Raw genomic sequence first — 57,671 nt, forward strand, 5'->3', positions numbered from 1 at the left:
GCTATATTGAAACTGCTATTGAAAAAGGGGCATTTTTTATTAATCAACTCTCTAATGAAAAATCCACTTCAAACATTTAATCCCCCTCATTATATATGAGGGGGATTTTTACATAACTATATAATTATTTATTTTTTTCCATTACTGCAAAGTAATTCCCTTCACTATCAGCAAAGTTAAACACTTTACCGGAAGGCATAGTTACCATCTCACCAACTGTAACGTTTTTATTTTTTAATTCTGTATATAGTTGATCAAGATTTTCTGAGAAGAACATTAAAGATGGTGTACCAAGATTTAATTCTGGGCTCATTTTCGAAATAACTTCTTTATTATGTAGTATTATGCTCGTTTCTGCACCGTTAGTCGGAGCGATTTCAATCCATCTCATCCCTTGCTTGTTATCTTCTTCTGCTACTACATGAAACCCTACCTTTTCCGTCCAAAAATCCACTGCCTCATCTTGGTTATTTACATATAACATAATTTGTCCGACTTTATGAATCATTTGTTTTCCCCCTAATGGTTTTTATATTCTATGTAGTTTTCTACAGGTACTATTATTATTCCTTTTTCATTTATATGTACTTATTCACACAATTTATCAAATTACGCGTTCAATACTGTACCAACAAATAACAAAGACGTAACTACAAATAGTTACGTCTTTACAATTATTTATCTAGGCTTTTTCTTCCCAGTAAATGCTGGTTTCTTTTTCTTCGGTGCTTTCGGTTTCGTTTCTACAAATGATCCGTTGAACATTTCTTGCTTCGTAAACACGATACCTAGTTTTTTCGCAAATTGCAGTAATTTACGTTCTTCTTGTTCTGTTACAAGAGAAACTACTGTTCCTTCTTTCCCCATACGTCCAGTACGTCCTGAGCGGTGAATGTATTGGTCTACAGTATCTGGTAATTCTAAGTGAATTACATGTGTTAAATCATCGATATCTATTCCACGTGCTGCAATATCAGTAGCAAGTAGTATTTCTAATTTTCCGCCGCGGAATGCACGCATCGTTGCTTCACGCTCTTGCTTACTTGCCTCTGCATGAAGAGCTGCTGCTTTCATTTTACGGAATTTCAATTTCTGAGTAATTTCATCTAAACGGAATGGATCATTTAAGAAAGCAACTGCTTTTACATCGCCCATATGCATAATTCTTCTTACGTAATCATTTTTTTCGCGTCGCTCACAAATGATATACGTATGCTCAACTAAGCTTTTTGATTCCGCACGTGTTACACGTACTAATTGTGGTTCAACTGCTAAATCACGTGCAGCATCTTCTGCTGCTTTTGTCATTGTCGCCGAGAAGAATACTAATTGACGATCACGCATTGTTGATTTAATTACATCCTGTACAGCACCCATCATCTTTTGTTTCACAATTTGATCAAACTCATCAAATACAATTGTTTTCACTTCATGCATTTTTAGCTTTTTCATACGAATTAATTCTAAAATACGTCCTGGTGAACCGACAATTACTCTCGGGTGTTTCTTTAATTTTTCAACTTGGCGCTTAATATCTGCACCACCAATTAAAGATGCCCCTGAAATTTCAGTTCCTGCTGTAAACTTTTGAACCTCTTCATGAATTTGCATTACAAGTTCACGTGTTGGCGCTAAAATTACAACTTGTGGCTGTTTTACTTCAGGATTAATTTTATGTAAAAGGGGTAATAAGTACGCTAATGTTTTTCCTGTTCCAGTTGGAGATTCAGCTATAACGTCTTGTCCTTCTAAAATAGTTGGAATCGCTTGTTTTTGAATTTCAGTTAATTCTTTAAAACCAGCCTTCTCCCAAGCTTGTTGTAAAAATGGTTGCATATCTTTTATCATTTGTTTTTCTCCTTTATCTCTATTTTTGAAGAAAATGTTGTATTGTTCGCACCGTTTCTATCATGTGTGAAATAACAGCTATTAAATCATCAACATGGTCTTCTGTAATTGCTTTTTGAAATAGAACCTCTACCTTATTATGATATGAAATCGCTTGCTTATTATATTCGTATGAAATTTTCTGCGTAATCATTCGCTCTTTTCCCCATATAGAATGCAATAAAGTTTCAATTTCTTCGCATCCTATCTCTGGTTGTTCCATTTCGAACGAGAATTCCAGCTTCATTTCACACCCTGGTATAAACTGAGGTACTTCTAATATTTCACCTGATAAATTCTTTGCATCAACAGATAGTGAAAACGTCGCCTCTACCATCGTTTTAAATGTTTCTGTTAGTTGAAATGAAATACTATACATACGACTTAATGAAGCAAGGTCCATCACATCTTTTCGATCTGTTACGAGAATATCACCGTGTAAATCGAAATCATAGACAGCTCCTTCCACAATTACCTTTAAATTTTCAAAAGCAGTTGGATCAAACATAATTTCCTCCAAAAAACAGGCGCCTTTCGATGGAAAGGCGCCACTTGATGTATATATAGTTTACAGATAAACGTGATGAATTACAACCTTTTAGAATAAACCTACTGCTTTTCCATCTTCATTTACATCCATTTGCAGTGCTGCTGGTTGTTTCGGAAGACCTGGCATTGTTAACATTGTTCCTGTTAACGCAACGATAAACCCTGCACCGATAGATGGTTTTAATTCACGAATTGTAACGATAAAGTCAGATGGGCGACCTAATTTTGTTGCATCATCAGAAAGAGAGTATTGTGTTTTCGCCATACAAATTGGTAGGTTACTCCAACCTTCTCCTTCATATTGAGCTAATTGCTTACGTGCTTTCGGAGCAAATTCAATATCTTTTGCACCGTACACTTTTTGAGCAATTGTACGAATTTTTTCTTCTAATGGTAATTCTAATTCATAAAGTGGTGCGTAGTTGTTCTCACCTTTTTCGATTTCTTTTAATACTTTTTCAGCAAGGTCTACACCACCTTGGCCACCTTTCTCCCAAACTTCTGTTAAGGATACTGCATAGCCACGCTCATTGCACCATTCTTGTAAGTATGTAACTTCTGCATCTGTATCTGTAATAAATTTATTAATTGCAATTACGAAAGGAACACCGAAGCTTTGAATTGTTTCAACATGCTTCTGTAAGTTCTCCATACCTTTTGCTAATGCGTCTACATTTTCTTCTTTTAATTGATCTTTTGCTACGCCGCCATGCATTTTAAGCGCACGAATAGTCGCAACAATAACAACTGCTTCTGGCTTAATTCCAGCTGCACGAGCTTTAATATCTAAAAACTTCTCTGCACCTAAATCTGCGCCGAATCCAGCTTCTGTAATAACATAATCACCTAATTTTGCTGCCATTGTTGTAGCGATAACACTGTTACAACCGTGAGCGATGTTCGCAAATGGTCCGCCATGAATGATAGCTGGTGTATTTTCTAAAGTTTGTACTAAGTTCGGTTTTAATGCGTCTTTTAATAGTAATGTTAACGCACCTTCTACACCTAAATCTTTAACCGTTACAGGTTGATTTGCAAAGTTATAAGCAACTACAATGCGAGATAAACGTGCTTTTAAATCTTGAATATCTGTTGCAAGGCAGAATACGGCCATAATTTCAGATGCTACAGTAATATCAAAACCGTCTTCACGTGGTACACCTTGAACTGGTCCACCAAGACCAATTACTACGTTACGAAGGGCACGATCATTTAAGTCAACACAGCGTTTCCAAACGATTTTACGCGTATCAATTCCAAGTACGTTTCCTTGTTGGATATGATTATCAATAAACGCCGCTAATGCGTTGTTGGCAGTTGTAATCGCATGAATATCTCCAGTAAAGTGAAGGTTAATATCTTCCATTGGTACGACTTGTGAAAAACCGCCACCTGCTGCTCCGCCTTTTAGTCCCATCGTTGGTCCAAGAGATGGTTCGCGAAGTGCAATTACTGTTTTCTTACCAATTTTATTAAAAGCTTGACCTAAACCAACTGTTACTGTTGATTTACCTTCTCCAGCTGGAGTTGGGTTAATTGCTGTTACTAAAACAACTTTACCGTCTTTCTCATCTTGTAAACGCTTAAAAATATCAAGAGATAACTTACCTTTATAATGCCCGTATGGCTCTAATTCATCTTCTAAAATATTTAAATCAGCTGCAATTTCTTGAATCTTTTTCATACTTGCTTCTTGTGCGATTTCAATATCAGATTTAACTGTTGTAGTAGTTGTCATATACCCTAGTCCCCCTTTAATTGGTTCTGATGATATTGTATCAGTTTTTTGTATTTTCTGCACTTATTTACCTCCTAAAAATTCTTTCTTTTCTTTATACGTTTTTTAACATAAATACCCATAAGAATGTTAATGATTGTTGTAACTCTGTAGGTAGTTGACCTAACATCTTCTCATTTACTCCGCGCTTATACACACCGATGCCATCTACAACTTCAAAACCTTGTTCTTTCGCTAACTGTTCAAATTCCCAAGGCATCATCGTATTACAAACAACGTCTTTGCCGTATAAACGGGGATAACTGTTCTCACGAGGCTTTGCTGTCGGTCCTAAAATCGCAATACATGCATGACCATCTTTCTTTAAAACACGCTTTATTTCATTTAATGCTAATAATGGATTCTCGGTCCATTCTAATGAATTAATTGCCATAATCGCTTCAAATTGTTCATTTTCAAAAGGTAAGGAAGAAAGATCCCCCTTCACAAAAGATAAATTTGGCCCTTCTCCGCGTTCTTTACCTTTTTGAATCATAACTTCCGATAAATCTACTCCAACTGCTTTATAGTTCGCGCGACTTAATTTATATGTACCGTATCCATCACCACAACCAACATCGAGCACTTGAGCTTCTTGCTCCACGTACTGCTCAAAAAATGGAATAATTGTACTTCTGCTACCACTGTCCCACATCTCTTGACTATTTTGATTCCAAAATTCTGCACTACTATCCCATTTCTTCTCTGCTGATTCGTGCCAATTAAATTTCGTCATACATTCCCCTACCTTCACGTATTATCATTCATTTCATTCTACATCATTTTCCAAAATTCCTGTTTATCTTCATAAGGAGATGTACAAGCTAGCGATGGAATCTTTATTCTCCAATTTTTTCTTTACTTGGGTTTAACTCATACTCATGTTCTTTTCTTTATGAAAGATACTATAGGTACACCCAATTGAAAGAGAGGGATGTACATGCGAAGAAAGAGAAATCATCATTTTAAAAGTGGTGAAAAAAACGAAGAGTATGCAGCTGAAATATCACCAGCTGGCATTCCAATTAGACATAAGCGTAAAGAAATTGCAAATGAAATAGAAGGTACAAATACCGGTGCAATGGTTGGCTATGTCGCTTTATTTCTTTCGTTATTCTCCATCGCTTTTTATCCTGTTACACTCGGCTCACTTGCGATTTTAATTGGCTTATTAGCTGTCAATTTCGGAGCGAGAACACTCGGGTATACAGCAATTGGCTTTGGTAGTTTTTCTGTTTTATTTACTTTACTTTATCCGCTTGCTTTGTCAGCGTTTTAAAAAAAACACACCAAGTTATACTTGGTGTGTTCATTCATGATACAACATAATATGACCGCATCCACAACAATGCTTCGCTGTAATTTCTTGAAAGACTGGGTAATTTTCTTCATCCCGATGCTCAATAAACACTTTTTCAAATCGATACATGTTAGGTGCATATGCCCAATCTTGTTTCGTACGTGCATATAACGTTGAGGAGAAAAACTCTTCTCCACCACAAACAATACATTCTTTTTTCATCTATATCCCTCCTATGTTTGTCTTACTCCATCTATATGAACATAAGCATAAAAAAAAGACCTTCTATTACTAGAAAGTCTTCTCTGAAACAAAAAGAAATGTACCAAACATTCCTACTCCGCTATATTCTTTCGTAACACCAGCTTCTGTTTTAAATGTTTGCTTTACAGTCATAAAGAAAACACCATTTCGTGTATCAATACCTTCAAACTGTAATTTCTCTTTTTTTCCATCTACATTTTGTGTGCATTCAAAGCTACTCTCATCACATTTCAATGCATACTTATCTTCTAGATACAATTTAAAATCTGATTCTTTCGGACAAGTAATAAGTAATATTGCCACGAGAATAATACTTACAATACCCACAATTGTATAATATTTCTTCATTTGTTCTCCTTTCAAATGACAAGAAAACTTGACTTCATGCGCCAAGTTTTCTTAGTCCACAACCCATTGCCACTCTTGTTCTTTCTTGTCAAAAATGAGCCAACCTGTCTCTGTTGCTTCTTCTTTCAATTCATCAATATTATCTAGTACCTCATCCGTACTTTCATACGAACCAACCACATATACCGGAATTTCAAGACCTCTTCTTGACTCAATTTTCCCTGCTAGATCAATATAAAGACCATCTTCCATTAATGGAAGAAGCCCCATAATCACTTCTTTCGAAATTGCTGGGAAAATTTTCGATTTTTGGAAGAGAGCAAAACGTTTCTTACCGAAAGCACCGAGTTTATAAGGAATGACTTTACTTAACATTCCTACAAAGTCAGCAATTCTACGATAATACACTTTGTTGTACCACCCGTCATCATGTGAAAAATAAACAAATCTATTTTTCAATAGCGGAAAGAATGTTCTTGCAAGTGGTTCTTTTTTGTGAGCCAAATATAAAAGCTCTGCAATTTCTTTTGGCTCTAATTCATCTAAATCGCTTGCATCATCAAAATCTACCCAACAAAATTCATCAAATTCATCAATCTCTGCTTGAATTAACTTATGTATATTTTCTTCCTCAACATATTCAAATAAAGTATGATAATGAAAATCTGTCCATTCAAAGTTGTGCTTCAAAAGCAACACTTGATGAAGCGGTGAAGGGATGTTACTCGCAAACTCTTTAAACGTAATTCCTGATGTAATAAAACAATGACCCCGACGATTACCATTAATATATATCATATTCTTTACTTGGTCAGATCCTCCAGACAAAGCACCTAGCCACCTTCGTTTTGTATGTTTCAATTCTATAGCATATTTTAACATGAAAAATTTTAGAAACATAGAAAAAACTTCAAAAACTATTTACAATTTCATGTGTTTTATTACATACTGATTACAAGAAAAAACACCTGCTCATAAGCAGGTGTTTTTAAAGGATTTCATCTGGGTTTTGAGGGTGATGATTTCCCTCTTTCTTTTCATCTTTTTGGAACATCGATTGAATTTTATCAATTGTTTTTGGAGCTAATTCAATCATTTTTTCTGCTAAATGTGTCGCATTTTGTAAATGAAGAATATTTACTCCATCTTTATTCACCACAAGAAATGCTACTGGTGTAATAGAAACACCACCCGCGCTACCGCCACCAAATGCAGGGTTACCGTTCGCTCTTTGTCCATCATTCGTTTGGAAATCAGAACCTCCTGCTCCAAAACCGAACGCTACTTTAGAAACCGTTAACACCACACCACCGTCAGCCGTTTGAACAGGCTCTCCAACAATCGTATTTACATCAACCATTTCTTTTAAATTTTCCATTGCTGCTTTCATTAACCCTTGAATTGGATGATCCACCGTTCATAACCTCCTTTGTCATATCTTTCCTAGTTTTTCCGAAAGTTTGTGAACTAAACATAAAATTTTATATTGATTTCAAAAATATTTTTTATAATCTTCACAGAAACAAAAAACACCCTTTGAATTGTAAGGATGTCTCTAACAATTCAAAGGGCACTTCAAATTTGATATTTTTTATTTTTCCATGCATGATAATTGAGTAAATAAAAATTCATTACATAATTAGATTAGATCGGAAGTGTCTATTTGATAGTATATACTGTACAACCACTTCATATTTATAAAAAAATGCAAGAAGAAGGTTTTTATCAGGGAAATGAGAAATATGTTTGGCCTCATTTCAAATCTCCCTATGCATGGATGATGGAACAAATGAAAGAGAGGATTCCTAATTATGATGGCCAAACTTACCCTGTATGGGTTTGGAATAAAAGACCTGATCAAAACCGTCCAGCACTTTTATCTAAAGGTCAAAAAGGCGTTATTCTTACATTAGACATAGCAGATGAAGACATTCTTTGGTCTTGTTTTAATACTTGGCACTCTGTTTTAAATAATTGTCCCATAACTAAAACGGAGGAAGAATGGGATCAATTCGCAACAGAAGGCTTCCCAAAAGATAAAATGATTGCTACCTGGTCCAAAATTTTTGACTTTGATTGGTTACAAAGCCTAGATAAGGATTGGATAGAATTTGATCCAGATTGGGTACAAGGTGTAACACCTCGTATAGAAATGAAACATATAATTAAAGCTAAACGATTCATTGCTAAATAAAGTAGAGAGCTATGGCTTTATACTTTTAATATTTCATTTGTATCTTCTTGATTTGCCTTAATTATCAATTTTCACAACTCCCCGGCATTAATATCGCTTGTTCAAGTTCCCCCGACTCAATCACAATTGCCATCAATCCCTTTTCCGTACTCGTTTCATGAAATTCGCCCTTCTCCCAAAACACAGCTTGTCCTGCTTCTACCTTCACTTTTTCTTTATCTGCTCCGCATACATACCCTTCACCGTCCACAATAAGAAGCAGCTGTGATACAACTGCTTCATGATATCCAATTATTCCATTCTCTTGTAAATGCATAGCACCGATATGTACATTTCCTTGATGGTTTAGTATTTTCGACATGATGAAATTAGATTGAAATGCTGATATGTGCTTTCCTACTTTTTCACTAAAATCAAAAATCTTCACTTCTAGTCCTCCTTATATGTATAAAACCATCCTTATCGTCTGCATTAAATGTCCTTCGAAGTCTTCTTCAAATTGCTCTAATTCGGCAAAGCCTTTTGCTTCATAAAAGCGTTTTCCTTTTTCATTTGCTGCTTCTACATGTATGTACAGTTTCCGAATCCCTTTTAATGCCTTAATCCCTCTTTGTAATAAAGCACTTCCTATCCCTTTCCCTTGCTGATCTGGTAACAAATAAATCGCACCTAATTCCGCTTCGTTTTGCAGTCTAACAGGTGAGAAATTTGCAAAGCCAATCACTTCTCCCTCTTCTTCTGCAACGAATAAATGTGTATTTTCAAGACGATATTTCATTTTTTCATCAGAATAGGCCTCGTCTAAAAAACTATCCTGAATCTCTCTCGGAATAATGTTTTCGTATGTATCATGCCAAGCTATTTTCGCTACGGATTGTACGGCATGAATATCTTCTTGCTTCATTTCTCTAATTACATATGTCATCTCGATGTCTCCATTCTCTTTAAATTATATTCTACTAATATACTAGAAGAAATGGCAGAACCATTTTCATAATTTACCTTAATTAATTTTAACTTTTCAATAACAGCGTACACGCTTCCTCACCCCTTAGTTATACATATCGATTCCCATTCTTCACGAATCATTCCCATTCGAATAGAATCATAGTACGTTCCGTTGTAATATCGGCATTTTCGCATTCTACCTTCTAAGCTCATTCCTATTTTCTCCGCTACTTTCATCATTCTTTCATTGCCAGACCAAGTTGTGAGCCCTACTCTACCAATCTCCATATTTTCAAATAGCAAATCTCTATATAGTGTTAATGCTTCTGTACCATACCCACCATTCCAGTAAGTTGGATCATAAATAACAATTCCCATCTCTAACCAACGCGTCGGTTTATGTTCCCAATAAAATCCAACTGTTCCTATAATTTGACCGTTATTTTCTATAATTAAATTTGACAGCGGTTCTTCTTTTAAACGAGTTTGCATCTTTTCTTTATAGGACGAGTATCCTTGCATTGAGAACGAGAAATACGGTGCATCCCATTTTTTCCACTCTGGATTTTCTTCTTTAAATACTAGATTCCATAACGGTTTTATATCTGATTCTTCTATTGTACGAATTGTAACTTTGTTCCCCTTTAATATAACGTTTTGCATAATTTCCTCCTACATTCCTCTTTATTTCATATACAATTATAATATTTTTTCAGAAAAATCAAAACATAAACCTTCAATCATTTAATAATACTATTAATACCTGAAATTACAGATGTCGCTGCGAAATTTCGTACATACTTTTATTTAACTAAAAAACTAAAGAAAAACGAAATTTCCGCAGATGAACTATATATCGACTTAGAAGAAATACACTTTCAGCACCTACAGCATAAAAAATAGGAGGATAAATCACCTCCTATTTTCAGCTATATATTTTTAATTTCTTTTCATTTTTTTCAAGAAGGATAGCTTTTTCTATCCAGCCTTCTACACCATCTTTTTTTATTAAATCATACCCCGTGCAGCTACCATCAATTAACGAAACTGTATCCCCTTTTCTAATATTAATTTGCGCACAAGAAATATCCGTTTTCACTGTATACTCACCTGATTCAAGTTGCTTAATATACTCGTTTTTTACATGAAGTAGTTCATTTGTTCCTATTTGTTTACATACAGTAAAATCTTTCATTCTCTCCACAGGCTCTATGTAATAATGCGGATATGTTACTCCACCTTTCATTACTGAATTCGCAGTAAAATCGGCCAATACCTCATACTGCGGAAAATGATCTACATATGCACTGGAAAATGTATCATTTAAAATCTCTCGATGAATAATAAATGCATTTAATTGCCCGGCCTCTTTAATCGCATTACCACCATCAATCGCGATAATTTTTTTATTCTTATCAATAACTGGATTATTAGACGGCGCCTCCTCTGAATAGTTCACAACAGGCCAATGTCCAACAACTACATACTGATCCGCTCTGTGTGACCGATTAAAAAACTCTGGCATTGCAATTGCATTTTTTCGGTCAGTGTTCTTCCAATCCTCTCTATCTTCAAGCCCTGCATGTACAAAGATATAATCCTCTGTTTCAATAGCAGTTGGCAACTCTGTTAGCCACTTTATTTCTTTTGAAAAATGGCTCATCAATAGGTTTTTCACTTCACGAATATTACTTTTTTCATTAACAGTAACGTTCAATTGCCCTAGCCATTCATTAAAAATTGTATTTTTCCGCGTACATAAATAATTTATTAGCGCAGGATTTTCATTTACAAGTGCTTCAATTACCACTTCACAATTCCCTTCAACAACATAAACATTTGACTTGCTAACTACAAGGTCCATCACATAGTTTACGACGCCAATGCTATCGTTCCCCTTCTCACATAGGTCGCCATTTATAATTAAATAATCATCATCTTTAAAATTAACTTTATGTAATAATTCCTTTAAAAGATTTAATTCGCCATGAATATCAGATATTACGATAACTCTTACACCTTTTGAGATTAATAGTTTCTGAATTTTTTCCAAATATAAACTCCCCTAACCTTCTTTTAATTCAATATTATCTTCTCAATTATAAAGAAACTATTCGACAAAATAAGCAATTAACCCTCTTCATCTTATACTTCTAAATAAAAGTAGGTTCTATATGTTATCTCACATAGAACCTACTTAGTATTATAGCTCTTTATAAAAAGAATAGCTTACCTTATCATAGCCTTCTCTTTCATAAAAACGATGTGCATCAACTCTTCGAAACGCTGATGTAAGAACGATAGAACTGCACCCTTTTTCTCCCCCCCATTTTTCTACATATGACAGCAGAACTTTACCATATCCTTTTGATCTATGAGCTTTCGCAGTTACAAGATCATATACGAAAACATGTTTCTCATTATAGAAATTCGTACAAATCGCTACACCAGCGAGACTAACAACTTCGCCATCTTCATTCTGTAACGAGAGTAGTTTATACTTTTCTTCTTTCATTTTTTGAAATAAAGAACTTGCTTCTTCTCTTGAAAGTTTCGTTCTTAATTGCTGTAATACGGGGAATACATCATGTAAATCAGCTTCTGTTACTACTTCTCTAATATTCATTATGATTCTCTCCTTACTATTTATAAAATTTTCTAAATGTTATATCATCATTATAGGAAGCAACTGCCCCTTACTTAAGTGACAGTTTTATTCTTTTTTATAAGGCCAGTATTTAAAGGAGAATGTGTAAAATGAATTTCACTATTCCATTGCATCCAGAAAGTAAAACACCAATTTACTTACAAATTTACAAATATATAAAGCATGAAATCTCACAGGGAACAATCTCTGTTGGCACACGTCTTCCTTCTCACCGAAATTTGGCATCACAACTGAATATTAGCCGTATTACTGTCGAATCCGCTTATCAACAATTAATTGCTGAAGGATATGCGGAAAGTAAACCAAAGCGGGGTATTTTTGTTGCAGAGGTTGATATTGATATCATACAAAAAAATGAAAACATTGCGTCACACAAAACTAAAAACACGATAGAAGAACTATATGACTATGATTGTAGCCAAGGGCTTATTGATCAAACTGCTTTTCCAATTACAAATTGGAAAAGAGCATTACACGAAACTTTATGCCAATACGAAGATAGATTATTTTCTAAAGAAGATCCTCAAGGCGAGTTTGTTCTTCGAGAACATATTTCAAAATATTTATATCATGCCCGCGGGGTACATTCTTCACCTGATCAAATTATTATTGGAGCCGGTACGCAACCTCTTCTTTGGTTACTACTTCAACTGCTTGGTTCAAAAAAAGAATACGGAATCGAAAACCCTGGATTTCATCGTATAACTGCCATGATTCAAAGTTCTGGTCTTCCGGTTCACCCTATTTCATTAGACGATAAAGGGATTCGTATTTTAGCTTTACGTGAATCACGTTCCAATGTAGCATACGTCACTCCATCACACCAATTTCCTCTTGGAATGATTATGCCATTATCTAGAAGGCTCGAATTATTAAGGTGGGCCAATGATTACAAAGGATATATTATTGAAGATGACTACGACGGGGAGTTTCGTTATGTAGGAAAACCTATTCCTTCTTTACAAGGACTCGATTCAAAAGAACGTGTTATTTATATGGGGACATTCTCGAAATCCTTTTTACCTTCTTTACGAATGGGATATATCGTTTTACCACCTCATCTATTAAAAATCTATAAAGAGCTTGAAGGTAAATTTAAACAAACTGTTTCTACAATACAGCAACTCGCTTTTGCAACCTTTATTCACAATGGTGATTGGGAGCGTCATTTAAACCGTAGTCGTACGTTATATAAAAGAAAGCATACATTACTAGTTAAATCTATCAAAAATGAAATGGAATCTCGCGTACAAATACTTGGCGAACAGTCCGGACTTCATATCGTACTTCATGTTCATAATGGGATGAACGAGCAAGAACTTATTCATGCAGCTGCAACAGAACGTATCAAATTATATCCTCTTTCAATATACGATTCTATTCATAATTTAACCGATTCATCATATGTATTGCTCGGTTTCGGCAGCATTCCAGAAGATCGTATTGAAACTGTCGTTAAATTACTGAAAAAAGCCTGGTTCCCTAACTAAAAATAACTCCACGCAAGTAATACTGACGTGGAGTTATTTTACATACTATTTTTCTGATCCTTGCCCTGACCTTGCTGTCCTTCCCGGACGCTTTACACCAGTTGTTTCTGTTGAATAAGAAGCTTCAATTATAGCACTTGGATCTACAGAGAGAACGAGATCTTTCATTTTTGGATAAATGAAACGATTTGTAATACAATAAATGATTCTCTGATGCTCACCTAAAAAACCACCTTCTCCATGTAGATACGTAACAGACAGTTGCAATTCTTTCATAAGCAGTTCGCCAATTTCTTTATTTTTATTCGAAATAATCATGACGCTCTTTCCTTGATTAATACCGTCTAATATGAAATCTATCATTTTCGTAACAATATAGAAAATTGCTAATGAGAACATCGCTTGCTCAATTGAAAATAAAATAGCAACAAATACAAAAATAATTGCATTTACAGCAAGTAAAAACGTACTAATTGGTACTTTAAAATGCTTATTCATCCAAACAGCTAACATTTCTGATCCGTCAATTGCCCCGCCCATTTTCACAACGATTCCAACACCAACACCAAATAGAACTCCTCCGTAAAGTACAATTAATAATTCTGAAGTCGTAATTGCTGGAAATGGTTTTAAATAAATCAATCCGAGTGTTGTAACAACATTTGCATAAGAAGTACGGATGAAGAACTTCTTTCCCATTACTTTTGCAGTAAATAATAAAATAGGAATATTAAGTCCTAGAAATACTCCGTAAAGCGGTAATCCTGCAACTTTATTTGCCATAATAGCAATGGCCGTTACTCCGCCATCCACTAATCCATTAGGCGCTAAAATAAGCTCTAGTGAACCCGCTACAATAATGGACCCAACAGTTAACAATACGTATTCAAATATTTTCTTCATTCATTACCCCCAAAACATATATATTTTCTTAGTATTATCATAACTAATTTTTTTCACAAATACAAAGAAATTGCTTTATATACACACATTTTTCACCTTTTTGGTAATTCTTATGTAGAACCTCAAGCTTTAATACACGATGTATAGAAATCCCATCTATATTTCACCAATTAATTACATTATGTAATATAATTAATTTATCGAATTTACAGAAAAAGAAGCTTATGCCTTCAAAAGAGGGTATGAAACAATTATGCCTATCCCTTATCTTGACGAATGCAGACAACCTTATCGATATTTATACCGTTTATTATCCGTTCAAGGTAGTGTGGCATTAGAAAAGTGGTTAAGTTACCCATCCTATTTTTAAAAACGAATGCGAGGGAGTATGAAATGAATATTGAAAAAAAGAAAGCTTTAACAGCAAACGAAATTCAGCAAATGAAGGATTTAGCTTATATTTGTGGGCAACACGATCAAATTGATTACTCGTCAGATTTACATGAAAACTTTTTAACTACTCGTAATAAAGAAGAAATAAATGATTTTTTATTTTATGATGATACTCAATTAATCGGCGCACTAAGCATGTATGACTTTGAAAGACCAACAAAACTAGAGTTATTAGGGTTCGTTCATCCAAACTATAGAAAACAACAAATAGGCACTACACTTTTACAAACTGCAATGAAAGAAATACAGAAAAGAGAAGTAGATGTAGCCCTTCTTATTATTAATGGCGAATCAACTTCTGGGAAATCCTTTGCGGATTACTTGAAATTACCTTATCAATATAGCGAGTATAGTATGGAGTTCAAATCAAAAAAAATACAAAAAACACCAGAGAATACTATACAGCTTACTCTTGCATCTACAGAATCACTTCCTGATCTTATCGATATCTCTAGTAAAGCTTTCGGCGATTCTGTAGAAAATACAGCTATATGGTTACAAAAGATGTTGAAGTCATCTTCTCATCAAGTATACAGCGCTCTTATCGATAACAATGTGATCGGAACAATTACAGTTACTCACCAAGAACACTTTACTACATTATCAGGATTCGCTGTGCATCCTTTTCATCAAGGAAGAGGTTATGGGAAAGATATCCTCACTAATATAGTTCATCGCCTCATTTCAGAAGGTGTTGCAACGATTATACTAGATGTCGAAACAAGAAATAACAATGCTTTAAAGTTATATACACATTGTGGCTTTGAAATTATAATGAAGCATAATTATTATGACTTGTCCAAAAACACCAATAGCCCACTTTTCATTTACGACAAATAAAAAAACTGAATCGATATGATTCAGTTTTTTCTTAATATATTTACAACCGCAGTCGTTTCATTATTTTCTTTATATACACGAGGAATTCTTCTATCTAACATACACGTAACTTCATAGTTAATTGTACCTAACATATCCGCGATTTCTTCAACTGCAATCTCTTCTTCACCTTGTTTACCGTAGAATACAACTTCGTCTCCTACGTGTACTGGCATTGCTTTTGTAACATCTAACATAAGCTGATCCATACAAACGCGGCCAATAACAGGTACTCGAATCCCATTAATTAAAGCATGCCCTTTATTAGATAACTGACGGTTATAACCATCCGCATAACCAATCGGTACAGTCGCAATCCATTCTTCACCAGTTGTTACATACGTATTCCCATAGCTAATACCACGATTTTTCTTCGCATGTTTAACATGAGCTACTTTTGACTTCAAAGACAACGCTGGCTGCAAGGAAGCAACTGTATGATCCACTTCTCTTGAAGGGTACATACCGTAAATTCCAATACCGACACGAACCATATTTTGAAATGTGTTACTAAGTTCCATTGATCCCGCACTGTTTGAACTATGAATATACGGAAAATGGATTCCTAATTCTTCCGCTGTATGTACAGCTTTTTCAAACAAACTTGTTTGCATATTCGTATAAGTTTTATCTATTTCATCAGCGGTAGAGTAATGTGTAAATATCCCTACTTCTTCTACATACTCCATGCGGTTTAATTCTTCTAAAAATGGTTTAACCTCTTCTTCTTGTAAACCGATACGACTCATTCCTGTATCAATTTTCACTTGAATTTGTGCTTTCTTTTGAAGACGGTTTGCAATTTCATTTATACCATGTAAATCTTCTACTCTATAAACAGTCATCATAACGTCATATTGAATTACATCTTCTACAGCCGCTACTGGTGTATATCCTAAAATTAAAATCGGCACAGTAATTCCAGCCTCTCTTAATTCTATTGCTTCGTCTACAAATGCAACTGCAAGTTGATTTATTCCTGCTTCAATAGCTGATTTCGCAACTTCAACTGCCCCATGACCATACCCATTCGCTTTTACAGCAGCCATCATCGCAATATTTTCATCATTCACATGTTTTTTAAATTCATTTACATTATGTTTTACAGCATTTAAGTCAACTTCTACAATTGTATCTCTTCCATATTTCAAACTCATTGGTCTAACTCCTAACTCAATAATTGCATTCCATTCTATTTCACGTTTCATATGACCTTTTACAATATAATACTTTTCATTATGCTAGTCAAACTACTAGAATTTTCGGAATTTTTAGTATGATATAATACCCTCAAGAAACTATTATATATGGAGATGAGGAGAATTACAATGTTTGTACAATATGCATTACATCAACTTAAAATTGCTGTTGATACTTCTATTCATATGCTTAATCAATATAGTGAAGGTGATTTAAAAATACAACCAATTCACTCGAAGCGATCCATATTTGAAATGTGTGCACACCTTTCTCTTATTTGTCATGCTGATTTACTCATTTTAAATGGTATTACGGAAAAAGAGTTACATACCTTTTATATAGAACATACACCAGAAACAGTTAGTCACATACAACAAACGATGCTTCAAGGATACGATTTACTTTCTAAAACGTTTTTATCCTATTCCAATGAAGAATTAGCGAAAATTAAGACTGCTTATTGGGGTATTTCTTATTCTAGGTTCGAATGGTTGCTTGAAATTGTTGTCCACGTCTATCATCATCGCGGGCAAATTCATATTTTATTATGTGAGCACGTTAAAGATCCTAACATACCTTTATTTCAATAAAGGTATGTTAGACGACATTAAACTTCTCTAAGGCAAATAATATGCCACCTTCACTTGATTTCTTTGTAACGTAATCCGCTTTTTTCTTTAACTCTTCTCTACCATTCCCCATCGCAATCCCTAATCCTACATACTGCAACATCTCAATATCATTTCCACCGTCGCCAAAAGCAATTGCTTCTGATTTACAAATTTTTAAATGCTCCAATATTTTTTGAATAGCCGTTAATTTTGATACTTTATTATCTTCCAATACATTCATAACATAACCATGAAAACGTTCAAACGTAAGCGTTGGATATCTTTCAAAAAATTTTTGAGCTTCTATTTCATCAGCATACAGACATAAACAATAGACCTCTTCTGAAAAACTCTTGCTTTTTTCCGGATACTTTCCTAAATTTAAAGTCTCGTTAAGCGCTTGAATTACACGTTCATTATCCGAGGCTATTCCGTTCATTGCAAAATCCTCTGTGAAATAAGAAATACTATGACCATGTAATTCAGCAAACCCCGAGATATCATGAACAATTTCACTAGAAAGTACTGATTTATGTATAACTGTTTCCTCACACTTGATATGTGCACCATTTGCAGAAATAAACGTATTTATGCCCAGTTCTTTAAATTGTGAACATAAACTATACGGTCTCCCTGTTGTAACAACTACATGAATCTCTTTATCTATTAACCTTCGTATCGCTTCTTTTGTACTTTCGTGCATACTTCTATCAATCTCGCTTAATAGCGTACCGTCAACATCGAAAAATACAACTTTGTACATAAGTCTTTACATCCCGTCCAAATGATTCGTATCATTAATGAAATGTACTGTTTTGTGTTCACCCTCAATTTCAATTAAACTTATTCCCGTATCTCCCATTTTAAAATAATAGTCCATTGAAATTGGCATTTTGAAAAATGCACGTAATATACTATTAATTACGCCTCCATGCGCAACAATTGCAATTCGATCATATGTATTCTCTGTTACAATTTTAGAAAAGATTCCTTCTATTCTCATTCTAAATTCGATAAATGACTCACCATTTTCAAAACGATCATGAAGAAACTTCGGCTCAGGGTATTTCTTCGCTTCTTCAAATGACAGACCTGCTTGTACCCCATTATTGAACTCCATTAATTCCTCTTCTAATTGAATTGGACACCCGATTCCTTCTGCTAATGTTTCACCAGTTTCGCGAGCACGTTTTAATGTACTTGACCAAATGAAATCTGGTGCAAAATCCTTTTTCACTTTCTGTACAAGCCTTTGTACTTGTTGTCTCCCTTTGTCAGTTAACTCGAAATCAGCTCGTCCTTCATGTACATTTAAAATGTCCGCTTCGGATTCTCCGTGTCGTATTAGTAGTATTTGCATGTTTCTTCCCCCTTATCTCCTTAAAACCAAGACTAAATCTTAACACATTTTTTAAAATTTTCAAAATAATAAAAGCAATCCCCATTCATAAAAGAATGAAAATTGCTTTTATTACTAACTAACTTTCTTTTAAACTAGCTTTAGACTTTCCTCCTACTCCCCAATGCGAACTCGGGATTTCATTCACCAGCACACGCACTCTTTCAACATCTACATCTAAGTTTTTTGCAACCGCCTCTGTAACATCAAATATTAGATTTTGAATTTGCTCCTTCTTTCTACCTTCTATTATTTGAATTTGTATAATGGGCATTTTTATCTCTCGCTTTACTTTTTATTCACAAAACATCGCTATACTTCCTAAATCATCAAATTGTGCAATAATAGAATCTCCTGCTTTGAAAGCAATCGCTTCTGATAATGCTCCACTTAATACAATATCACCTTTCTTTAACCCTTCATTTTGTAAACCAAGTTTGTTTACCGCCCAAGCAATCGCCTCTGCTGGATGTCCCAGTACAGCTGCCCCCGTTCCAGTTGTAGCAATCTTACCATTCTTCGACATAACCATCCCTACATTAGCTAAATCTATATCTTTAACATCAATCCACTTACTTCCTAACAAAAATTTTGAAGATGAACAATTATCTGCTATTACGTCAGGTAATGTAAATTTGAAATTTAAATACCTACTATCAATAATCTCTAAAGCTGGCGCGACATATTTCGTTGCCTTTAATACATCCTCAGCTGTCACATTCGTCCCTTGTAAATCCTCATCCATTAAAAAGGCAATCTCTGGTTCTACTTTTGGATGAATCAATGTTTCGTATTGTAATGGCTCCCATTCGAACGCTAACATATCTTCCAACAAATATCCGTATATCGCTTCATCAATACCCATCATTTGTTGTTTTGCCTTACTTGTTAATCCAAGTTTTACCCCAACTCTTTTAGAACCTTCGTTCATTTTTTGTTCAATTAAACATTTTTGCAATCTATATGCGTCATCCACCGTTAAATCCGGATGCTTATCTGTTACTTTCACTACTTCTTTTCTATCTTTTTCAGCCTGAAGTAAATAGTCAACAATTTCTATATCTGCTCCTTTTACTAAAGCCATCTTTTACACCCCCATTTTTATCTTTGCTAATTCTGCCGCGACATCTAAAATCATATCCTCTTGTCCACCAACTACTTTTCTTTTCCCAAGTTCTATTAAAATATCACGGGCGTCTACACCAAAACGCTTTGCCGCTCTTTCAGCATGTAATAAAAAGCTCGAATATACACCAGCATATCCCATTACAAGACTTCCTTTTTGAATTTCTTGCGGTGCTGGCAATAAAGGTGCAACAACATCCTCAGCTAAGTCCATCATCTTATATAAATCTATATCTAGCTTATATCCCATACGATCTAAAACAGCTAGTAATACCTCTGTTTGGGCATTTCCAGCTCCAGCGCCAAGGCACCGCACGCTTCCATCAATACGTGTCGCACCTTCTTCAATTGCCACCACTGTATTCGCTACTGCAACAGAAAGATTATTATGACCATGGAAACCAATTTCGACATTTAAAGATTGACGTAATGCTCGAATACGTTCACGTACTTCGTGAGGCAATAAAGCACCCGCTGAATCCGTTACATAAATCGCCTCAGCACCATAGGCCTCCATAAGCTTTGCTTGTTCTACTAACTTTTCAACCGGTGCAGAGTGTGCCATCATTAAAAAGCCACACGCTTCCATACCTAACTCACGCGCAAATTGAATATGCTGTGCTGAAACATCTGCTTCTGTTACATGCGTCGCTACACGAACAAGTTTCGCACCAATATTTGCAGCTTGCTTTAATTCATGGATCGTTCCAATACCAGGAATTAACAAAACAGCTACTTTAGCTTGCTTACACTCATCTACCGCTGCTTCAATCAACTTCATTTCATTAACTAATGACTTTCCATATTGTAATGTGGAGCCTCCTAAACCATCTCCATGACTCACTTCAATATAATGCATACCGGCCTCATCTAATGCTCTAGTTACAGATCGAACTTGTTCTTCTGTAAATTGATGTTTCATTACATGGCTTCCATCACGTAAACAAACTTCCGTTATTTTCACTGGTATTTCACTATTTCGCCTCATTCATTACACCTCTTTTCTTCTCTGAAATGATCCGCATTGCAAATTCTTCACCTACTTTTAATGCCGCTGCCGTCATAATATCTAAATTGCCAGCATAAGGAGGAAAGTAGTCTCCAGCTCCTTCAACCTCTAAAAATACAGTCACACGATTCTCATCAAACATCGGCTCTTGTTTTAGAGAATAACCTGGAACGTATGCCCTAACTACTTCAACCATCTTATGAATTGCTTCACGAATAGAATCCTCATCCATATATTTAACTTCACAATATACTGTATCCCTCATTAAAATAGGAGGCTCCGCAGGATTTAATATAATAAGTGCTTTCCCATAATCTGCTCCGCCAATCTCTTCAATTCCACGCCTCGTCGTAATTGTAAATTCATCAATATTTGCCCTTGTACCTGGACCTGCACTTAAACTTGAAATAGTTGCAACTATCTCTGCATATGTAACATTTGCCACTTCATTAATCGCATGAACAATCGGAATCGTTGCTTGTCCTCCGCACGTAATCATATTAACGTTTTGCTTATCTACAAAATCATTATTTCGGATAGCAGGACAAACGAACGGTCCGCATGCAGCCGGAGTTAAGTCAATTACTATTTTCCCAAGCTCTCCTAATACTTTTGCATGATAACTATGTGCTTTAGCTGAAGTTGCATCAAATACAATATCAGCTAAACTTGGATTATCAATTATTGCTTGTATACCATTATCAAAAACCTCGTATCCTGCTTCTTTTGCTCGCTTTAAACCATCCGATTTTGAATCTATTCCAATCATGGCATTTAGCTCTATAACTTCACTTTTTCTTAATTTATACATTAAATCCGTGCCAATATTACCCGATCCGATTATAGCCACCTTTACTTTCTCCACATTTATCCCCCCTTTTTTCAACGCTTTAATCTATATAAATGTTACAGAAACCGATCCAAGTAAACCGAAATCAGCTCGAATGTTGTCTTCACTTTGAACTGAAACAGCACCAGATAATGCGCCAGGTAAAATTAGTTCCCCTGCTTTCAATCCAATATTAAATTCATAAAGCTTATTAGCTAACCAAGCAATAGCTTGTGCTGGATGGCCTAATGCAGCCGCGCCAGCACCCGTTGCAATTAAACTATTATTTTTATAAAGCGTCATTCCAGTTGTACGTAAATCTACTTTATCGATGCTAGAAAATGTATTACCAATTACAACCTTCGCTGACGAGCCATTATCCGCTACTGTATCAGCCAGCTTAATTTTCCAATCAGCAATGCGACTATCAATTATTTCAAGTGTAGGTACAACATACTTTGTTGCCATCAGTACATCAATGTATGTAATATTAGGCCCATTTAAATCTTGCTCTAGCACAAATCCTATTTCTGCTTCTATTTTCGGAGATACAAAGGAACTCATTGAAACTTCACTACCACTTTCTATCTTCATATCATCTAGTAAATGTCCATAATCCGGCTCATTTACCCCAAGCATTTGTTGCATTGCAACGCTTGTAAGACCAACTTTCTTGCCAATTATGCTACGTCCACTCTCTAACTTTCTCCCTACAACTTCAAGTTGAATATTATAAGCATCCTCAACAGATAAATTATCATATCTCTCAGTAAAAGGAAGTATCCCTACACGTGAATTTTCAGCTTGTACTAGTTCATCGGCTAATTCTTTAATTAACAATTGCTCTCACCTCATTTTTAAATTTATATATCCCTAAATATTCACATTGTAACTAACCCCCATCTATCTACTTTATTTCCATAAATATTAGATGGGAGTTCTTTGTACTTTAAGTTTAAACATCACCTTTATAATTTCATCGTTACTGTCTTAGCTTCCGTATAAAATTCAAAACTATGACGTCCACCTTCTCGACCAATCCCGCTTGCCTTCGAACCTCCAAATGGAGTACGTAAGTCCCGAACATACCAACAATTAATCCATAGTAAGCCTGAATCAATTTGTGAAACCACTCGTTGCGCTCTTCTAAGATCATTGGTCCAAACAACTCCAGCTAGTCCATAAATGGAATCATTCGCAATGCGAATTGCATCCTCTTCCGTTTTAAATGGAATAACAACTAGAACTGGACCAAATATCTCTTCTTGCGCTACACGCATACTATTATCAACATCATATAGAATAGTAGGTTCATAAAAATTCCCTTCTACTAAACTCTTAACTCTTTTTCCACCATAGGCTAATTTTGCACCTTCCGAAATTCCTATTTCTACATAGCGATCAACCGTTTCTAAATGAGATTTTGATACTAGTGCTCCCATATCTGTCTCTTCAGAAAGAGGGTTTCCAACTTTTATTCTTTGTACAGCTGCTACAAATTTTTCTAAAAACTGTTCATATACACTTTCTTGCACAAGTAATCTCGAACCAGCTAAACAAATTTCTCCTTGGTTCCGATATATAGCTTCAATCGAGCCTTGTACCGCTTCATCTAAATCCGCATCTTCAAATACGATATTTGCTGATTTACCTCCCAATTCTAATGAAACAGGGATTAAATTCTCTGCTGCATTACGCATAATTGTTTTTCCTGTATTACTTTCTCCAACAAATGAAATTCTTCTTACAGCTGGATGTGTAGTCATTTGTGTCCCAACAGTACTCCCTGGACCTGTAATAATATTAAGTACACCTGGAGGTAATCCCGCATCATTTGCAATTTCGCCGAGCATAACTGCACTTAAAGGCGTATAAGAGGCTGGTTTAACAACAACTGTATTACCAGAAGCAAGTGCCGCTGATGCTTTCCACGTCATTTGCATAAATGGTAAATTCCAAGGAATGATTAAACTAGTCACTCCCGCTGGAGCGTACTTTGCATATGACATAAAATTATGTTTGTCATAATGTTCATGTACCAAATATTTAGCCATTTCAGCAAAGAAGCGAAAGTTATGAGCCGCACGTGGTATATCGAATCCTTTACTTTCCTTAATTGGTTTTCCAACATCAAGAGTTTCTATATACGCTAATTCATCTACTCTCTCCATAATTAAATCCGACATTTTGCATAAAATATCCGATCGTTCTTCAACAGGCATTTTACTCCAAATCCCACTTTTAAATGTTCGTTCTGCCACATCAATTGCTCTTTTTGTATCCTCTTCATTTGCCTTCGCTACAGAAGCTAACTTTCTATTCGTCGCTGGATTGAACGTATCAAACGTTTCACCACATATGGAATCCACATATTGTCCATCAATAAACAATTTCGCATCTTTTACTTTCATTTTGTCAGCTAATAATTCTTTGTTCACCTTCTTTACCTCCTACTCCTCAATTTCTAAAACCATCTCAATTTCAATTGTTGTGTTATTAGGTAATTGAGCCATACCGACTGCAGAGCGAGCGTGTTTTCCTTTTTCTCCAAAAATCTCTACTAATACATCAGATGCCCCGTTCATTACTTTTGGCTGATTGATAAAATCCTCCGTACTATTTACAAAGCCAAGCAGCTTTACAACTCGTTTCACCTTATTTAAATCACCTAGTTCATTTCTTACAACACTTAATAAATTCAACATGGATTGTCTCGCTGCTTTATATCCATCATCAATCGATATATCCTTTCCTAATTTCCCGTGATACTCATCTACACCTTGTCCAGCAGTAAATAATAAGTTACCTACTTTTACACAACTAACATAATTTCCAACCGCTGGGCGAATAGCTGGTAGTATAATTCCCAACTCTCTTAATTTATCCTCAGGTGTTTGTACTCTCTGCATATGCTACACCTCGTTTTTTTATATCAATATTTAAAAATTCTGCTGCATTTCCTCCAAGCATTGCTGCTTTTTGTTCCCCGGATAAACCAGATGTTTCATCAATCACTCTACCCGGATCAATTTCTCGCAATAAAAATGGATAATCCGAACCCATAAAAATCTTTTCATGCCCAAATCTTTCAATCATATATTTCAAATTCATAGGATCATAATTTAAAGAGTCAAAATAAAATTTCTTTGCGTAATAACTAGGAGGGTGTGTAGTCAAACGTAAATGAGGCCATACTTTCCAGCCTTGATCTAATCTTGGCAAAATATATGGAAAAGATCCGCCGCCATGCGCAAAACAAACTTTTAACCGTGGAAACTTTTCCATTATTCCACTACATATAAGTGTAGCTGCTGCAAGCGCCGTTTCACTTGGCATACCGACTGTATACATAAAATTATGGTGTGGCATTCTATCGCGTCCTAACGTTTCCCACGGATGGATAAAAATTGGAACTTGCCACTTTTCAGCCATTCGAAAGAATTCAATAAACGATGGGTCATCTAAATTTTTACCATTTACGTTTGTGCCAATTTCAATACCATGTAAATTTAATTCCGTTATGCAACGTTCCATTTCACGAATTGCAGTTTCTCCATCTTGCATCGGAACCGTTCCTAACCCTACAAAACGATCTGGATGTGCTGAAACTGTTTCTGCAATAAAATCATTTTGAATACGTGCCATACTTTCGGCTTCCTCTGGTTTTGCCCAATACGAAAATGTAACAGGGATTGGCGATAAAACTTGAATATCTACACCTTCACGATCCATATCTTCAATTCTTTTCTTAGGGCACCATACTTGGTCTGTCACATCACGAAAATTTTTCCCTCCGACCATAATACTTGCACCACATGTACAAGTCCGATTTAATATTGGCCAGCGACCGCCACCAAACTTCTCTTCAAAATCTGGAAAAGTTTCAGGAATAATATGTGTATGAAAATCTATTCGCACTTCCATTCCTCCACTTCTTCTGGCATAATGTAACCACAGTTTTTACATGCTCGAATTTCCTTATTTGAATTAAAACTATGAATTGCTTCTTTTACTTGTTTTTCAATATCATTTAATTGAACACGTACACGATGCATTTCATGATTGCACTCGTCACAGAACCAAACGAAATCCTCAAGTTCTCCTTGGCTACGTTTTCTTTCAATTACTAGCCCAAATGTGTTAGCAACGCGATGTGGTGAATGTGGTACCATAGCCGGCAGCATAAATACATCCCCTTCTTTTACTGTGACGACTTCCCGCTTACCTTCCTCTGTAATACATTCCACATAACATTCACCTTTAATTTGATAGAAAAATTCATCTGAGGGATCTACGTGGAAATCACGTCTTCTATTTGGACCCCCTAATATCATGGCAATAAATTCCGAATCTTGCCAAATAACTTTGTTATTTACTGGCGGCTTCAATAACTCCTTATTCTCATCAATCCATTTTAGTAAATTAAAAGATTGCAATGTTTTAGACATATTGTTTCCTCCTCTTTATTCCTTCTATTTATATCGTTTTAAAAGACCAACCGAGTAAAGAGCTAGACTTTTGCAACTCTCCATGACATACATAATTTCTAATTCTCGTTGAAGATATTCGCTCACCTTCTTCACAGCAAACATCTTTCACTATAGAAATATTGAAGTGTTCTCTTAGCAGCCCTATATTACCTTCTCGATTTTTTCCGAACCTAAAATCTTGACCAATATAAATGTCTACAGGATTTAACCTTTTTAAATCTTGAACAAAACAACTCGCACTTTTTGTTATATATGACTCATCAAACCGTATTACAACCACATGTTCAACACCGAGATTTTGAAGACGTTTCACCTTCTCTTCAACGGGTGTTAATATTTGCGCTCCTTGAAAATAAGAGCGTGGTGGTGGATCAAATGTATACACAACATTTGTTATCTTTAATTCCTTTGCCTTCTCAACCGCATTTTTAATAACAGCTTGATGGCCTTTATGTACACCATCAAAAGCACCTATTGAGACAATGGATTTCGTTAATTCAGGTATACACTGCTCATGTATATAAATAATTCTCAGCTCTCTTCTTCTAGAGTTAAATTTCCAAATAGCCAAATTCCTTCGAGATCAAATTCGCCGTATTCATCACACTTTGAATTATGATTTCACGATTACTTCCCTGCATATACGATATAGGTCCAACAATATTCAGCGCCGCAATAGTTCTCCCGGTATAAGATCGAATAGGAGCTGCAATCCCATACATTCCATGTTCATTTTCATTATCACTAATTGAATAGCCTTGCTTACGAATCTTCTGTAACTCTGTCTGGAATTGTTTTTCGCAAGTAATTGTATTAGGCGCTCGCGGTAAAAGCCCTTTTTCTGAAGTATATTCTAAGGAAGATGAATTAAATGAAAGCAGTACTTTCCCTGTACTTGTACAATATGCAGGTTCTCTTGATCCAACATGTGTTGAAATTTGAACGGACTCCTTCGATGAAACCTTCAAAATAAATACAACATCACCTCGATCAAACATACCGATATGTACAGTACCACTAAAATTTCTTACCAGTTCTTCAACCAGCGGAATTGCTCCACTATAAATCTCTTGCTGAAACATGACTTGATTTCCCCACTCTAACAATTTCCAACCTAATCTATATTTTCTTTGCTCATCTTGAATGAGCATTCCTTCTGCACATAACGTACGAACAAGATGGTGAACTGTACTAGCATTCATCTTTAATTTTTCCGCTATTTCAGAATTTCCTAGTACAGGTTCATCACTCGTAAAACAATTTAGAATTTTACAAATTTTACTGATAGAAGCGATCAAATCATTTACCTCCCCTATTCCAGTTACAGTTCTCTAGTTTTAGATGTTTTTAAAAAATATAAGAAGATTTACATCCTAACAGTAAAATTCTTGTTATTATCTGTTGCTCCTTCCTTTTCTAAATAAAAATGTAAGCGTAAACATTTTCATTTAGCTCAAAGCACCTTCTGATGAACTCGATTGCAACGCATTGTTTACTAGGGAAAACGTTTGTTGTTTTTTGTACGCATTATAAAACATTCCCATTTTACGCACTGGATCTCCAGAATAATAACGCTCATATTGTAATAATCGCTGTCCAAAAGCTTCTCCACATAAATCCCATGCTAATTTAAATAAACGAACTCGTTCCTCAGAAGATACTCCTTCACGCCCAATATAGTATTTTTCCATATCGTCTTGAATTTCGGGATTCATAAAGTCTGCACCTGTCGGTGACATTAATAATCCACCAGCACCAATGGTTTGAATAATCTCAATTGCACGCGGATACATTTTAGGTAATAAACTGCGTATTGTATCAAGTGGTAACCTTGCAGGAATAACTTCTCCATATGGATTTGTTTCATATTCATACTCAGCTACTTGTAAGAGTGCACGTATCGTTTCTACATCTTGCATAAGCTCTGCTAACTGGTTTTGTACATTCAAAAATCCATCTACTCCTATCGAATCTGCTAATTTCATAGCTACTTCAGCAGCGAAAGAAAGCTTAACTAATCCTCTTACCCCAGATTGATGCGCTGGTTGATGACCAATTCCCGTTTTAGGATACAATTGATTCCCAGCTTCTATATTTTGATAAATAAATACTTTATCCCATGGGATAAACACATTATGAAATACTAGTAATGCATCCATTTCCTCAAACCTTGATGCAAGTGGATGATCAAATAAAGAGCGTTTTCCATCTTGCATTGGCTCACGACAAAGAATTCTTAGTCCTGGTGCATCAATTGGAACTGCAAAAGAGATTGCATGACGTTCATCACCTGGTTTAAAACTCGGATAAGAATATATAATTACTTCGTCTGTAATCGGAGCAAGTGTCGCTAACATTTTAGCACCACTTACATACATTCCTTCCGCTGTTTCACTTACTACACCTAAATGCATCGTTTCATCTTCTTGTTGATGAGAAGCCTTACTCCGATCATTTTGCGGATTAATAATCGCATGTGTTAAAAACAAATCATTATCCCGTATATGCTTATAATAATTTTTTATATTCTTTCCCCATTCTGAATTGAATTTCTCAAAAAACCATGAATTACTTGCCATTGAAGTAACTGTTACATTTAAAAAGTCAGGTGTTCTTCCCATTAAACCAAAGGTAGCTTTTGCCCACACTTCAAATAATTCACGGCGTGCTTTTAAGTCCTCATAATTTTTGGGTACTAAAAATGCATTTGAAACCCTTTCTCCTGTCTCTTCGCATATATGAGTAATCTTATTCTGATATTCTGGATTGTGCTGCATATCATATAAGTTAGCAATTTGTAAAATAGGTTCGCGAAAAACATCTTCATTTACTACATCCGTTACTCTTCTCCCACCAATCCAAATTTCAGGATTTCTTTTTCTTAATCCTTCAATATACTGTTCCCCTGTTCTAATTGCCATTCTTTCCCCTCCAATTTCACATAATAATATACTAAAAAGTTTAGAAACTTCACTAGATGACTGAATTTTCAATCATTATACCAATTTTAATTTGTTCAAGTTCCCCTTAATTTCACATTATGAAATCTTATTATTTTTTTAAAAAACATGAAAAAGGAGCGGTCCCCCGCCCCTCACCCATTCACTTTCTCTGCATTATTCCAATAATACTTACTAAACGCTTCCGTTAACACATCAATCGTGTTATATAATTCATCTAACGTATTATCAACACCACCAACTTCAATTAACATCGCATTTTTAGATAAATCTTGGTTATAAAACCCATTTCCATCTTTTTTATACTTCGGAAAAATCCCTCTACTTAATCCGTAATAGTTTTCATCTAAATAACTATTGATTGCTCTTGCAATTTTTTCATTTTCAGCACGGCCTTCATTTTCCATCCCAATTATAAAATATAATCTTGCATACGATTTCCCGTTAATTACTTTTGTTGTTACCTTCTTCCGCTGATCGTCACGGTGTATATCAATCGGAAACGCAATTTTATTATTTTGTGCTAATGCTTCTTTTACATATTCATGAGACGCTTTATATGATTGCGGCCATTTCCATTTTTTACTCGCTAATAAATCACCCATATTCGTTTTATCATGAATTACCGGAATTCCTTGTCCTTCAAGTTGCTCTTTCATACGTTTCCCTAGTAAAGATACATTTACATCTGGGCTAGATGGATCAGTTGCCCCTGGTAATAATGGAAAGAAGGATTCCCAGCTGTGTGTATGGTAAATATATACTTCACTTTCACCTTTTTGCGTTCCATTCTTTTTCTGTACCGGATTATTCTTTTCCGCTTCTGTAACTTTGTCTTTTGCTACTTCTCGATCTTTCGTTATTTCTTCTATTGGTACACTAGATTCATTGGGGATATTCGTAAAGTTTGTCCCTTCCCCAGCTACGATAATGTTAGAATAATATTTTGACATACCAGGTACTTCTTTACCGACAAATGTTCTTAAGTCTTTAATTTTCAAATCTGTCGCAATAGAGAACATTAAATTCCCAACCGATTCTCGTTTATTTTGCTTAAAATAATCAAATCCGTAATAGCGATTCTCACTTTCTATCATTTGAACAAAACCTTGCATAGATACTTTTCCAAACCATTGATTCGCATAATTCGATTTCATTGTATGTAAAAGTGACGTCAAAATCGACGCAATAATAATTACTATTAGTGCATATAAAAAGAGTAACGAAACTAGTTTTTTCCCATGTATACGAGTTGTATACTTTTTCACTGTATCACCTTCTTTATACATGGATATGTACAAGCTTTTCTTAATATACGTACAAAAAAGAGAAATGGTACCCCATTTCTCTTTCTCACTCTTATAATTATTTTTCTGTATCTGACGAAGGTAATTTCTTCGCTTGTTTTTCTTTAAAAATTTCCCCAATTGCACCAAGAGTACCAAGTGTCTCAATTGCATTAGACGGAATAAAGACTTTATTTGCTGGTCCTTTCGCAACCTCAATCAATGATTCAAATGATTTATAAGCAAGTACGCGTTCATCTAAATCTGCTGCACGAAGTAATTCAATTCGGTTTTGTTCTGCTTTTGCGATTTCCTCAATCGCTCTTGCTTCCCCTTGCGCTTCTAATTCTTTTGCTTCTTTTAAACCTTCAGCTTCTCGAATACGTGCTTCTTTATCCCCTTCAGCCATTAAAATTTTACTTTGCTTTTCCCCTTCAGCACGAAGGACTTTATCTTGTTTTGCAGCTTCAGCCTCTAAAATAATCGCACGTTTATTACGTTCTGCTTTCATTTGTTTTTCCATCGATGCTTGCACATCTTTTGGCGGGTTAATATCCACTACTTCAACACGTTCAATACGAACGCCCCATTTTTCTGTTGCTTCATCAAGCGCTAAGCGAATTTCTGTTGAAATTTTTTCACGACCAGATAATGTTTCATCAAGTTCCATTTTACCAATAATTTGACGCATCGTTGCAGAAGTAATATTACGAACACCATATTCATAGTTAGAAATACCATATGTCGCAAGTTCTGGTTCAACAATTTGATAGAAAATAATTGTATCAATTTCTACTTGTACATTATCTTTCGTAATTACTTTTTGTGGTGGTACATTCGTTTGTTGAATACGTAAGTCATGATATACACGAACGCGATCTACAATCGGGATTAAAATATTTAATCCTGGGTGCATAATACGTTGAAACTTACCAAATCTTTCAATGACCCCAACTTTTTGCTGAGGAATAATTTTAATTGTTAATGCGATAAATGTAACTACAATTAGTGCGAATATAATCGTTAACGTTAATGCTACCATATTTACTCACTCTCCTTTTTTACTTGTAATATAGTACTATGCCTCTTTATAACTACCACTTTTTCTCCAGCATCAATAGGATCATCTGCAACAGCTGTCCAAGTATCTCCATCCACTTTCACAATACCGTTCGCTTCGTTTGTAATCGCTTGCATAATAATTCCTTTTTTACCGACAAGCATATCCACTGTATCAGTAAAACCTTTTGCTTCTCGAAAGTTTTTTGAAATTCTTTTCGTAAAGAACGTCAATGTTAAACTTACAATCCCACCAATAACAACTTGTAAAAATAATGCATCAGGAGCAAATAAAGCAATAAGACCTCCGACAACAGCCCCAATTCCAAGCCAAAGCATATAAAACGTAATCGATAACATTTCTGCGATAAATAAAACACCCGCTATAATAAACCAAATCACCCAACCAGCCATATACAACCCTCACTTTCTTTCTCATTTTCTATATGTATATGAAGAAAAGAATGGTTTATCCGCCCTTTCGCATAGAAGGGCGTTTACTACTAGCTATTATATATTCTTTTTTACAACAAGTATTAATAAAATACTATATTAATATATTCTTCATTACATATGAAAATCCCTTTCAAAATATGACAAAAAATTTAATTCTTTTAAAAACATAATTTTCAGATTAAAATAATTCTAACTCGAAAATTATTGTTTTTTTGGAAGGTGGTATTCTTATTGTACAATCGCTCAATAATTTTCTATTTAGGATCAAAATTATGCATTACTCTCGCTGACATCGTATACGTAATGATTATTACAACTCACATCTATATGACAACTCAATCAGCTACATTAACTGCTCTTTTTCCATTATTACAAGTTCTCACTAATCTGATCGCTAACATGTCTGCACCACTTCTCATGAATCGGTTTCCATCTTTTTCGTTGCTATATACTCTCCAATGGATGAAAACAGTTCTTTTACTATTATTAATGATTTTATTTCCGGTCCTTTCCACAAACATATTAGGCCTATTAACTTTCGTTCTTTTCATTTCATTATGTAGTGGCTGGAGCGCCCCATTATTATATGGCATCCTTCCGCGCCTAACACCAAAAGAGGAATTAGTAAGAGTAAACAGTATCTTTTCCTTTTCAACACAAATTGTACAAGCGGTAGCTTATTCATTTACAAGCATTATCGTTCTTCTCATCGGCGTCACTTCTACACTCATGATCAATAACATTTTAATGATTTTCGGATGTGTTGCATTGCACTTTTCATTACGGTCCACACATGCTGAACGAATAACAGAACCTTCCTCTTCAAAGAGTACTGCTTTATTAGAAGGATGGAAACTATTATTTCAACATCCTTCTTTGCGCACAGTTACACTGATGGACTTAATTGAAACTTTCGCAGGAACAATATGGATTGGCGCTATTACGATGGCATACGTTACGACTGTTCTTCATAAAGGTGAAGAATGGTGGGGATACATTAATACAAGCTATTATGTCGGTACATTAGTTGGCGGGATATTAGCTTGGAAAATGAGTACATATATTCAAAATAATTTAATACGCTCCATGGCGATAGGCTCTCTTTTGTTTAGCATTCTTACATTTTTATATGGTATGACGAGCAGCGAGTTTATTGCGTTATTCCTATGTGTTCTAATGGGGCCATGTTATCAAATTAGAGATATTTCTCAAACGACAGTTCTACAATCCAGTGTCGCTCCTTCTTTATTATCAAAAATGTATACAGCACACGGTGCTCTTCTTTCAACAGCCTCTGGATTATCTATGCTTAGCGTTGGAATTATTACAGATACATTTGGCGTTCGTACAATTTATATCATCGCTTCTTTTCTTATTTTATGTTCTGCTTGTTTATCTTTTCGTTTATTAAAGCATCATAAGACAAAGCAGAAAGATATTTCACTTTAATCAATAAAACAAATAGGACAGGCATTCCTGTCCTATTTTATATTCTATTCATGACAAGCCCGGAATTTTTCTATGTTTTGTCGCTTGTTCAAAAGCATAAGCTAATTTAATTAATACCCCCTCGCTAAAGGCAGTGCTTGCAACGGTAATTCCAAAAGGTCTCCCGCTTTCCATATATCCCGCAGGTATTGCTATAGACGGATAACCTGCTTTCGCACATATAGTAGACCCTATATAGGAAGGGAACAGTATCGCGTCAAGATTATATTTTTCCAACGCAAAATCAATACCCTGTTCTTGTGAAAAATATATATCTTCTAATCTAGCATTTAAATATTCTGGATTTCTTAACGTATTAGGAAAATCTTTTCTTACTTCCAACCTAGTTTGTCCATATTTCAAAGCTCTTTCTGCTATGTTTTTATTAAACTCCAATAGCTCTGAAATAGAATGTACTGGAATTGTAGAAGGTAGTTTAGAAAGATAATTATCCAGGCTATGCTTGAGCTCATAAAGCGAAACTCCCCAGCTCCATTCCCTATGAAAAGACGGAATATCAATATCTTCTACTACTGTGGCTCCCTCATTACGTAATACTTGGATCGTTTCCTTAAACAATTTTTCATCGTACTCACCAGATTCATAATATTCTTTTGCTACATTGGTAAATACACCAATCTTCGCTCCATTTAAGCCGTTAACATCAAGATATTTTGTATAATTCTGCTCTGCCCTTCCTTCACTTTTGTGAGTAGCTGCATCCATCTCATCCAATCCAGTTAAACTCCCTAGCAAAATAGCCGCATCTGTTACCGTTCTAGCAAATGGTCCTGCTGTATCTTGTGAATAAGTGAATGGAATAATTCCGCTACGACTAATGAGACCCACAGTCGGTTTAATTCCTACTACAGAGTTTTGAACAGCTGGACTCAATATGGAAGCATCCGTTTCTGTTCCAACAGATAATACTGTAAAATTAGCGGCAACTGCTATCGCAGACCCTGTACTTGAACCACCAACGAACATATCATCCTTGCCCGTTCCGTATGGATGGATTGTTTGACCACCTCTTGCACTATATCCAGCCCACATTTCAAAAGACATTGCATTTGCTAATTCTGTCATATTCGCTTTTCCTATTATCACCGCTCCTGCTTCTCGTAGTTTTGTAACGAGAAATGCATCTTCACTACTTATATTTTGTTCTAGTGCAATTGTACCTGCACTCGTATGCATTGAGTCATTCGTTTCAATATTGTCTTTAAGTAAAACAGGTATACCATGTAATGGGCCTCTTACACCTTTTATCTTTCTTTCATGATCTAATGCTTCTGCAATAAAAATAGCGTCTGGATTGATTTCTAAAATAGAGTTAATTTTCGGCCCATCTTGATCATATTTCGCAATTCTATAGAGGTAATACATGACTAATTCTTTTGAAGTTAACTTCCCATCTTCCATCGCTGTTTGTATATCATGAATTGTTAATTCTTTTTGCAAAAATGTATTGAACTGTATTTCCATTTTCATTCCCCTTCTATACGTCTTTTTATTTACGAAGTGTATCTATTACTTTTTTCATTTTCTCCGCTCCTCCATAAACAACAACTACAATCCCTTTAAAGGAATTCCACTCACCAGTTTAATAACCTTTAATTTCCCGAAAAATAAAAAAGTCTGAAACGAATTAACTTCCGCTTCAGACCCTTTTATTACTTTACACATATCTCATCAAGAAAATGTAAAAATTCACCCTGTTTACCGGCTAATTCAGGACATTTCGTAATATCCACCCATTCGTAACAAAATACTAACCCTCGGTCTTCGTCACCGGCGCTTACTATATGTTCCCACGTATCTTTTACATCTGTTAATAATGAAATGTGGAAAAAATGACGTTTTTGATATTCCTTTTTTTCTTTTACATAAGTAATATAATCGGCAAGGAAGCGCTCGATACAAAAATGGCGTAATCCAGATTCTTCTTGCACTTCACGTAACACCGCTGCTTCTAACGTTTCCCCTTCATCAACTGTTCCACCCGGTACTTGGACACCAGCTTCAGGTATATCACGATGTTTAAAAACAAGTAACTGCATAATCCCCTCTTTTTCTCTTGTAATATATGCGTGTACCTTTTTCTTATATAACATCGTCATTATACTGCTCTCCCCTCAATTTTTCACTCTGTTACTTCTTCAAGCGTCAGTTGATTTTCATATAAATATGTAGCTTGTGGATTCCCCACATACCTTACGTGCCACGGTTCATACCGATAGCCAGTAATCGTTTCTTTCTCTTTTGTATATCGAATCACAAAACCAAATTTATGAGCATTTTCAGAAAGCCACTGACCTTCTTTCGTTTCTCCAAAGACTGTCTCTAGCTGAAATTTAGCAGATTGAGATGTAATATCCATAGCCAGTCCCGTTTGATGTTCACTCGTACCAGGAACCGCGCTAGACATCGCTGTTTTTGCTTCTCCATCTTGTTTTTTATACATCGTATTTAATGCTTTTTGTCGATCAAAAGATCTAAATCCAGAGACTGCAAAAAGAAAAATTCGTTCCTTATCAGCTTGTTGAAACATTTCCTCAAGCGCCTGAGCTGCCTCTTTTCTCATTTTTTTCTTTTCTTGATCACCTTCACTAGAGTAACGTACTTTCGGAATAACTAAATCTGGCGGTCTATACCCATCTGGTAAACGCCTACTTTTATTCACAAGTACCAGCATCGAATTCGGATTACTAATTACCGCAATCTCTCCATCCATATTAGCAATCGTTTCTTTCGCTTTCGGAAATATGTTATTTACATTCACTTCTCGCGCCTGCTTATCCTTATACATTTTATAATTAATTCCTGCTACTCCGACAATGAGTATCGCCGCCACGATACCAATTAGTATCCATCTTTTTTTCATATAACGACCTCTTATTTTAATAATTTGGCCATTTCATACTCATCGATGTCCTTCCCATCGATAATAAGAGCAGCTTTTTTGACACCTTCTTTCTCAAATCCAACTTTTTTATATAGTGCCTGAGCTCTTGTATTGTGGGCCATTACCGTTAATTCTAAACGCCATACATCATGTAATCTTGCCCACTTCTCAACCTCTTTAAACAATCGCGTCCCAATACCTCGCCCACTACACTCTTGCAAAATACCAATTACAATGGCTGCCACATGTCTCTTTCTTTGAATATTATTTCCATTCACTAAAATAAATCCTACTATTCTCTCTTCTTCAACTGCCACAAATATTGTTGCAGTTTCATTTTCTATAAATCGATGAATCATTTGTTCTTGTTGCTTAACTGTAAGTTTTCTTTCTCCTGGTTCATATAACATAAATTTCGTTTCTTCATCTAATTGCTTACTTAATTGCAAAAATGATGCTGCATCTTCTACTTTGATTTCCCTAATCACCTGAATCACCCTACCAATTTCATAATATAAAAATTTTCCTTGTAAAAAGATTTTCTCTACTATTCCGAAAATACCTTTCTAATTCTCCCATTATAAATAGACAAATTTCGATATTACTATAGCAATTAAGAATTATGTCTATTGTGTGACATCTTATCATCTACTTTTCAACCTAAAATAAAAAACGTAAGCATTACACTTACGTTTCCGTAGATTAATGTGGACTAAAAATCAATACTGGATGCGTCTCACTAATTCAAGTTTCACTTTATCCATTCACTTTTTCTGCTCGCCAAAAATATTCTCCAAATGCTTTAGCAAGTACATCAATTGATTGATTTAATTCTTCCTCTGTATTATCTACTCCGCCAACTTCTATTAATATCGCCTGTCCCGATAAATCTTGATTATAGACTCCATTTCCTGTTTGAAAGCCTTTTTGAATTACCCCTCGGCTCACCCCTGGATATTTCTTATTAATCGTCTCATGTAAAGCCGTTGCTAATTGTAAGTTTTTTTCATAGTTTTTGTTACCTTTCCCAATTACAAAAGCAAGCTTCGCATATGATTTATCTCCAATTGTTTTTGTCGTGACGTTTTTGCGTGCACTATCACGGTGTAAATCAAAAAAGTATTGGAGTTCTTTATTACCAGCCATCGCTTCTTGTACAATTTCTCGTGACAGTTTGTATGAACTATTACTGTTTAACCCTTTACTTATCAACTTTTGACCGACATCAGTCTTATCGTTAGTAGCACCTATACCTTCGCTTTCTAACTGTTCACGAAATCGATCGCCGACTATGGAAATATTCGTTGCAGAACTTGTCGCTTTATTCGGATTTGGATCATTTGTTAAATTAAGTAAAGGCAAGTATGATTCCCAGCTATGCGAATGATATATAAATGCAACTTGTCTTTTCCCAGTCGTTTGAGCTGGTTGTTTCTTCTCTTTATTCGAATCAGGCTTAGGGACTTGTCCAGTTTCTCCAGTACGTTCTTTCACTACTTCTTCAAGAGGAACACTTGACTCTATTGGTAAGTTGGAATAATTTGTCCCTTCACCTGCTATAACGATTTCCGTATCATACTTACCAAACCCTGGGAGTTCCTTTCCAACAAAACTACGTACATCATCAAAACGAATATTCGTAGCCATAGAAAAGAGAAATGAAGAAATCGAAAAGTCTTGATTTAAATTCCGATATTCTTGTGTAAAATAATGATTCTCTTTCCCAAGAACGTACATGTACCCGTTCATTGACAACTCATTTAACCAGTTATATAAATACGTTGACTTCGTCTCTTTCAAAGAAGTTACCATCATACTAATGAGAAAAAAAGTCGCTAATACCGTAGTAATGACAAATAAAATCAATTTGCGCATGCTTGTTAATTTCACATAAAAAAAGCCTCGATTCATACTATCACCCTCTCTATTTCAAGTTATGTACAAGCTTTAGAGAATAGACCGTCTAAATTCCGGCTATATTGTTAATGAGGTGAAATGAATTGAAGCTATTAATCGGAATATTACCAATCGCTCTATCATTTATGTTTTATTTGTTTGCTAAACACCCTAAAATTCGTATCGTATTACATATTTGCGCGTACTTCGCATTGTATACAATCGGAACAATTCTTTCTATTAATATATATGACGTTCTAATACAAAATCTTGTTTTCATGACAAGCATTCATGGAATATTACTCAACCCTTTTTTTCTTATCGCAGGAGCATATATAGGCATATACACTTTGTACCTACTTTTTTCTCACATTATTACGAAACTAACAAATATAAAAAATGGAGTATAATGAAATGCGACCACCATTCATCTGTCATACATGCAAAAAAAGAATTACACGAAAGAAAGATCTTATTATCACTACACGGTACTTCCATTTTTATTTATTTCACAACAATTGTTTTAAACAACAGCAACTGTTCATCTCTCATTTTATTCCTTTGAATACACTTTTTTTTATCTTTCTTATTATGTATGGGCTTATTGTTGGCAGCATTCTTATGATTACAGAGCCATCTATCATTTGGCTTGTTTTTTTACTTCCTATCTCATATCGGTTTCTTTCATATTATTATGTTGAACGTTTTTTCTCTAAATAACGGGTAGACTGACCTCTAGGAATACTTAAACACTCCCACTCATTTTCTTTTAACATTTTACCAATGTAAATGATTTGTCCAATATGTAAAGCATAATGAGAGATTTGCCTTTCAATCGCTTGCATGACAGTGTGTTCTTCTCCGCGAATGTATACTGTCTGCAAAATCTGCTCTGGTACTAAATTATCCATCGTTTTAAAAACATACTCCCACCCTTCTTGCCACGCTGCAAGAACTTCTTGTTTTGAACTGTATCCTCCTTCAAATTCACCATCTCGGTTACGATCTATTTTTTCACCATCAGATGTTAAAAAATCCGTCCATCTGGAACGCATATTACCATGCAAATGCTTAATAATAATCGCTACGCTATTTGTTTCCACATGAGAAGACCATATAATTTGTTCATATGATAATTGGGAAAGCACCCGTTCTCCTTGATTCTTTGTTGCTTTAAAATTCGAAATGGCACATTGTAAATATTCTCGTCCAATATCCATATTAATACCTACTTTCCTACTAACTAATTTTCGTTCCATTTGGCAGTTCCATATTAGGCTGAAGCAACACAACATCTCCAGCTTCAGGGACTCCGCCTAATACGAGCACTTCCGATTTAAATCCAGCTACACGCTTCACCGGAAAGTTTACAATCGCAACGATTTGTTGACCGACTAAATTTTCTGGATTGTATCTCTTCGTAATTTGGGCACTTGATTGTTTTATCCCAAGCTCCCCAAAATCAATTTCTAGTTTAATTGCTGGAACTCTCGCTTCTTTAAATTCCTCTGCATGTGTAACTGTTCCAATCCGTAAATCTAAAGTTAAAAAATCTTCAAAATTAGCCATTTTATCATTCCTCCCAATTTATTACTTAGACAAAATACAAAAATTCCCTTCAAAAAAAGAAAGGCGCCTAAGCACCTTTCTTTTGCATTTCACTTGATTCATTTGATTTATAGAAGAAGAAACCGAGCACACCACCAATACATGCTGGGACTAACCACCCTATTCCTTCTTTATATAAAGGTAACATTTGTAGTACATTTGAAATTGCGTCAATTTTGATATTCGCACTTTCTAAACCATTAAATAAGCTAACGGACAAGGCACCTAGTATTGCTCCAATATAAATTGTATTTCGCTTTCCTATCCACTTATGGAAATACGAAAGAACGATTAATACAATTGCAACTGGATAAATGATCATTAACACTGGTAAAGTGACTGTGATTAATTGTGTTAATCCTAGATTCGATACAATTAAACTAAATCCACATACTAACGTTACAATCGTTTTATGTGAAAATTTCGGGAATAAGTTTGAAAAGAACCCTGCACACGCAGATGTTAATCCAACAGAAGTTGTTAAACATGCAAGTGTAATTACAAGTGCTAATAAAATTTTACCGCTCGTCCCATATAACTCATTTACAACATTCGTTAAAATAAGACCACCGTTTTCTGAGACACCAAGTGATGTACTTGTTGAACCAAGATAAGCAAGTGATAAATAGATTAACGTTAAACCAAGTACAGCAATAATCCCTGATACAACAGTTATTTTTGCAATTTGGCTACTCTCTTTTATCCCTTTAGAGCGAATAACCTGCACAACGACAATTCCAAATACGAGCGCACTTATTGCATCCATCGTTAAATATCCTTGAATAAATCCACCAAAGAAAGCATTTTCTTTGTAAGCAGCTAACGGCGCAGCTGGTTCTCCAATCGGATCAATTATCGCTTTTCCAACAATAACAGCAACAATTAATACTAATAACGGGGTAAGAAATTTCCCGAACCAATCCACTAATTTAGATGGATTTAATGATAAATACCATGTAATTCCAAAGAAGACTACAGTGTAAAGAAATAGCATGTACCACTCTGAAACCATTGCATCTGATAAAAACGGCTTCATACCCATCTCAAACGAAACGGCTCCAGTTCGCGGGATCGCGAAGAATGGTCCAATTGCTAAATAACTAATGAGTGGAAATATAAACGCAAATATAGGGTGAACTCTAGAAGATAGCGCTTTCAAGTCCCCCTCTACAAACGCGACAGCTGTAACAGCTAATAGGGGTAATCCGACTCCCGTTACAAGGAATCCAATTGTAGCAATCCAAACATTCTCTCCTGCCTGTTGACCTAAAACTGGCGGGAAAATTAAATTTCCTGCTCCTAAAAATAATGCAAATAACATTAAACCAATTGCTACCGTATCACCTGGCCTTAAACGTCCCTTCATACTTTTCATTTGCATAGCACTTTTTCATTGTTTATCTCTATTTTTACAATATGCTATGCATCCTCCTCTCTGCTCAAGATGATAAATATGCCCCTTACAAAGCAGTGTCTTTCTCCATAATTTCTCCATTCCCCTTATTATTACTCTAATTAATAATTTTTGATTTTTTCGAAAATTCAAGTCATTAGAGTGTATTGCGTGGAGTATAGATGTCAGACCTCTTTGTTTTTATCACAAATATAGTAACATATTTAGCTGAAAAATAAAAACATATTTTCAAATTGATTTTTTTGAAAATCGAAATTATCTACTTTTTTCATTCTTTTACACAAATTTCATTCCATCAGTACACTATCTTCAATTTATTATCTCAAAATAACTTTATACAGATAACATAGCAAAAGCCATCCAACATAATTAGATGGCTTTTGTATGTTACTCTATCGTTTCCACTTCACGTGGATTATTCATCTCTTCTACATACACAACTCTAAATCCGTGATCTTCTAAATCCTTTAACAACGTTTCTAATTCACTATCTTCAAACTCTTCTCCCAATGTAAACATAATTCTACGAACTAATAAGGCATCATTATCAAAAGTCATTAAACTTTGGATACCAGTGTACTTCTTTAAAACTGTCGATAACTTTTGAATTGCACCATTATAGTCCTGTGTTCCAATCATGACAGAGTATTTACTAGAATGAACGCCCCATGCATCCTCTAATAACTCAAAAACTTTTTTATGAGTTAAGATTCCAAGGAAAATCCCTTTTTCATCAACTACTGATAAATAAGGTAATTTTTTAATTGTAAAAAATACTTTAAAGAAGGAAGAATCTTCTCTCACATATCCATCTTTATCGTTCAATAATTGTAATACACTCTCTTCGAGTGAACCTTTATATTCTAAAATATCTACTTTATATATATTCCCTAAATATCTCTCTTTTTTTTCATCTAAAACTGGTACACAGCGGTACCCACTTTTATTCAAATGCTCCAGTGCTTCTCCTATCGTAATTGAACTTGAGCAAAATAAAACTTCCCTTTTCGGCACATAATTCCCTTTAATCCTCATAAAAATCCTCCTTATGTTAAAATACTTTCTGTGCCATAACTATATTATATTTTCAGAAAAAAATAAATAATTTATTTTATTTTTCTGAAAATTATTCATTTTCTTGTCATAATTTATTCACGGTTCATTCACTTATTTAGCATACAAGATCAAACATTCTCTCTAAATTTCTTTAAGAAAAACATATTGTAACTTCCGTCGAAAAAAGCTAAAATAAGAATAAGAATTTTCTGAATATTCTAAGAGTAGGTGATTATATGTCTTTATTGCGCTCGCATATATGTAAATTTTTAGTTGGTGTTCTCATTATTTTTATCATTAGTCCTATTCCAGCATTATTCATTACACATAAATACTCATACTTAACTGGCTTTATAAGCATATTTCATAACTTCGCACAGCTTTCTTCTATATCAATTCCAAAAATTGATTGGATGCATGAATCTATCTTTTTCTCAGCAAATCAGATGGTACATACTTCTAATCATTCAACACCGTTATTCCCTTACATATGGGAAATATATTTTTTATCGACTGTTCGTTTTACTTTTACTCTTGCGATCGGATTCTTCATAAGTTTAGGTATCGGTCATTTATTTTTTAAAGCACCTAAATCGGTTAAAAAATTTACTACTGTATTGAGCTGGATACCTTACTCTTTTTGCACTGTGTTATTACAATGTTCAGTCTTATTGCTACTCCTATACATAGCAAAATTTATAAACCTTCCTTACTACTCATCTTTTATCATCGTATGTAGTACTTCCATGATTATCATAATGCAAGCAATAAAAAAATGGCTTCCTTTCTTAAATAACACAAATGAATATGAAATAAAACACTCTTCTTTCCTTGCAGATACATTGTTTTTGGCGCTTACTTCAAATCATAAATCTATTTTAGGTTCCATTATTCTTTCATTCGTATTTATGGAATGCATTTTTCACGCAAACGGACTATTACAATTTATCGTTCAATTTGGCGGAAATGCACCCGTAATTGTTACAATTGGTTTATTACTACTGTATATCCCGTATAGCATACTCTCTTTCCTTCAAACACTTTGGACGACAAACTACTTCAAACAGCAATCATATGCTTTAACGAGAAGTATTTCAAAACCGTAATTTGAAATAACCCTCTATAACCTAAAAGTAGAGGGTTATTCCTTTTGTATAGCGGACAAAATAACAGCAAATTCAAAAACTACTATAGAAACATGCCAAAATTTACCCTTTTTCTTTGACTATTCTTTTCATTTGGACTTATTATTAAAGTATAACATAATTACAGGAGGTGACATCTCTATTCCAAAATTTGAAATAGAGAACACACTTGGACATATTAAATATTTTTCTCATCTTTGTACTTATTCTTATTTCTGGCTTTTTCGTTGCATCAGAATTCGCTGTTGTAAAAGTACGAAAAAGTCGAATTGACCAGCTTGCAAATGAAGGTAATAAGCAGGCATTAGCTGCACGGAGCGTTGTATCTAACTTAGACGTTTATTTATCCGCTTGTCAGCTTGGCATTACTATCACTTCTTTAGGACTTGGTTGGCTCGGTGAACCAACTGTGGAACATTTACTACGACCACTATTTGAAAAAATCAATATTACTGGAACGATGGCTAACACGTTATCCTTTATAATTGCTTTTAGTATTATTACTTTTTTCCATGTTGTATTAGGAGAGTTAGTTCCTAAGTCTTTCGCAATCCAAAAAGCAGAAGCAATTACTTTAAAATTTGCAAGACCTCTTATTTTGTTTGATAAAATTATGTATCCATTTATTTGGGTATTGAATAGTTCAGCTGTATTTTTCACAAAATTATTCGGTTTAGAACCTGCAAAAGAAAATGAACTTGCTCATTCTGAAGAAGAATTACGACTCATTTTAGGTGAGAGTTTTAAAAGCGGCGAAATAAACCAAACCGAATATAAATATGTAAATAATATTTTTGAATTTGATGACCGAGTTGCGAAAGAAATCATGGTTCCTCGTACTGAAATGATTTGCTTATCTACTGAAAATACGTTAGAAGAAAACATGGATATCGTCGCAACCGAAAAATATACACGTTATCCTATAATTGAAAAAGATAAAGATGATATTATCGGGATGATTAATACGAAAGAAGTATTTCATGATCAAACAAAAGGGATTTATAAACCACTTGAGTCTTATATACATCCCGTACTCACTGTATTTGAAACAGTTCCAATTCGTAAAACGTTAGTCCATCTTCAAAAGAATCGCGTTCAGATGGCAATCGTTATGGATGAATATGGTGGTACTGCCGGACTTTTAACTATGGAAGATATTCTTGAAGAAATCATTGGAGAAATTCAAGATGAATTTGATGCGGATGAATCACCTATGATTGAAAAACGTACGCCTAAGCTTACTGTTTTAGATGGGAAAGTACTTATTTCTGAAGTAAATGATATGTTTGGCCTACATATTGATGAGAGCGACTTAGATACAATCGGAGGCTGGCTCCTCTCTCAAGCGGTTGACTTAAATATTGAAGCTGGTTATTCCATTGAATACGATGGGTTTCAATTTAAAGCATTAGAACTTGATGGACATCAAATTAAAAAAATAGCTGTATATAAATTAGATATTAAAAAGGAGTTATAAATTGACTGTATTATTAACAATCTGTATCATTGCCTGTTTCATTGTTTCATTTCTCGCCTTTATTTATCCTATAATCCCAGGTATCTTAGCTGTATGGGCTGGATATTTGATTTACCATTTTGGTATAAATGGCGGAGAACTAACGATTTCTTTTTGGATTATTCAAGCGATTTTCACACTATTTATTTTCGTTGCTGATTTTATTGCAAATGGATATTTCCTAAAAAAATACGGAAGTTCAAAGTGGGGCGAACGTGTCGGTATGGTTTCAATCATTGTCGGATCATTCTTCTTCCCACCATTTGGTTTAATTATAATACCGTTCTTATCGGTATTTATAACAGAGCTCATGCATAAAAAGGCGCCAAAAGACGCCTTTCTAGTAGGAATTGCTACTGTCGTTGGATTTTTAAGCAGTACAGTAGCGAAAGCTGTTCTCCAAATCATTATGATTATCATCTTCGTATGTTATATCATCTTCTAACCATCCCACTTTTGGGATGGTTTTTTAATACGAAATACCTACTCGACTATTTTCGTATATATTCTTATTGCATAAACACCATGTAAAATGTGCTGTATCACCGACTGTAATTTTCGCTCCACCTTCTGGCAATATATCTTTTTCAGTTCGATATACCCCTGTCACCTCACCGTCTATTAAATGTGTTGGACAAATAACAGTCCAACATAAATTACTAGTACTAAGTATCTTATATGCAGTTAAATGATCTTCTGCTGCTGTAGTCGTTTTCCTTTTTGATTCATTTGATTGGAAACGATATATACTTGGATTTGTTCTTGCTTGTAAAATACCAGCTGTTCCTATTGTAATAATTTTCTTTACGCCCTCTTCTTCCATATGCTTAATTATATTTGGCATACTCTTCGCTAATGTCCCATTTCGATCCGTTCCAAGAGCACTAATTACAATTTCACATCCTTTTACCGCTTCCTTTATATCATTCCTGTTCAATACATTCCCTTCTATAACTTGTAACCTTTCATGTTCTATTTCCATTCTATTTAAATCACGAACTAATACCGTCACTTCGGCTGAATCTTTTAATGCTAATTTTATAATTTCCGAACCTACTCTACCTGTTGCCCCCAATATACATACTTTCATTTGTTTCCCCCTCTTTCATTTCTCTCTCTATTTTTCAATAATTTCAATTAATATACAATAAAAAAGCTTCCTCATATATAAGAGGAAGCTCTATTATTACTTTATCCCGCTATTTGTGGGCAGTAAGCCCCCCCACGTTTCACTTTATTTCTTTTCTTTAGAATCTGTAGACTTCTCAGTTCCGCTTGTTTCTTTATCTTTTTTGTCCTCTTGTTGTGTTGTTGTATCGTCTTCTTTCTTCTTATCCTCATCTTTACTACAACCTACCATTAATAAAGAACTTGCAAGTGCCATAGCAGTTAATGATTTAACCCATTTGTTCATTTGCGTTTCCTCCCTTTGATAGAATATGTACAACCCCATATTACTCTCTATTTTTAAAGGAGAGATTGAAAAATAGTAAATATACGGTAAATATTTGTAAATTTTCTGATAACTGATATACCTTTAATTTATATATCCCATTCCCAATTGCTACATAATAAAGTGAAACTATAATCAGTGGGGAGTTTACGGAAAGCAGGGCTCCCACCTAACCTCTTTGCTCCAGCCGAATTTTGAGGTGGGAGGTTTACTGCTTACAAATAGCGGGATAAAAGAAAAAAACTAAGGCGTATATTATTCCGCCTTAGTCTCTCATGCAAACTTCTCATTTTCATATACATGCTTAATTTTATATTCTTTCTTCACAACATATTGCCATACACTATAAGCGTAACGGTTCATTTTCAAGAAACAATTTTCCAAAAACGAACGAAATTCTGGATTTGCAACTTCCACTGCAACTTGAGCAAACTTTAATGCTAATCGTTTTAAATGGGAAATATAACAAGTTGCAATATGGATATCCCCTGTATATTTACTATCCAATTCCTTTTCCATTTCAGGAAAAGAACACGAAATTGGTTCACAAGTTACATGCTGTACATTCTCTCCTTCTTGAAAATTCACTTGTTCATTATATGCTTGTAACATATACGGTAAATGTTGCTGTATTAACTCCTTTAATTCTTCGTCTCTTACTTGTCCTGTATACTCTCCTACCTTATATATAAGCATATAACTATATCTCATTAATCCTTTCATACATTCCATGAAAGTTCCTCCCTTCTTTTTTTGTTTATATGCTATAAATATGATGCTATAACATTCGCTATTCTTGCTAAAAACCAATCCCATTTACTAATTTTCTCAAAATCTTCTTCAGAAAATCTTTTTGATTTATGAAAGTCTTCTTTTAATCGACTCCATACATCAGCAACAACTGTTTTGTCATATATGACACAGTTAGATTCACAATTCAAATAAAAACTTCTATTATCAAAATTCGCTGTACCTATATCAACAATTTCTCCATCAATAATCGTTACCTTCCCATGAAAAAAGCCATTTCGATATTGATAAATCTCCGCTCCAGCATGTAACATATCTTTCAAATACGGATATGCAGCTTGTTTTAACAATACGGCATCACTTTTAAATGGTACGAGAATTTTCACATTGACACCACGATGTAATGCATCTTTTAACTCTTTCATCATTTCTTTACTTGGTACAAAATATGGCGTAGCAATAATTAAAGACCTTTTAGCCTGCTTTAAAAGCGCCCCATATTTTTCCCATAAACCTTTTCCATCTGAAAATAAATATTGATATTTTACATTCCCTATTGCCGGTAAACTTTTATGTACAGGCATTTTTTCTCCCGTATCTTCTTTCCAGTCATCTGCAAATTTTCTTTCCATATCATTTGCACCATTCCCATTTATGCGCACATGATAATCACGCCACGGACCAAATTTCGGATTTTGTCCAAGGTACTCCTTTCCAATATTAAAGCCACCGACGTATGATACTTTTCCATCTATCGTAACAATGCGTCTATGATTTCGTTGATGCAAAGTATAAAATACATTTTTCAATTTAGGTTTTTTACTAAATGTAAACTTGACACCGTTACTCTTTAATTGGCTAATGATCTTTTTCTTCAGCTTATATCCACCTATACGATCGACTGACAATTTCACCTCTACTCCACTAGATGCTTTTTTCTCGAGTAACCGTAAAAACTCTTGGCTTATTTCATCTTTGCCTACAATATAAAAATGGATATATACATACTTTTCCGCATTGTTTATATCATCAAATAATTTTCTATATAACTCTTCACCATTCGTATATAACTGAAATTCGCCTAATCGAACCTGTTCTAATTCATATTCACTAGCCATTTCTTTCCCCATTTCCACATCGATGCCCATCCAAATGAATACACCTATTAAACAAAGGATTACAACGAAAAAGTGCTTCATGGATAATTTCCTTTCTCCACTTACTGTTATTCCTATATCTTCCCTTTTTTAATACATTATCATTCAAGAAAATATGTCATTACATGATATATGTCCATATCAAACAATAGCTCATTTGCATATTGTATGTTGTATCTTAAAATAAAAGGAGGAAATAACAATGGGCTTTGCACATGGTAATGGATTCGCGCTATTAGTCGTATTATTTATCCTCTTAATTATCGTTGGTGCTGCTTGCTTCTGCTAAGTAGCTATTGTCATACGATATGTGGATGAAAAAACTATAAAAGCGGACACCTATTTTTAGGTGTCCGCTTTTCATATTAAAACCATTTCTGTATGTTATGTTAACCTTAACGGTTAAGTATTCATCTCAAAAATTTAGCAATGTAGCTACTTTTTTGCTCTCCGCCTTACGAATATGACGTTGTTCTGCACGTAACACAGCAATGCGATGTAATTCTTTCTCTTCTTCTGTTTCAGGGATAACACGCGGCACAGGAACTGGATTATTTTCCTTACTAAGTGCAACAAAAGTAACAAATGAAGTTGCCGCTACACGTTTTTTACCTGAAATTAAATCTTCCGCTACTACTTTCACAAATATCTCCATAGAAGTTCTTCCCGTCCAAATGACGAAAGATTCATAACTAACACAATCTGAAGAACGAACTGGGTGTAAGAAATCGATCCAATCCATAGACGCTGTGACACATTCCATCCTAGAGTGTCTCGTTGCTGAAATGGAAGCAACCATATCCATCTCCGCTAATATTTTTCCACCAAATAGCGTGTTATGATCATTTAAATCCGTTGGAAATACTCGGCTCGTTTTAAACACTCTTGACTCATTAGCTGTTTTCCCCTTTACTTCAGTCATTGATATCACCCCTTTGATTATTTATCCCTATCACTTTAATAATTACTATACAATTTGAACTACACGTTTAATATTAACAACATTCGGAACTTTTAGTCCATAAAAAAGAACCGATGTTATCAATCGGCTCCTCTAAATACATATTGTTCTTTCGGCGGTTCAACTTTATTCCATTTCGTTACTTCTAACACTGGAATATTCGCATGAAACGGCTGATAAAATTCAGTTGAAATTTCTCCTTCCACCTGAATCCAATCATCATTTTTCCACTCTACACCTTCTGGTTTTTTCACTAACATACCATATACACCCGAATCCGCTACACAATGAATAATACCGAAACGGAATAAGAAGTATTGTTCTTTCTTAGAAGAATCATCGCGGAAAACAAACCCTTTATACGATAATTTCTTCCCAGTAAACTCGCCAGGATAATTATAAATTGTCTCCATACCTTTTAAGAAATCTTCATCTTTTAAAGCAATATTATCTTTCGTAACAAACTCTTTCTTTCCTTTTTCCATTACACCACGATAGCCTTCTTTTCCGTAATAAATACTCGTATCAGGTCTTAAAAATTGCCTTGTCATAAATGGATCTTTACTTTCTGCCTGTGCAACAGGAAAATGAAATCCTTTCGCTTTAACAATATCCGAATCTAATGTTGCAATCGGGAAAAATAACCCTGAAATAATTGGAAAACAGAACAATGTGTACGAAAATGCTTTTTTCCACCATGTATTTTCATCTTTTGAATGATCATGCCCACAATGGCTATGATCACAACTACAATCATGTTTCTCTTTTTCCTTTTGATGCTCCTTTTGGAAAACGATAATAATTTGTACAATCGTTAAGACACCTAAAATAATGGCTGCAGTTTTTGATAAATAGGCATACTTCATATTGATATATTTCGTAATATTACCGGAAATATGAAGCTGCGCAATTAAAATTGTAAAACCTAATAATATATATGCTCGAAACATAACCTACCACCCCATCGCATAAATGAGTAGTGAGCTTGCATAAACAACAAGAGTAACTGTAACTGTAACGACAATTACAAACTTTGTTTTAAATGTCGCAAGCATCATAAACATATTTTTAATATCCACCATCGGTCCATATACGAGGAACGCGACAAGTGATGCTGTTGAAAATGTACTTTGGAATGACGAAGCAATAAATGCATCTGCTTCTGAACAAAGTGATAAAATGAAAGCAAGCCCCATCATAACAGCTGATGAAGAAAACGGCCCTTGTCCAATAGCAAGAAGTGTTGAAGTTTGTACAAACGTTTGAACTGCGGCAGCAATTAACGCTCCTAATACTAAATATTTCCCCATTGAGAAAAATTCCTCAACAGCGTGTGTACATACATCCCACATTTTTTTACGTAATGGACGCTTATGGTTCACTTCTGGGAAGTGATCATCTCTTAATTGATGTTCTTTAAACATAAATGATAATATAATTCCAACGATAATTGCTACGATAATCGCTACAATAGAACGATACCATACCATGTGCATACTACTTCCAAAGGCAACATATGTTGCAAATAATACAACCGGATTAATAATCGGTCCAGTTAACATAAATGCAATTCCTGCATATGGCGGAACACCTTTTCCGATTAATCGTCTTACAATCGGAACAATTCCACATTCACAGCCTGGAAACATCATTCCTAAAAAAGTAGCTAATAAAACAGACAGAAATCGGTTCTTCGGCATCCATTTTGCCACCATATCTTCTGTCACAAACATTTGAATGAATCCTGAAATAAATACACCAATTAGCACAAACGGAAGTGCCTCGATTAATATGGAGATAAAGATTGTATTCATTTGCAGGAATGCTTTCGGTAAGTGAAACAATTCCATGATGTATTTCCTCCAACTTTTCATTAACAATATGTAATTTTAACCCCATTTTATTATTTGAACAAGACTTATATGGAATTCATAACCATAATACACATTACATTTTACAATTTATATTCTATTTCAAAACTGAGATTTTATAACAAAGAAAGCTGCTCTAGCATAGTTTTATGACTTTGCTAGAGCAGCTTTCTTATCTTTAAAAGTAACGTTTCTTCCAAAAAACAAATGCTAATGTGAGAGATAGTGTTACACATATTATGAGTACAATGACAAAACCATGGGCTTCACCTTCAAATGGAACCTTTACATTCATTCCGAAGAAACTAGAAACCATCGTTGGTAATGATAAAATGATTGTAATAGACGTTAACAGTTTCATAACACTATTTAAATTATTTGATATAACGGAGCTAAAAGTATTCATCATTCCACTTAAAATGTGACTATATATTTCCGCCATTTCAATGGCCTGCTTATTTTCAATTAATACATCTTCTAATAAATCTTGATCGTCTTCATACATTTTTAAAAATGTACTGTTACGCATTAATTTTTGAATTACAATTTTATTTGCTTTTAATGATGTTGTAAAGTAAACTAAACTTTTTTCAAGGCCTAACAATGTGAAAATCTCTTTATTTTTCATCGATTTATTTAATTGGTGCTCTAAATCAATTGTTTTTCGATTAATTTGCTTTAAGTATCTTAAATAATAAGTAGAAATTGTATATAAGAGCTGAAGTGCAAAGCGTGTCTTTTTAAACGTATAAAATTCTTTAATACGTTGGTTAATAAAACGTTCAAAAATTGGATTTTCTTCTAAGCAAATTGTAACAAAACAATCTGGCATTACAATCATACCTATTGGAATCGTGTCATAAATCGAATTTCCTTCTTCATCATGTCTAACTGTCGGAATATCCACGATAATTAAAGTATTACTGTCTTCCTTTTCAATACGAGAGCGTTCTTCATCATCCAAAGGGTCTTTAATGAAATCTAAGTCTACATTTAAAGTTTGTACTAGATATTGAATTTCTTCTTCCGTTGGATGAAGTACATTAATCCAGCAACCCTTTTGCATTTCCTCAATCTCTTGTAGTTTTCCGTTTCGGTCTGTTAAATACATATTTAACATACTATCACCCCGATTCTTTTTACATGTGGGAATCTACCTCACTTAAACAACAGTTTTTGAACCGCCATGTTCAGCATATGAAACATACGTTTAAATTTCAATAGAAAAATTATTTTGAAAACGTTTTTATAAGAAAAAATATTATAAACATAGAAAAAGACAGAGTGTTCTCTGCCTTAAAAAGCTTATGTTGCCTTTATAACATATTTAGAAAGCATCCACAAGTTAAAGCCAACTGAAATCGTATAGCCAGCGTATGTTGAAATGATAAAACTTACATAATCAAAATATGGAAGCAGTACAATATTTAAAACTACCTTCACAATAATGCCAATTACTAACCCTAATACTGTTTTTTGCTGTTGATTTATTCCTTGTAGCATTGCTGCCGTTACTGTAAAGAGAGAAAATAGTATACAAGCAGGAGCATAATACTGTAAAATGATTCTCCCCATCTCCGGATCATTTCCGGCACCAAATAATAGAGTATATACTGGCTTTGCTAACAACATCATCCCAATTGCCGCTGGTACCGTAATCCCTACTACTAATACATTTGTCCTCGTAAAATGTTTATACAATAGCTTCGTATTTCCGGCTGTATAAGCCTTCGTCATCTCCGGTACGAGAGACATGCTAAAAGCAGTCGCAACAGAAACTGGAATGAGTACAACCATTTGAACTAAGCCGATAATCGCATTAATCTTTTCTGCTTCTCCTTGCATATATCCGATTTGTATTAGTAGTTTATTAATTGTAAATGTATCAATCGTCTGATACAACGGAATCGCTAAACCGACTACAACAAACGGTATTGAATATGTAAAGAGCTCCTTATACAACGAGAAAAAAGATTTCGTTGTTTGTGGTATACTTGCTATCTCTTTTTTCTTTAAGTGTCTTCTTCTTTTTATATAATACGCACTTAATACACTTAACCCGCCTATAGCCCCCATAAATGCACCAAACGTGGAAATACCAACTGCTAATGAAACAGAAGCTTTTAACACATATAAAACGACAAAGCTTCCTATCAAAATGGTTAAAACTCGAAAAAATTGCTCTACAACTACACTGAGCGCAGAAGGTCCCATCGATTGAAATCCTTGAAAGAATCCCCTTAATAAGCTCATTACTGGTACAAGTATTAATGCAAAACTTACAATTTGAATGTTATGAGTTACAGCCGTTACACTATTCCCTGTTTGATCATTTCCATCAATCACAAGTTCAGCTAAATGTGGAGCTAACAAATAAAGTGTAAAACATGAGATAACTCCCATTAAAAGCATAAAAACAATACCACTCTTTAACACTCTTTTAACCGTATGATAGTCATTCAGTTGATCGTATTTTGATACCATCTTTGAAACAGCGAGTGGTAATCCCATCGTTGCAATACTAAGCATAATAGTATAAGGACGATATGCATATGTGTATAACACATACCCACTCGTACCTACCATAGCTGTAAATGGTATAACATATATAAACCCTAACATTTTAGATATCATCGTTGCCATCGTTAAAAATATCGTTCCACGTATAAACGGTGATCCTTTCATCACATTCCCCCGCTACGTCTTATTATTACACATTATGGACAACTCTCTTTTTTTAGAACCGAAACAAATTAAAAAAGCCAATGAATCATCATTGACTTTAACGAGTAGTTTTTTTCTTTTTCAAATACTTTAAACCGAAGTAAAGAGCAATAAAAAGAACAGCTCCTATAATTATGTAATGTGTGTAATCAGATGCATACTCTTTAATATGTCTCCAATTTCCACCAAGCTTTTCACCTAAGTAAATAAATAGTATTGACCATGGAATAATCGCAACTACTGTATACAGTGTAAATAGTCTTAATGGCATCTTAGCTAATCCCGCTGGAATAGAAATTGCATGACGTACAACTGGGATAAAACGTGCCGAAAATATTACTCCCGCTCCGTAACGCTTAAACCAATTTTCTGCTATGTCTAAATGATGTTTATTAATAAGCAGATACTTCCCGTATTTCTCGACAACCGGACGCCCTCCGTAGTATCCAAGCCAATATAAAAAGATTTGTGCTAAAGTACCACCGATTGTTCCAGCGATAACTGCACCGACGAAGCTAATTTTTCCATTTGCTACTAAAAAGCCTGCATATGAAAGAACAATTTCACTCGGGATAATTTCAATCATTAAACCTAGTGCTACTCCAAAGTATCCTAGACTTGCAAAGAATTGTAATAACTGATCTATTATGTTTGCTAACATTTTCTTTTCTATCTCCTTTTTTCTTCACATATCATCCCATTATCACATAAAGGTTGCAATCTGCCAATATCTTCATTAAAACAATATGTATAGCAACACTAATCTATTAGTTTTTCTTTCTGTGGATCTTTCATGTAGGCAAACATTTCTTTAATTTGCTCTTCAGTATTTCTAGCAATTGATAAATCTGGCAATTCATCCTCACCAAAAAACTCTATTTCTTCCGTTTCAATACTAGTTTTCTTTTCTCCACCTACAATCTCACATCCAATGAAAATCTTATATACATGTGTTGCTGAAGGTGATGGTTGATGTTTTTCTTTATCGAATATAGCTAATAACTTAAAATGAGCTACTTTATATCCTGTCTCTTCGAAAACCTCTTTCGCTGCGACTTCTGTTGGAGTATGACCAATATCGGCCCATCCACCTGGCAATGCCCATTTTCCATCACTTTTTTCTTTCACAAATAATAGTTTTTCATTTTGAAAAATTACTGCTCGTATATCCACTTTTGGTGTTTGATAGCCTGTCTCACTTGCAAATAACTTTTCCACTACTTCCCAATCTGTTTTTGTGTAATGTGACATCATAGAAATTGAAATATCTCTTAATTGTTGGAAACGCTCTATATCATATACATCCTTGGAATACGTTAACCCTGCCTGGGCTATAGATTGTATTTGCTTTACCCAATCAATCCATTTAATCGTCATCTCTACACAACCCCATTCTCTATTATATTCATACTATTTCACTTTTTATCGATACTTTTTTATTATACAAAAAAAGAGATTGATAATGTTTCAATCTCTTCAAAATTAATCCAATTCATGCAAGTGGTCTTGTATATACTTCCTTCTTTTATTTATATATTCACAAATCATATCAGCCTCTTGGTCAAATGTTTCGATTTTTTCTTTCATATATGGATCTTGTATTAAATATGGACGAATCGATTCACACATTCCTTCTACTTTCGGCCTCATAAATGAAACTGTAAATTGTTCTTCTAATATTTCTTCTAAAATACTTCGATATTGCTTTCTAAATACAGGTATATCTAACAGCCTTGCACTTAACGTGTTATACCCTTGAATGCGAATATATTCATGATTAAGCGGTCTCCCTTGTACATCTCGCCCCCAAGTCGCATCATAATCCCACGGTATGACTTCAAATAAATTTGTTTCATCGTTATGATATAGCGCATAGTTATGAACGAAACCATCAAAGTTTTGCGTAAAAATAATTCCAGCTAACCATCGTAAATATTTATCTACATTTAGAAACTTCCCAATTTCTTTTTCATAATCTTCCCTCGACAAAGTATTCGCTTGAAATACAAATTCACTCAGTTGTTCTTCACTGTTTTTATTCGAATATTTAAATTCATACCCTGCAAAGAGCTCTGTCTTAACATCTTTATCTCTCTCACTCATTAAAGAAAAATTCGCATCATCATCTATTGCATAATAAATAGAACCACTTGGTAATCCTCTACTTTTCAAAAAGTTTTCATCAACCGATTCTAGCTGTAAATATACACCTTGAATTTGACCATTAATTTTTACAAATACATGTTGTGACTTCGGTGAAAGTACACCAATATCATGAAAAAAATCTAGAGATAATTTATTTCGTATAAGAGACGGATCCATAAACTCAGAGTTTAAATGAAACTCCTTCGCACCTTGAAATTTTTTCGGTTTATAAAACATAACATGATATGACTTTTTCTCAAACTCACGAATATGAGCACCACGGTAGACAATATCAATGTCATACTTCTTTTTTCCATAAGTTAATTTTGCTGGCACTGGACTCTCTGACCAAATGTCTTTTTTCAATTCCACTAAGTACATTGGATGAACAAAAAAATCATATGAAGGCAGCATGTTTTCTCATCCCTTCTCAGTTCTCTTCATTCAATGTATGCACCACGCCTTGTCCATACATCCGCTATCATCCATTTATATAAAATTACACTCTTGTCCTGTTCAGAAAGAAACCGTATCTCATATCATGTTAAGGAAAAAGAATACCTTTTCAATTTGATACACGATAAGGAGGATTTCTATGAAACGTGATATTAGAAAAGCTGTTGAAGAAATCAAAAGTGCAGGGATGGAGGATTTCTTACACCAAGATCCAAGTACTTTTGAGTGCGATGATGATAAATTCTCTCATCATAGATGTACAACAGGGTGTAAATGTACAACAGGGCGTAAATGTACAACAGGGAATAGATGTACAACAGGGAATAGATGTACAACAGGGAATAGATGTACAACAGGGAATAAATGTCCAAGAACAAGATGTACTCGCGTAAAACATTGTACTTTCGTTACAAAATGTACTCATGTAAAAAAATGGACATTTGTTACAAAATGTACTCGTGTACGCGTTCAAAAATGGACATTCGTTACGAAGGTTACTCGTAGAAAAGAATGCGTTATAGTTACAAAACGTACTCGCGTGAAAAAATGTACTTTCGTTACAAAATGCGTTCGCTTTGAAAAGAAATGTTTCTGGACAAAACGATGTTTCTGTAAAAAATGTGTATTTTTCCCTCATAGCCATCATGGTTCTTGTGATGATTCGTGGGATCATGGTAAAGACTGTCACGATGACGGGCACAAATGGAATGATTGCAAAGATTGCAGACATAAGTCCTCTTCTTGCAAAAACAAGAAATTCGATCACTTCTGGTATAAAAAACGTAATTGCTAGTTTTTTATGTCCACAAAAAAAGGCCGTTTTGCGGCCTTTTTTACTTTTCCTGAAAATGACTTATATCTGCAAATTGTTTTACTTCACCACAATCGTCATCAAACTCAATTACACTAAGACTAGCGCTGTGCATGAATGGATCATCCCATACATTTGCAATTTCAATACCCGCAAAATGTCCTACAAGTAATTTCGCCGCTGCCGCATGGGAAACAATTAATATATTTTCTCCTTTATGCTTTTCTAATA

Annotated in this window: 69 protein-coding genes and 2 pseudogenes (2 of these 71 only partly in view); 15 read left to right on the plus strand and 56 right to left on the minus strand. The window is 34.7% G+C overall.

From position 1 onward, the window contains the following. Positions 1 to 80, plus strand: the end of a protein-coding gene (locus COC96_RS02405) for a zinc dependent phospholipase C family protein (protein WP_098768236.1). It extends 559 nt beyond the left edge of the window; the window shows 80 of its 639 coding nt (coding positions 560-639); its start codon lies off the left edge, out of view; its stop codon occupies positions 78 to 80. A gap of 44 nt (positions 81 to 124) precedes the next feature. On the opposite strand, the gene COC96_RS02410 is transcribed toward COC96_RS02405, so the two are convergent. From COC96_RS02410 to COC96_RS02430, 5 genes are all read right to left on the minus strand, one after another. After that, positions 125 to 508 (minus strand): VOC family protein, encoded by a 384-nt coding sequence (locus COC96_RS02410; protein ID WP_098768237.1) that lies wholly within the window; start codon positions 506 to 508, stop codon positions 125 to 127. A 170-nt stretch (positions 509 to 678) separates the two neighbouring features. Next, positions 679 to 1,848, minus strand: a complete 1,170-nt coding sequence (locus tag COC96_RS02415; protein ID WP_098768238.1) for a DEAD/DEAH box helicase — start codon at positions 1,846 to 1,848, stop codon at positions 679 to 681. 19 nt (positions 1,849 to 1,867) lie between these two features. Further along, complete coding sequence (locus tag COC96_RS02420) at positions 1,868 to 2,395, minus strand: hypothetical protein (protein WP_141536034.1); 528 nt, start codon at positions 2,393 to 2,395, stop codon at positions 1,868 to 1,870. Between the two features lie 90 nt (positions 2,396 to 2,485). Continuing rightward, positions 2,486 to 4,174 carry a formate--tetrahydrofolate ligase gene (locus tag COC96_RS02425; protein ID WP_098267781.1) on the minus strand — a complete coding sequence of 563 codons (1,689 nt, stop codon included), beginning with the start codon at positions 4,172 to 4,174 and terminating at the stop codon, positions 2,486 to 2,488. 94 nt (positions 4,175 to 4,268) lie between these two features. Beyond that, positions 4,269 to 4,949, minus strand: coding sequence for a class I SAM-dependent methyltransferase (locus COC96_RS02430; protein ID WP_098267612.1), 681 nt, complete (start codon positions 4,947 to 4,949; stop codon positions 4,269 to 4,271). 204 nt (positions 4,950 to 5,153) lie between these two features. On the opposite strand from COC96_RS02430, the gene COC96_RS02435 reads away from it, so the two are divergent. Further along, positions 5,154 to 5,492 carry a permease gene (locus tag COC96_RS02435; protein ID WP_097903244.1) on the plus strand — a complete coding sequence of 113 codons (339 nt, stop codon included), beginning with the start codon at positions 5,154 to 5,156 and terminating at the stop codon, positions 5,490 to 5,492. Between the two features lie 30 nt (positions 5,493 to 5,522). Here COC96_RS02435 and COC96_RS02440 read toward each other — a convergent pair whose 3' ends face one another. From COC96_RS02440 to ytfJ, 4 genes are all read right to left on the minus strand, one after another. Continuing rightward, positions 5,523 to 5,735 carry a hypothetical protein gene (locus COC96_RS02440; protein ID WP_000711202.1) on the minus strand — a complete coding sequence of 71 codons (213 nt, stop codon included), beginning with the start codon at positions 5,733 to 5,735 and terminating at the stop codon, positions 5,523 to 5,525. 69 nt (positions 5,736 to 5,804) lie between these two features. Then, complete coding sequence (locus COC96_RS02445; RefSeq protein ID WP_098267613.1) at positions 5,805 to 6,125, minus strand: hypothetical protein; 321 nt, start codon at positions 6,123 to 6,125, stop codon at positions 5,805 to 5,807. Positions 6,126 to 6,176: 51 nt separating this feature from the next. Further along, positions 6,177 to 6,953, minus strand: coding sequence for an oxalate:formate antiporter (locus COC96_RS02450; RefSeq protein WP_141436294.1), 777 nt, complete (start codon positions 6,951 to 6,953; stop codon positions 6,177 to 6,179). A 160-nt stretch (positions 6,954 to 7,113) separates the two neighbouring features. Further along, positions 7,114 to 7,539 (minus strand): GerW family sporulation protein, encoded by a 426-nt coding sequence (gene ytfJ, locus COC96_RS02455; protein WP_098267614.1) that lies wholly within the window; start codon positions 7,537 to 7,539, stop codon positions 7,114 to 7,116. Positions 7,540 to 7,788: 249 nt separating this feature from the next. Between ytfJ and COC96_RS02460 the strand changes: the two genes are divergently transcribed. Continuing rightward, the gene (locus tag COC96_RS02460) at positions 7,789 to 8,319 is read left to right on the plus strand and encodes a DUF3841 domain-containing protein (protein WP_098768239.1); all 531 of its coding nucleotides are present in this window, start codon (positions 7,789 to 7,791) and stop codon (positions 8,317 to 8,319) included. Between the two features lie 64 nt (positions 8,320 to 8,383). Here the strand turns inward: COC96_RS02460 and COC96_RS02465 are convergent, their stop codons facing one another. From COC96_RS02465 to COC96_RS02490, 6 genes and pseudogenes are all read right to left on the minus strand, one after another. Further along, positions 8,384 to 8,746: a cupin domain-containing protein gene (locus COC96_RS02465; RefSeq protein WP_098267616.1), complete on the minus strand. Its 363-nt coding sequence runs from the start codon at positions 8,744 to 8,746 to the stop codon at positions 8,384 to 8,386. Positions 8,747 to 8,758: 12 nt separating this feature from the next. Continuing rightward, positions 8,759 to 9,244: a GNAT family N-acetyltransferase gene (locus tag COC96_RS02470; RefSeq protein WP_098267617.1), complete on the minus strand. Its 486-nt coding sequence runs from the start codon at positions 9,242 to 9,244 to the stop codon at positions 8,759 to 8,761. Continuing rightward, positions 9,241 to 9,351, minus strand: a pseudogene (locus tag COC96_RS02475) (2'-5' RNA ligase family protein); the annotation flags it as partial. The gene COC96_RS02470 and the pseudogene COC96_RS02475, both read right to left, overlap by 4 nt. Positions 9,352 to 9,363: 12 nt before the next feature. Further along, positions 9,364 to 9,930: a GNAT family N-acetyltransferase gene (locus tag COC96_RS02480; protein ID WP_098267618.1), complete on the minus strand. Its 567-nt coding sequence runs from the start codon at positions 9,928 to 9,930 to the stop codon at positions 9,364 to 9,366. 262 nt (positions 9,931 to 10,192) lie between these two features. Further along, the gene (locus COC96_RS02485; protein WP_098768240.1) at positions 10,193 to 11,320 is read right to left on the minus strand and encodes a metallophosphoesterase; all 1,128 of its coding nucleotides are present in this window, start codon (positions 11,318 to 11,320) and stop codon (positions 10,193 to 10,195) included. A gap of 150 nt (positions 11,321 to 11,470) precedes the next feature. Continuing rightward, complete coding sequence (locus COC96_RS02490) at positions 11,471 to 11,893, minus strand: GNAT family N-acetyltransferase (RefSeq protein WP_098768241.1); 423 nt, start codon at positions 11,891 to 11,893, stop codon at positions 11,471 to 11,473. A 131-nt stretch (positions 11,894 to 12,024) separates the two neighbouring features. Here COC96_RS02490 and pdxR point away from each other — a divergent pair, with 131 nt between their 5' ends. After that, positions 12,025 to 13,425 (plus strand): MocR-like pyridoxine biosynthesis transcription factor PdxR, encoded by a 1,401-nt coding sequence (gene pdxR / locus COC96_RS02495; RefSeq protein WP_098768242.1) that lies wholly within the window; start codon positions 12,025 to 12,027, stop codon positions 13,423 to 13,425. Between the two features lie 45 nt (positions 13,426 to 13,470). On the opposite strand, the gene COC96_RS02500 is transcribed toward pdxR, so the two are convergent. Then, complete coding sequence (locus COC96_RS02500; protein WP_098267622.1) at positions 13,471 to 14,328, minus strand: YitT family protein; 858 nt, start codon at positions 14,326 to 14,328, stop codon at positions 13,471 to 13,473. A gap of 208 nt (positions 14,329 to 14,536) precedes the next feature. Here COC96_RS02500 and COC96_RS02505 point away from each other — a divergent pair. Beyond that, positions 14,537 to 14,698: pseudogene (locus COC96_RS02505) on the plus strand (nitrate reductase); the annotation flags it as partial. A 23-nt stretch (positions 14,699 to 14,721) separates the two neighbouring features. Then, entirely contained in the window at positions 14,722 to 15,621 is a 900-nt protein-coding gene (locus COC96_RS02510; RefSeq protein WP_098267623.1) for a GNAT family N-acetyltransferase, read from the plus strand. Between the two features lie 20 nt (positions 15,622 to 15,641). On the opposite strand, the gene alr is transcribed toward COC96_RS02510, so the two are convergent. Further along, positions 15,642 to 16,817 carry an alanine racemase gene (gene alr, locus COC96_RS02515; RefSeq protein WP_098267782.1) on the minus strand — a complete coding sequence of 392 codons (1,176 nt, stop codon included), beginning with the start codon at positions 16,815 to 16,817 and terminating at the stop codon, positions 15,642 to 15,644. A gap of 171 nt (positions 16,818 to 16,988) precedes the next feature. Between alr and COC96_RS02520 the strand changes: the two genes are divergently transcribed. After that, positions 16,989 to 17,450 (plus strand): DinB family protein, encoded by a 462-nt coding sequence (locus COC96_RS02520; protein ID WP_098267624.1) that lies wholly within the window; start codon positions 16,989 to 16,991, stop codon positions 17,448 to 17,450. A 7-nt stretch (positions 17,451 to 17,457) separates the two neighbouring features. Here COC96_RS02520 and COC96_RS02525 read toward each other — a convergent pair whose 3' ends face one another. From COC96_RS02525 to COC96_RS02605, 17 genes are all read right to left on the minus strand, one after another. Further along, positions 17,458 to 18,234, minus strand: a complete 777-nt coding sequence (locus COC96_RS02525) for a Cof-type HAD-IIB family hydrolase (RefSeq protein ID WP_098768243.1) — start codon at positions 18,232 to 18,234, stop codon at positions 17,458 to 17,460. A gap of 6 nt (positions 18,235 to 18,240) precedes the next feature. Beyond that, entirely contained in the window at positions 18,241 to 18,831 is a 591-nt protein-coding gene (locus tag COC96_RS02530) for a histidine phosphatase family protein (protein ID WP_098267626.1), read from the minus strand. Between the two features lie 118 nt (positions 18,832 to 18,949). Further along, the gene (locus COC96_RS02535; RefSeq protein WP_255287971.1) at positions 18,950 to 19,150 is read right to left on the minus strand and encodes a 4-oxalocrotonate tautomerase; all 201 of its coding nucleotides are present in this window, start codon (positions 19,148 to 19,150) and stop codon (positions 18,950 to 18,952) included. 15 nt (positions 19,151 to 19,165) lie between these two features. After that, on the minus strand, positions 19,166 to 19,954 hold the full coding sequence (locus tag COC96_RS02540; RefSeq protein WP_097905840.1) for a 2-keto-4-pentenoate hydratase: 789 nt from the start codon (positions 19,952 to 19,954) through the stop codon (positions 19,166 to 19,168). A gap of 3 nt (positions 19,955 to 19,957) precedes the next feature. Next, a complete protein-coding gene (gene dmpG / locus COC96_RS02545) occupies positions 19,958 to 20,983 on the minus strand; it encodes a 4-hydroxy-2-oxovalerate aldolase (protein ID WP_098267628.1) in 1,026 nt (341 codons plus the stop codon). Next, a complete protein-coding gene (locus COC96_RS02550) occupies positions 20,970 to 21,869 on the minus strand; it encodes an acetaldehyde dehydrogenase (acetylating) (RefSeq protein WP_098267629.1) in 900 nt (299 codons plus the stop codon). Before COC96_RS02550 ends, dmpG begins: the two co-directional genes overlap by 14 nt. A 30-nt stretch (positions 21,870 to 21,899) precedes the next feature. Further along, a complete protein-coding gene (locus COC96_RS02555; RefSeq protein ID WP_071745488.1) occupies positions 21,900 to 22,673 on the minus strand; it encodes a 2-keto-4-pentenoate hydratase in 774 nt (257 codons plus the stop codon). Positions 22,674 to 22,801: 128 nt separating this feature from the next. Continuing rightward, entirely contained in the window at positions 22,802 to 24,271 is a 1,470-nt protein-coding gene (locus COC96_RS02560; RefSeq protein ID WP_098267630.1) for an aldehyde dehydrogenase, read from the minus strand. A gap of 12 nt (positions 24,272 to 24,283) precedes the next feature. Next, complete coding sequence (locus tag COC96_RS02565; RefSeq protein WP_098267631.1) at positions 24,284 to 24,742, minus strand: RidA family protein; 459 nt, start codon at positions 24,740 to 24,742, stop codon at positions 24,284 to 24,286. After that, entirely contained in the window at positions 24,720 to 25,757 is a 1,038-nt protein-coding gene (locus COC96_RS02570; protein WP_098267632.1) for an amidohydrolase family protein, read from the minus strand. Before COC96_RS02570 ends, COC96_RS02565 begins: the two co-directional genes overlap by 23 nt. Further along, the gene (gene nbaC, locus COC96_RS02575; protein ID WP_016088202.1) at positions 25,742 to 26,281 is read right to left on the minus strand and encodes a 3-hydroxyanthranilate 3,4-dioxygenase; all 540 of its coding nucleotides are present in this window, start codon (positions 26,279 to 26,281) and stop codon (positions 25,742 to 25,744) included. Before nbaC ends, COC96_RS02570 begins: the two co-directional genes overlap by 16 nt. A 28-nt stretch (positions 26,282 to 26,309) precedes the next feature. Beyond that, positions 26,310 to 26,858 (minus strand): FAD synthetase family protein, encoded by a 549-nt coding sequence (locus COC96_RS02580; RefSeq protein WP_098267783.1) that lies wholly within the window; start codon positions 26,856 to 26,858, stop codon positions 26,310 to 26,312. Positions 26,859 to 26,874: 16 nt separating this feature from the next. Then, positions 26,875 to 27,621: an IclR family transcriptional regulator gene (locus COC96_RS02585; RefSeq protein ID WP_098267633.1), complete on the minus strand. Its 747-nt coding sequence runs from the start codon at positions 27,619 to 27,621 to the stop codon at positions 26,875 to 26,877. Between the two features lie 150 nt (positions 27,622 to 27,771). Beyond that, on the minus strand, positions 27,772 to 29,244 hold the full coding sequence (locus COC96_RS02590; protein WP_098768244.1) for a 4-hydroxyphenylacetate 3-hydroxylase family protein: 1,473 nt from the start codon (positions 29,242 to 29,244) through the stop codon (positions 27,772 to 27,774). A 173-nt stretch (positions 29,245 to 29,417) separates the two neighbouring features. Further along, positions 29,418 to 30,551, minus strand: a complete 1,134-nt coding sequence (gene spoIIP / locus COC96_RS02595; protein WP_306475329.1) for a stage II sporulation protein P — start codon at positions 30,549 to 30,551, stop codon at positions 29,418 to 29,420. A gap of 97 nt (positions 30,552 to 30,648) precedes the next feature. Beyond that, positions 30,649 to 31,611 carry an SPFH domain-containing protein gene (locus tag COC96_RS02600; RefSeq protein ID WP_098267636.1) on the minus strand — a complete coding sequence of 321 codons (963 nt, stop codon included), beginning with the start codon at positions 31,609 to 31,611 and terminating at the stop codon, positions 30,649 to 30,651. A gap of 2 nt (positions 31,612 to 31,613) precedes the next feature. Then, a complete protein-coding gene (locus COC96_RS02605; RefSeq protein WP_098267637.1) occupies positions 31,614 to 32,042 on the minus strand; it encodes an NfeD family protein in 429 nt (142 codons plus the stop codon). A gap of 273 nt (positions 32,043 to 32,315) precedes the next feature. Here COC96_RS02605 and COC96_RS02610 point away from each other — a divergent pair, with 273 nt between their 5' ends. Then, positions 32,316 to 33,533 (plus strand): MFS transporter, encoded by a 1,218-nt coding sequence (locus COC96_RS02610; RefSeq protein WP_098267638.1) that lies wholly within the window; start codon positions 32,316 to 32,318, stop codon positions 33,531 to 33,533. Between the two features lie 48 nt (positions 33,534 to 33,581). On the opposite strand, the gene COC96_RS02615 is transcribed toward COC96_RS02610, so the two are convergent. From COC96_RS02615 to spoIIP (COC96_RS02635), 5 genes are all read right to left on the minus strand, one after another. Then, positions 33,582 to 35,057, minus strand: a complete 1,476-nt coding sequence (locus COC96_RS02615) for an amidase family protein (protein WP_098267639.1) — start codon at positions 35,055 to 35,057, stop codon at positions 33,582 to 33,584. A 188-nt stretch (positions 35,058 to 35,245) separates the two neighbouring features. Next, positions 35,246 to 35,692, minus strand: coding sequence for an NUDIX hydrolase (locus COC96_RS02620; RefSeq protein ID WP_098267640.1), 447 nt, complete (start codon positions 35,690 to 35,692; stop codon positions 35,246 to 35,248). Positions 35,693 to 35,715: 23 nt separating this feature from the next. After that, the gene (locus COC96_RS02625) at positions 35,716 to 36,456 is read right to left on the minus strand and encodes a M15 family metallopeptidase (RefSeq protein ID WP_098267641.1); all 741 of its coding nucleotides are present in this window, start codon (positions 36,454 to 36,456) and stop codon (positions 35,716 to 35,718) included. An 11-nt stretch (positions 36,457 to 36,467) separates the two neighbouring features. Beyond that, positions 36,468 to 36,965 carry a GNAT family N-acetyltransferase gene (locus COC96_RS02630; RefSeq protein ID WP_141536067.1) on the minus strand — a complete coding sequence of 166 codons (498 nt, stop codon included), beginning with the start codon at positions 36,963 to 36,965 and terminating at the stop codon, positions 36,468 to 36,470. Positions 36,966 to 37,233: 268 nt separating this feature from the next. Beyond that, positions 37,234 to 38,388, minus strand: a complete 1,155-nt coding sequence (spoIIP, locus tag COC96_RS02635) for a stage II sporulation protein SpoIIP (protein WP_098267642.1) — start codon at positions 38,386 to 38,388, stop codon at positions 37,234 to 37,236. A gap of 89 nt (positions 38,389 to 38,477) precedes the next feature. Between spoIIP (COC96_RS02635) and COC96_RS02640 the strand changes: the two genes are divergently transcribed. Next, a complete protein-coding gene (locus COC96_RS02640) occupies positions 38,478 to 38,783 on the plus strand; it encodes a hypothetical protein (protein ID WP_098267643.1) in 306 nt (101 codons plus the stop codon). 4 nt (positions 38,784 to 38,787) lie between these two features. Beyond that, positions 38,788 to 39,093: a permease gene (locus COC96_RS27855; RefSeq protein WP_141536064.1), complete on the plus strand. Its 306-nt coding sequence runs from the start codon at positions 38,788 to 38,790 to the stop codon at positions 39,091 to 39,093. Here COC96_RS27855 and COC96_RS02650 read toward each other — a convergent pair. The 4 genes from COC96_RS02650 to cbpA form a co-directional block, all read right to left on the minus strand. Further along, the gene (locus COC96_RS02650; RefSeq protein ID WP_098267645.1) at positions 39,066 to 39,632 is read right to left on the minus strand and encodes a DUF1572 domain-containing protein; all 567 of its coding nucleotides are present in this window, start codon (positions 39,630 to 39,632) and stop codon (positions 39,066 to 39,068) included. The two genes, COC96_RS27855 and COC96_RS02650, sit on opposite strands and share 28 nt — an antisense overlap. Next, entirely contained in the window at positions 39,613 to 39,942 is a 330-nt protein-coding gene (csaA, locus tag COC96_RS02655) for a chaperone CsaA (protein WP_098267646.1), read from the minus strand. The genes COC96_RS02650 and csaA overlap by 20 nt, the downstream gene beginning before the upstream one ends. Positions 39,943 to 40,009: 67 nt before the next feature. Then, positions 40,010 to 41,347 carry a branched-chain amino acid transport system II carrier protein BrnQ4 gene (gene brnQ4 / locus COC96_RS02660; protein ID WP_087946858.1) on the minus strand — a complete coding sequence of 446 codons (1,338 nt, stop codon included), beginning with the start codon at positions 41,345 to 41,347 and terminating at the stop codon, positions 40,010 to 40,012. 435 nt (positions 41,348 to 41,782) lie between these two features. After that, positions 41,783 to 42,430 (minus strand): cyclic di-AMP binding protein CbpA, encoded by a 648-nt coding sequence (gene cbpA, locus COC96_RS02665; RefSeq protein ID WP_098267647.1) that lies wholly within the window; start codon positions 42,428 to 42,430, stop codon positions 41,783 to 41,785. 257 nt (positions 42,431 to 42,687) lie between these two features. On the opposite strand from cbpA, the gene COC96_RS02670 reads away from it, so the two are divergent. From COC96_RS02670 to COC96_RS02680, 3 genes are all read left to right on the plus strand, one after another. After that, positions 42,688 to 43,557 carry a hypothetical protein gene (locus COC96_RS02670; RefSeq protein WP_098267648.1) on the plus strand — a complete coding sequence of 290 codons (870 nt, stop codon included), beginning with the start codon at positions 42,688 to 42,690 and terminating at the stop codon, positions 43,555 to 43,557. Between the two features lie 208 nt (positions 43,558 to 43,765). Beyond that, positions 43,766 to 45,073: a hemolysin family protein gene (locus COC96_RS02675; RefSeq protein ID WP_098267649.1), complete on the plus strand. Its 1,308-nt coding sequence runs from the start codon at positions 43,766 to 43,768 to the stop codon at positions 45,071 to 45,073. Between the two features lies 1 nt (position 45,074). Then, positions 45,075 to 45,557 carry a DUF456 domain-containing protein gene (locus tag COC96_RS02680; protein ID WP_098267650.1) on the plus strand — a complete coding sequence of 161 codons (483 nt, stop codon included), beginning with the start codon at positions 45,075 to 45,077 and terminating at the stop codon, positions 45,555 to 45,557. A gap of 24 nt (positions 45,558 to 45,581) precedes the next feature. On the opposite strand, the gene COC96_RS02685 is transcribed toward COC96_RS02680, so the two are convergent. The 4 genes from COC96_RS02685 to cls form a co-directional block, all read right to left on the minus strand. Next, positions 45,582 to 46,202, minus strand: a complete 621-nt coding sequence (locus COC96_RS02685; protein ID WP_098267651.1) for an NAD(P)-dependent oxidoreductase — start codon at positions 46,200 to 46,202, stop codon at positions 45,582 to 45,584. Between the two features lie 144 nt (positions 46,203 to 46,346). After that, the gene (locus tag COC96_RS02690; protein WP_001045957.1) at positions 46,347 to 46,526 is read right to left on the minus strand and encodes a hypothetical protein; all 180 of its coding nucleotides are present in this window, start codon (positions 46,524 to 46,526) and stop codon (positions 46,347 to 46,349) included. Positions 46,527 to 46,838: 312 nt separating this feature from the next. Continuing rightward, positions 46,839 to 47,297, minus strand: a complete 459-nt coding sequence (locus tag COC96_RS02700) for a spore coat protein (protein ID WP_098267652.1) — start codon at positions 47,295 to 47,297, stop codon at positions 46,839 to 46,841. Between the two features lie 32 nt (positions 47,298 to 47,329). Beyond that, a complete protein-coding gene (gene cls / locus COC96_RS02705) occupies positions 47,330 to 48,514 on the minus strand; it encodes a cardiolipin synthase (RefSeq protein WP_141536095.1) in 1,185 nt (394 codons plus the stop codon). A 160-nt stretch (positions 48,515 to 48,674) separates the two neighbouring features. Here cls and COC96_RS02710 point away from each other — a divergent pair, with 160 nt between their 5' ends. Then, positions 48,675 to 48,761 (plus strand): YjcZ family sporulation protein, encoded by an 87-nt coding sequence (locus COC96_RS02710; RefSeq protein WP_000505094.1) that lies wholly within the window; start codon positions 48,675 to 48,677, stop codon positions 48,759 to 48,761. Between the two features lie 126 nt (positions 48,762 to 48,887). On the opposite strand, the gene COC96_RS02715 is transcribed toward COC96_RS02710, so the two are convergent. From COC96_RS02715 to cotH, 8 genes are all read right to left on the minus strand, one after another. Then, positions 48,888 to 49,394, minus strand: coding sequence for an acyl-CoA thioesterase (locus COC96_RS02715; RefSeq protein WP_141536094.1), 507 nt, complete (start codon positions 49,392 to 49,394; stop codon positions 48,888 to 48,890). A gap of 119 nt (positions 49,395 to 49,513) precedes the next feature. Further along, positions 49,514 to 50,383, minus strand: a complete 870-nt coding sequence (locus tag COC96_RS02720) for a TIGR03943 family putative permease subunit (RefSeq protein WP_098267654.1) — start codon at positions 50,381 to 50,383, stop codon at positions 49,514 to 49,516. 3 nt (positions 50,384 to 50,386) lie between these two features. Beyond that, positions 50,387 to 51,283 (minus strand): permease, encoded by an 897-nt coding sequence (locus tag COC96_RS02725; RefSeq protein WP_097905869.1) that lies wholly within the window; start codon positions 51,281 to 51,283, stop codon positions 50,387 to 50,389. A 199-nt stretch (positions 51,284 to 51,482) separates the two neighbouring features. Further along, positions 51,483 to 52,424: a magnesium transporter CorA family protein gene (locus COC96_RS02730; RefSeq protein WP_088230507.1), complete on the minus strand. Its 942-nt coding sequence runs from the start codon at positions 52,422 to 52,424 to the stop codon at positions 51,483 to 51,485. 185 nt (positions 52,425 to 52,609) lie between these two features. After that, entirely contained in the window at positions 52,610 to 53,989 is a 1,380-nt protein-coding gene (locus COC96_RS02735) for a putative polysaccharide biosynthesis protein (RefSeq protein WP_098768246.1), read from the minus strand. A 97-nt stretch (positions 53,990 to 54,086) separates the two neighbouring features. Beyond that, complete coding sequence (locus tag COC96_RS02740; protein WP_000880694.1) at positions 54,087 to 54,689, minus strand: DedA family protein; 603 nt, start codon at positions 54,687 to 54,689, stop codon at positions 54,087 to 54,089. 98 nt (positions 54,690 to 54,787) lie between these two features. Beyond that, positions 54,788 to 55,405 carry an NUDIX hydrolase N-terminal domain-containing protein gene (locus COC96_RS02745; protein ID WP_098768247.1) on the minus strand — a complete coding sequence of 206 codons (618 nt, stop codon included), beginning with the start codon at positions 55,403 to 55,405 and terminating at the stop codon, positions 54,788 to 54,790. 105 nt (positions 55,406 to 55,510) lie between these two features. Beyond that, positions 55,511 to 56,587 (minus strand): spore coat protein CotH, encoded by a 1,077-nt coding sequence (gene cotH / locus COC96_RS02750; protein ID WP_098768248.1) that lies wholly within the window; start codon positions 56,585 to 56,587, stop codon positions 55,511 to 55,513. A 181-nt stretch (positions 56,588 to 56,768) separates the two neighbouring features. Here cotH and COC96_RS02755 point away from each other — a divergent pair, with 181 nt between their 5' ends. After that, positions 56,769 to 57,422, plus strand: coding sequence for a CotG/ExsB N-terminal domain-containing protein (locus COC96_RS02755; protein ID WP_098768249.1), 654 nt, complete (start codon positions 56,769 to 56,771; stop codon positions 57,420 to 57,422). A gap of 40 nt (positions 57,423 to 57,462) precedes the next feature. On the opposite strand, the gene COC96_RS02760 is transcribed toward COC96_RS02755, so the two are convergent. Next, positions 57,463 to 57,671, minus strand: the 3' end of a protein-coding gene (locus tag COC96_RS02760) for a phosphoserine phosphatase 1 (protein WP_098768250.1). 409 nt of this gene lie beyond the right edge of the window; the window shows 209 of its 618 coding nt (coding positions 410-618); its start codon lies beyond the right edge, outside the window — the gene reads right to left on this strand; it ends in the stop codon at positions 57,463 to 57,465.

Origin of the sequence: Bacillus cereus (assembly GCF_002577405.1) — a bacterium.
Taxonomy (GTDB): domain Bacteria; phylum Bacillota; class Bacilli; order Bacillales; family Bacillaceae_G; genus Bacillus_A; species Bacillus_A cereus_AU.

Coding starts and splice junctions, on each gene's coding strand:
- COC96_RS02410 (WP_098768237.1), bottom strand. CDS start 508: ATGATTCATAAAGTCGGACAAATTATGTTATATGTAAATAACCAAGAT.
- COC96_RS02415 (WP_098768238.1), bottom strand. CDS start 1,848: ATGATAAAAGATATGCAACCATTTTTACAACAAGCTTGGGAGAAGGCT.
- COC96_RS02420 (WP_141536034.1), bottom strand. CDS start 2,395: ATGTTTGATCCAACTGCTTTTGAAAATTTAAAGGTAATTGTGGAAGGA.
- COC96_RS02425 (WP_098267781.1), bottom strand. CDS start 4,174: ATGACAACTACTACAACAGTTAAATCTGATATTGAAATCGCACAAGAA.
- COC96_RS02430 (WP_098267612.1), bottom strand. CDS start 4,949: ATGACGAAATTTAATTGGCACGAATCAGCAGAGAAGAAATGGGATAGT.
- COC96_RS02435 (WP_097903244.1), top strand. CDS start 5,154: ATGCGAAGAAAGAGAAATCATCATTTTAAAAGTGGTGAAAAAAACGAA.
- COC96_RS02440 (WP_000711202.1), bottom strand. CDS start 5,735: ATGAAAAAAGAATGTATTGTTTGTGGTGGAGAAGAGTTTTTCTCCTCA.
- COC96_RS02445 (WP_098267613.1), bottom strand. CDS start 6,125: ATGAAGAAATATTATACAATTGTGGGTATTGTAAGTATTATTCTCGTG.
- COC96_RS02470 (WP_098267617.1), bottom strand. CDS start 9,244: ATGACATATGTAATTAGAGAAATGAAGCAAGAAGATATTCATGCCGTA.
- COC96_RS02480 (WP_098267618.1), bottom strand. CDS start 9,930: ATGCAAAACGTTATATTAAAGGGGAACAAAGTTACAATTCGTACAATA.
- COC96_RS02490 (WP_098768241.1), bottom strand. CDS start 11,893: ATGAATATTAGAGAAGTAGTAACAGAAGCTGATTTACATGATGTATTC.
- pdxR (WP_098768242.1), top strand. CDS start 12,025: ATGAATTTCACTATTCCATTGCATCCAGAAAGTAAAACACCAATTTAC.
- COC96_RS02500 (WP_098267622.1), bottom strand. CDS start 14,328: ATGAAGAAAATATTTGAATACGTATTGTTAACTGTTGGGTCCATTATT.
- COC96_RS02510 (WP_098267623.1), top strand. CDS start 14,722: ATGAATATTGAAAAAAAGAAAGCTTTAACAGCAAACGAAATTCAGCAA.
- alr (WP_098267782.1), bottom strand. CDS start 16,817: ATGAGTTTGAAATATGGAAGAGATACAATTGTAGAAGTTGACTTAAAT.
- COC96_RS02520 (WP_098267624.1), top strand. CDS start 16,989: ATGTTTGTACAATATGCATTACATCAACTTAAAATTGCTGTTGATACT.
- COC96_RS02525 (WP_098768243.1), bottom strand. CDS start 18,234: ATGTACAAAGTTGTATTTTTCGATGTTGACGGTACGCTATTAAGCGAG.
- COC96_RS02530 (WP_098267626.1), bottom strand. CDS start 18,831: ATGCAAATACTACTAATACGACACGGAGAATCCGAAGCGGACATTTTA.
- COC96_RS02540 (WP_097905840.1), bottom strand. CDS start 19,954: ATGGCTTTAGTAAAAGGAGCAGATATAGAAATTGTTGACTATTTACTT.
- dmpG (WP_098267628.1), bottom strand. CDS start 20,983: ATGAGGCGAAATAGTGAAATACCAGTGAAAATAACGGAAGTTTGTTTA.
- COC96_RS02565 (WP_098267631.1), bottom strand. CDS start 24,742: ATGCAGAGAGTACAAACACCTGAGGATAAATTAAGAGAGTTGGGAATT.
- COC96_RS02570 (WP_098267632.1), bottom strand. CDS start 25,757: ATGGAAGTGCGAATAGATTTTCATACACATATTATTCCTGAAACTTTT.
- nbaC (WP_016088202.1), bottom strand. CDS start 26,281: ATGTCTAAAACATTGCAATCTTTTAATTTACTAAAATGGATTGATGAG.
- COC96_RS02590 (WP_098768244.1), bottom strand. CDS start 29,244: ATGGCAATTAGAACAGGGGAACAGTATATTGAAGGATTAAGAAAAAGA.
- COC96_RS02600 (WP_098267636.1), bottom strand. CDS start 31,611: ATGGTAGCATTAACGTTAACGATTATATTCGCACTAATTGTAGTTACA.
- COC96_RS02605 (WP_098267637.1), bottom strand. CDS start 32,042: ATGGCTGGTTGGGTGATTTGGTTTATTATAGCGGGTGTTTTATTTATC.
- COC96_RS02615 (WP_098267639.1), bottom strand. CDS start 35,057: ATGGAAATACAGTTCAATACATTTTTGCAAAAAGAATTAACAATTCAT.
- COC96_RS02620 (WP_098267640.1), bottom strand. CDS start 35,692: ATGACGATGTTATATAAGAAAAAGGTACACGCATATATTACAAGAGAA.
- COC96_RS02625 (WP_098267641.1), bottom strand. CDS start 36,456: ATGAAAAAAAGATGGATACTAATTGGTATCGTGGCGGCGATACTCATT.
- spoIIP (WP_098267642.1), bottom strand. CDS start 38,388: ATGAATCGAGGCTTTTTTTATGTGAAATTAACAAGCATGCGCAAATTG.
- COC96_RS27855 (WP_141536064.1), top strand. CDS start 38,788: ATGCGACCACCATTCATCTGTCATACATGCAAAAAAAGAATTACACGA.
- COC96_RS02650 (WP_098267645.1), bottom strand. CDS start 39,632: ATGGAACGAAAATTAGTTAGTAGGAAAGTAGGTATTAATATGGATATT.
- csaA (WP_098267646.1), bottom strand. CDS start 39,942: ATGGCTAATTTTGAAGATTTTTTAACTTTAGATTTACGGATTGGAACA.
- brnQ4 (WP_087946858.1), bottom strand. CDS start 41,347: ATGAAGGGACGTTTAAGGCCAGGTGATACGGTAGCAATTGGTTTAATG.
- cbpA (WP_098267647.1), bottom strand. CDS start 42,430: ATGAGGATTAAAGGGAATTATGTGCCGAAAAGGGAAGTTTTATTTTGC.
- COC96_RS02670 (WP_098267648.1), top strand. CDS start 42,688: ATGTCTTTATTGCGCTCGCATATATGTAAATTTTTAGTTGGTGTTCTC.
- COC96_RS02685 (WP_098267651.1), bottom strand. CDS start 46,202: ATGAAAGTATGTATATTGGGGGCAACAGGTAGAGTAGGTTCGGAAATT.
- COC96_RS02690 (WP_001045957.1), bottom strand. CDS start 46,526: ATGAACAAATGGGTTAAATCATTAACTGCTATGGCACTTGCAAGTTCT.
- COC96_RS02700 (WP_098267652.1), bottom strand. CDS start 47,297: ATGGAATGTATGAAAGGATTAATGAGATATAGTTATATGCTTATATAT.
- cls (WP_141536095.1), bottom strand. CDS start 48,514: ATGAAGCACTTTTTCGTTGTAATCCTTTGTTTAATAGGTGTATTCATT.
- COC96_RS02710 (WP_000505094.1), top strand. CDS start 48,675: ATGGGCTTTGCACATGGTAATGGATTCGCGCTATTAGTCGTATTATTT.
- COC96_RS02715 (WP_141536094.1), bottom strand. CDS start 49,394: ATGACTGAAGTAAAGGGGAAAACAGCTAATGAGTCAAGAGTGTTTAAA.
- COC96_RS02720 (WP_098267654.1), bottom strand. CDS start 50,383: ATGTTTCGAGCATATATATTATTAGGTTTTACAATTTTAATTGCGCAG.
- COC96_RS02725 (WP_097905869.1), bottom strand. CDS start 51,283: ATGGAATTGTTTCACTTACCGAAAGCATTCCTGCAAATGAATACAATC.
- COC96_RS02730 (WP_088230507.1), bottom strand. CDS start 52,424: ATGTTAAATATGTATTTAACAGACCGAAACGGAAAACTACAAGAGATT.
- COC96_RS02735 (WP_098768246.1), bottom strand. CDS start 53,989: ATGAAAGGATCACCGTTTATACGTGGAACGATATTTTTAACGATGGCA.
- COC96_RS02740 (WP_000880694.1), bottom strand. CDS start 54,689: ATGTTAGCAAACATAATAGATCAGTTATTACAATTCTTTGCAAGTCTA.
- COC96_RS02745 (WP_098768247.1), bottom strand. CDS start 55,405: ATGACGATTAAATGGATTGATTGGGTAAAGCAAATACAATCTATAGCC.
- cotH (WP_098768248.1), bottom strand. CDS start 56,587: ATGCTGCCTTCATATGATTTTTTTGTTCATCCAATGTACTTAGTGGAA.
- COC96_RS02755 (WP_098768249.1), top strand. CDS start 56,769: ATGAAACGTGATATTAGAAAAGCTGTTGAAGAAATCAAAAGTGCAGGG.